Source organism: Sporosarcina sp. P17b, assembly GCF_002743115.1.
Classification (GTDB): domain Bacteria; phylum Bacillota; class Bacilli; order Bacillales_A; family Planococcaceae; genus Sporosarcina; species Sporosarcina ureae_C.
On record NZ_PDYP01000005.1, the window covers coordinates 1 to 57671 of the forward strand.

Annotated in this window: 60 protein-coding genes, 4 pseudogenes and 1 riboswitch (1 of these 65 running past the window's edge); of the genes and pseudogenes, 58 read left to right on the plus strand and 6 right to left on the minus strand. The window is 39.8% G+C overall.

The genetic code is table 11. From position 1 onward, the window contains the following. Nucleotides 1–309: 309 nt before the first annotated feature. The 24 genes from CSV76_RS07270 to CSV76_RS07390 all read left to right on the plus strand — a co-directional run bounded on the left by CSV76_RS07270 (nucleotide 310) and on the right by CSV76_RS07390 (nucleotide 20149). Nucleotides 310–543, plus strand: a complete 234-nt coding sequence (locus CSV76_RS07270) for a single-stranded DNA-binding protein (RefSeq protein WP_099625131.1) — start codon at nucleotides 310–312, stop codon at nucleotides 541–543. A gap of 122 nt (nucleotides 544–665) precedes the next feature. After that, nucleotides 666–1091, plus strand: coding sequence for a selenium binding protein (locus CSV76_RS07275; protein ID WP_099625132.1), 426 nt, complete (start codon nucleotides 666–668; stop codon nucleotides 1089–1091). A gap of 83 nt (nucleotides 1092–1174) precedes the next feature. Next, nucleotides 1175–1609, plus strand: coding sequence for a hypothetical protein (locus tag CSV76_RS07280; RefSeq protein ID WP_143560357.1), 435 nt, complete (start codon nucleotides 1175–1177; stop codon nucleotides 1607–1609). Between the two features lie 13 nt (nucleotides 1610–1622). Further along, nucleotides 1623–1901 carry a phage holin gene (locus tag CSV76_RS07285; protein WP_099625134.1) on the plus strand — a complete coding sequence of 93 codons (279 nt, stop codon included), beginning with the start codon at nucleotides 1623–1625 and terminating at the stop codon, nucleotides 1899–1901. Between the two features lies 1 nt (nucleotide 1902). Then, nucleotides 1903–2025: a 60S ribosomal export protein NMD3 gene (locus CSV76_RS17680; protein WP_233204430.1), complete on the plus strand. Its 123-nt coding sequence runs from the start codon at nucleotides 1903–1905 to the stop codon at nucleotides 2023–2025. Further along, entirely contained in the window at nucleotides 2018–2812 is a 795-nt protein-coding gene (locus tag CSV76_RS07290; protein ID WP_099625135.1) for an N-acetylmuramoyl-L-alanine amidase family protein, read from the plus strand. The genes CSV76_RS17680 and CSV76_RS07290 overlap by 8 nt, the downstream gene beginning before the upstream one ends. A 179-nt stretch (nucleotides 2813–2991) precedes the next feature. Then, entirely contained in the window at nucleotides 2992–3915 is a 924-nt protein-coding gene (locus CSV76_RS07295) for a hypothetical protein (RefSeq protein WP_099625136.1), read from the plus strand. Nucleotides 3916–3929: 14 nt separating this feature from the next. Beyond that, complete coding sequence (locus tag CSV76_RS07300) at nucleotides 3930–4382, plus strand: hypothetical protein (RefSeq protein WP_099625137.1); 453 nt, start codon at nucleotides 3930–3932, stop codon at nucleotides 4380–4382. Nucleotides 4383–4831: 449 nt separating this feature from the next. Beyond that, complete coding sequence (locus tag CSV76_RS17930; RefSeq protein WP_099625139.1) at nucleotides 4832–5896, plus strand: MBL fold metallo-hydrolase; 1065 nt, start codon at nucleotides 4832–4834, stop codon at nucleotides 5894–5896. Next, nucleotides 5893–6135: a DUF3006 domain-containing protein gene (locus CSV76_RS07315; RefSeq protein ID WP_099625140.1), complete on the plus strand. Its 243-nt coding sequence runs from the start codon at nucleotides 5893–5895 to the stop codon at nucleotides 6133–6135. Before CSV76_RS17930 ends, CSV76_RS07315 begins: the two co-directional genes overlap by 4 nt. 286 nt (nucleotides 6136–6421) lie before the next feature. After that, nucleotides 6422–6697, plus strand: a complete 276-nt coding sequence (gene comGC, locus CSV76_RS07320) for a competence type IV pilus major pilin ComGC (protein WP_085428932.1) — start codon at nucleotides 6422–6424, stop codon at nucleotides 6695–6697. Continuing rightward, on the plus strand, nucleotides 6636–7139 hold the full coding sequence (comGD, locus tag CSV76_RS07325) for a competence type IV pilus minor pilin ComGD (protein ID WP_158232757.1): 504 nt from the start codon (nucleotides 6636–6638) through the stop codon (nucleotides 7137–7139). Before comGC ends, comGD begins: the two co-directional genes overlap by 62 nt. Then, complete coding sequence (locus tag CSV76_RS07330; protein ID WP_099625142.1) at nucleotides 7132–7431, plus strand: hypothetical protein; 300 nt, start codon at nucleotides 7132–7134, stop codon at nucleotides 7429–7431. Before comGD ends, CSV76_RS07330 begins: the two co-directional genes overlap by 8 nt. Continuing rightward, a complete protein-coding gene (comGF, locus tag CSV76_RS07335) occupies nucleotides 7428–7862 on the plus strand; it encodes a competence type IV pilus minor pilin ComGF (protein ID WP_085426066.1) in 435 nt (144 codons plus the stop codon). Before CSV76_RS07330 ends, comGF begins: the two co-directional genes overlap by 4 nt. Before the next feature lie 162 nt (nucleotides 7863–8024). Then, nucleotides 8025–8531 carry a shikimate kinase gene (locus CSV76_RS07345; protein WP_085426068.1) on the plus strand — a complete coding sequence of 169 codons (507 nt, stop codon included), beginning with the start codon at nucleotides 8025–8027 and terminating at the stop codon, nucleotides 8529–8531. A 134-nt stretch (nucleotides 8532–8665) separates the two neighbouring features. After that, nucleotides 8666–8758: riboswitch (glycine riboswitch) on the plus strand. Nucleotides 8759–8921: 163 nt separating this feature from the next. Next, the gene (gene gcvT / locus CSV76_RS07350; RefSeq protein WP_099625143.1) at nucleotides 8922–10022 is read left to right on the plus strand and encodes a glycine cleavage system aminomethyltransferase GcvT; all 1101 of its coding nucleotides are present in this window, start codon (nucleotides 8922–8924) and stop codon (nucleotides 10020–10022) included. Nucleotides 10023–10042: 20 nt separating this feature from the next. Then, nucleotides 10043–11389, plus strand: a complete 1347-nt coding sequence (gcvPA, locus tag CSV76_RS07355) for an aminomethyl-transferring glycine dehydrogenase subunit GcvPA (protein WP_099625144.1) — start codon at nucleotides 10043–10045, stop codon at nucleotides 11387–11389. Further along, entirely contained in the window at nucleotides 11382–12869 is a 1488-nt protein-coding gene (gene gcvPB, locus CSV76_RS07360) for an aminomethyl-transferring glycine dehydrogenase subunit GcvPB (protein WP_099625145.1), read from the plus strand. Before gcvPA ends, gcvPB begins: the two co-directional genes overlap by 8 nt. A gap of 562 nt (nucleotides 12870–13431) precedes the next feature. Continuing rightward, nucleotides 13432–14271: a malate synthase gene (locus CSV76_RS07365; protein ID WP_099625146.1), complete on the plus strand. Its 840-nt coding sequence runs from the start codon at nucleotides 13432–13434 to the stop codon at nucleotides 14269–14271. 311 nt (nucleotides 14272–14582) lie between these two features. After that, the gene (locus CSV76_RS07370) at nucleotides 14583–15569 is read left to right on the plus strand and encodes a LacI family DNA-binding transcriptional regulator (RefSeq protein WP_099625147.1); all 987 of its coding nucleotides are present in this window, start codon (nucleotides 14583–14585) and stop codon (nucleotides 15567–15569) included. Nucleotides 15570–15722: 153 nt separating this feature from the next. Beyond that, complete coding sequence (gene hisD / locus CSV76_RS07375) at nucleotides 15723–17003, plus strand: histidinol dehydrogenase (RefSeq protein WP_099625148.1); 1281 nt, start codon at nucleotides 15723–15725, stop codon at nucleotides 17001–17003. Between the two features lie 41 nt (nucleotides 17004–17044). Further along, on the plus strand, nucleotides 17045–18361 hold the full coding sequence (locus tag CSV76_RS07380) for a GntP family permease (RefSeq protein ID WP_085426075.1): 1317 nt from the start codon (nucleotides 17045–17047) through the stop codon (nucleotides 18359–18361). A 76-nt stretch (nucleotides 18362–18437) separates the two neighbouring features. After that, on the plus strand, nucleotides 18438–19388 hold the full coding sequence (locus tag CSV76_RS07385) for a 3-hydroxyacyl-CoA dehydrogenase family protein (protein WP_085426076.1): 951 nt from the start codon (nucleotides 18438–18440) through the stop codon (nucleotides 19386–19388). Continuing rightward, on the plus strand, nucleotides 19385–20149 hold the full coding sequence (locus tag CSV76_RS07390) for an SDR family NAD(P)-dependent oxidoreductase (RefSeq protein ID WP_085426077.1): 765 nt from the start codon (nucleotides 19385–19387) through the stop codon (nucleotides 20147–20149). The genes CSV76_RS07385 and CSV76_RS07390 overlap by 4 nt, the downstream gene beginning before the upstream one ends. A gap of 70 nt (nucleotides 20150–20219) precedes the next feature. Here the strand turns inward: CSV76_RS07390 and CSV76_RS07395 are convergent, their stop codons facing one another. After that, entirely contained in the window at nucleotides 20220–22283 is a 2064-nt protein-coding gene (locus CSV76_RS07395) for a catalase (RefSeq protein ID WP_099625149.1), read from the minus strand. A 223-nt stretch (nucleotides 22284–22506) separates the two neighbouring features. On the opposite strand from CSV76_RS07395, the gene CSV76_RS17250 reads away from it, so the two are divergent. The 5 genes from CSV76_RS17250 to CSV76_RS17255 all read left to right on the plus strand — a co-directional run bounded on the left by CSV76_RS17250 (nucleotide 22507) and on the right by CSV76_RS17255 (nucleotide 25869). Further along, nucleotides 22507–22671 carry a hypothetical protein gene (locus tag CSV76_RS17250; protein WP_157129902.1) on the plus strand — a complete coding sequence of 55 codons (165 nt, stop codon included), beginning with the start codon at nucleotides 22507–22509 and terminating at the stop codon, nucleotides 22669–22671. A gap of 30 nt (nucleotides 22672–22701) precedes the next feature. Continuing rightward, nucleotides 22702–23943, plus strand: a complete 1242-nt coding sequence (locus tag CSV76_RS07400; RefSeq protein ID WP_099625150.1) for a metal-dependent hydrolase family protein — start codon at nucleotides 22702–22704, stop codon at nucleotides 23941–23943. Between the two features lie 179 nt (nucleotides 23944–24122). Next, nucleotides 24123–24593 (plus strand): peptide-methionine (S)-S-oxide reductase, encoded by a 471-nt coding sequence (locus CSV76_RS07405; RefSeq protein WP_099625151.1) that lies wholly within the window; start codon nucleotides 24123–24125, stop codon nucleotides 24591–24593. Then, nucleotides 24594–25004, plus strand: a complete 411-nt coding sequence (locus tag CSV76_RS07410; RefSeq protein ID WP_233204431.1) for a MepB family protein — start codon at nucleotides 24594–24596, stop codon at nucleotides 25002–25004. Nucleotides 25005–25707: 703 nt separating this feature from the next. Further along, complete coding sequence (locus CSV76_RS17255) at nucleotides 25708–25869, plus strand: hypothetical protein (RefSeq protein ID WP_158232758.1); 162 nt, start codon at nucleotides 25708–25710, stop codon at nucleotides 25867–25869. A gap of 581 nt (nucleotides 25870–26450) precedes the next feature. Here CSV76_RS17255 and CSV76_RS07415 read toward each other — a convergent pair. Then, a complete protein-coding gene (locus CSV76_RS07415) occupies nucleotides 26451–27038 on the minus strand; it encodes a DUF2247 family protein (protein WP_099625152.1) in 588 nt (195 codons plus the stop codon). A gap of 668 nt (nucleotides 27039–27706) precedes the next feature. Between CSV76_RS07415 and CSV76_RS07420 the strand changes: the two genes are divergently transcribed. Together CSV76_RS07420 and CSV76_RS07425 are read left to right on the plus strand one after the other, a co-directional pair. After that, nucleotides 27707–28039, plus strand: coding sequence for a hypothetical protein (locus tag CSV76_RS07420; protein WP_099625153.1), 333 nt, complete (start codon nucleotides 27707–27709; stop codon nucleotides 28037–28039). A gap of 68 nt (nucleotides 28040–28107) precedes the next feature. Continuing rightward, nucleotides 28108–32619: a DNRLRE domain-containing protein gene (locus CSV76_RS07425; RefSeq protein WP_099625154.1), complete on the plus strand. Its 4512-nt coding sequence runs from the start codon at nucleotides 28108–28110 to the stop codon at nucleotides 32617–32619. A 585-nt stretch (nucleotides 32620–33204) separates the two neighbouring features. Here CSV76_RS07425 and CSV76_RS07430 read toward each other — a convergent pair. Further along, nucleotides 33205–33822 carry a recombinase family protein gene (locus CSV76_RS07430; protein WP_099625155.1) on the minus strand — a complete coding sequence of 206 codons (618 nt, stop codon included), beginning with the start codon at nucleotides 33820–33822 and terminating at the stop codon, nucleotides 33205–33207. A 332-nt stretch (nucleotides 33823–34154) separates the two neighbouring features. On the opposite strand from CSV76_RS07430, the gene CSV76_RS07435 reads away from it, so the two are divergent. From CSV76_RS07435 to CSV76_RS07450, 4 genes are all read left to right on the plus strand, one after another. Beyond that, the gene (locus CSV76_RS07435; RefSeq protein WP_099625156.1) at nucleotides 34155–34571 is read left to right on the plus strand and encodes a hypothetical protein; all 417 of its coding nucleotides are present in this window, start codon (nucleotides 34155–34157) and stop codon (nucleotides 34569–34571) included. Between the two features lie 119 nt (nucleotides 34572–34690). Next, nucleotides 34691–35149, plus strand: a complete 459-nt coding sequence (locus CSV76_RS07440) for a hypothetical protein (protein WP_233204432.1) — start codon at nucleotides 34691–34693, stop codon at nucleotides 35147–35149. A gap of 139 nt (nucleotides 35150–35288) precedes the next feature. Further along, nucleotides 35289–35768, plus strand: a complete 480-nt coding sequence (locus CSV76_RS07445) for a hypothetical protein (protein WP_099625158.1) — start codon at nucleotides 35289–35291, stop codon at nucleotides 35766–35768. 147 nt (nucleotides 35769–35915) lie between these two features. Then, the gene (locus CSV76_RS07450; protein WP_099625159.1) at nucleotides 35916–36452 is read left to right on the plus strand and encodes an SMI1/KNR4 family protein; all 537 of its coding nucleotides are present in this window, start codon (nucleotides 35916–35918) and stop codon (nucleotides 36450–36452) included. 102 nt (nucleotides 36453–36554) lie between these two features. Here CSV76_RS07450 and CSV76_RS07455 read toward each other — a convergent pair whose 3' ends face one another. Next, the gene (locus CSV76_RS07455; protein WP_099625160.1) at nucleotides 36555–37820 is read right to left on the minus strand and encodes an ATP-binding protein; all 1266 of its coding nucleotides are present in this window, start codon (nucleotides 37818–37820) and stop codon (nucleotides 36555–36557) included. A 60-nt stretch (nucleotides 37821–37880) separates the two neighbouring features. Further along, complete coding sequence (locus CSV76_RS07460) at nucleotides 37881–38231, minus strand: rhodanese-like domain-containing protein (protein ID WP_369823308.1); 351 nt, start codon at nucleotides 38229–38231, stop codon at nucleotides 37881–37883. A gap of 181 nt (nucleotides 38232–38412) precedes the next feature. Here CSV76_RS07460 and CSV76_RS07465 point away from each other — a divergent pair, with 181 nt between their 5' ends. The 5 genes and pseudogenes from CSV76_RS07465 (at nucleotide 38413) to CSV76_RS07485 (ending at nucleotide 44280) form a co-directional block, all read left to right on the plus strand. Continuing rightward, nucleotides 38413–39246, plus strand: a complete 834-nt coding sequence (locus tag CSV76_RS07465; protein ID WP_099625161.1) for a lipoate--protein ligase family protein — start codon at nucleotides 38413–38415, stop codon at nucleotides 39244–39246. Nucleotides 39247–39409: 163 nt separating this feature from the next. Beyond that, nucleotides 39410–40204: pseudogene (locus tag CSV76_RS07470) on the plus strand (ribonucleotide reductase N-terminal alpha domain-containing protein); the annotation flags it as partial. A gap of 330 nt (nucleotides 40205–40534) precedes the next feature. Beyond that, nucleotides 40535–41200: pseudogene (locus CSV76_RS07475) on the plus strand (vitamin B12-dependent ribonucleotide reductase); the annotation flags it as partial. 240 nt (nucleotides 41201–41440) lie between these two features. Continuing rightward, a pseudogene (locus tag CSV76_RS07480) lies at nucleotides 41441–42559 on the plus strand (vitamin B12-dependent ribonucleotide reductase); the annotation flags it as partial. A gap of 296 nt (nucleotides 42560–42855) precedes the next feature. Beyond that, nucleotides 42856–44280: pseudogene (locus tag CSV76_RS07485) on the plus strand (carbon starvation CstA family protein). A gap of 94 nt (nucleotides 44281–44374) precedes the next feature. Here the strand turns inward: CSV76_RS07485 and CSV76_RS07490 are convergent. Beyond that, nucleotides 44375–45364, minus strand: coding sequence for a DUF1385 domain-containing protein (locus CSV76_RS07490; RefSeq protein WP_099625164.1), 990 nt, complete (start codon nucleotides 45362–45364; stop codon nucleotides 44375–44377). A gap of 122 nt (nucleotides 45365–45486) precedes the next feature. Here CSV76_RS07490 and CSV76_RS07495 point away from each other — a divergent pair, with 122 nt between their 5' ends. The 18 genes from CSV76_RS07495 to CSV76_RS07580 all read left to right on the plus strand — a co-directional run. Continuing rightward, nucleotides 45487–45912, plus strand: coding sequence for a hypothetical protein (locus tag CSV76_RS07495; protein ID WP_085426095.1), 426 nt, complete (start codon nucleotides 45487–45489; stop codon nucleotides 45910–45912). A 70-nt stretch (nucleotides 45913–45982) separates the two neighbouring features. Further along, nucleotides 45983–46429, plus strand: coding sequence for a type II 3-dehydroquinate dehydratase (aroQ, locus tag CSV76_RS07500; protein ID WP_099625165.1), 447 nt, complete (start codon nucleotides 45983–45985; stop codon nucleotides 46427–46429). Beyond that, on the plus strand, nucleotides 46423–47484 hold the full coding sequence (locus CSV76_RS07505; protein WP_199173047.1) for a M24 family metallopeptidase: 1062 nt from the start codon (nucleotides 46423–46425) through the stop codon (nucleotides 47482–47484). Before aroQ ends, CSV76_RS07505 begins: the two co-directional genes overlap by 7 nt. A gap of 24 nt (nucleotides 47485–47508) precedes the next feature. Beyond that, nucleotides 47509–48066 (plus strand): elongation factor P, encoded by a 558-nt coding sequence (gene efp, locus CSV76_RS07510; RefSeq protein WP_085426098.1) that lies wholly within the window; start codon nucleotides 47509–47511, stop codon nucleotides 48064–48066. Nucleotides 48067–48772: 706 nt separating this feature from the next. Continuing rightward, nucleotides 48773–48982, plus strand: coding sequence for a hypothetical protein (locus CSV76_RS07520; protein WP_029054553.1), 210 nt, complete (start codon nucleotides 48773–48775; stop codon nucleotides 48980–48982). Beyond that, a complete protein-coding gene (locus CSV76_RS07525) occupies nucleotides 48983–49360 on the plus strand; it encodes a stage III sporulation AC/AD family protein (protein ID WP_085426100.1) in 378 nt (125 codons plus the stop codon). Nucleotides 49361–49395: 35 nt separating this feature from the next. Beyond that, the gene (locus CSV76_RS07530) at nucleotides 49396–50295 is read left to right on the plus strand and encodes a stage III sporulation protein AE (RefSeq protein ID WP_158232677.1); all 900 of its coding nucleotides are present in this window, start codon (nucleotides 49396–49398) and stop codon (nucleotides 50293–50295) included. A gap of 9 nt (nucleotides 50296–50304) precedes the next feature. Further along, nucleotides 50305–50472: a hypothetical protein gene (locus CSV76_RS17260; RefSeq protein ID WP_157129904.1), complete on the plus strand. Its 168-nt coding sequence runs from the start codon at nucleotides 50305–50307 to the stop codon at nucleotides 50470–50472. A 64-nt stretch (nucleotides 50473–50536) separates the two neighbouring features. Continuing rightward, nucleotides 50537–50959, plus strand: coding sequence for a hypothetical protein (locus CSV76_RS07535; RefSeq protein ID WP_099625167.1), 423 nt, complete (start codon nucleotides 50537–50539; stop codon nucleotides 50957–50959). Beyond that, the gene (locus tag CSV76_RS07540) at nucleotides 50946–51497 is read left to right on the plus strand and encodes a SpoIIIAH-like family protein (protein ID WP_085426103.1); all 552 of its coding nucleotides are present in this window, start codon (nucleotides 50946–50948) and stop codon (nucleotides 51495–51497) included. Before CSV76_RS07535 ends, CSV76_RS07540 begins: the two co-directional genes overlap by 14 nt. A gap of 270 nt (nucleotides 51498–51767) precedes the next feature. Further along, nucleotides 51768–52259, plus strand: coding sequence for an acetyl-CoA carboxylase biotin carboxyl carrier protein (gene accB, locus CSV76_RS07545; RefSeq protein ID WP_085426104.1), 492 nt, complete (start codon nucleotides 51768–51770; stop codon nucleotides 52257–52259). A 13-nt stretch (nucleotides 52260–52272) separates the two neighbouring features. Continuing rightward, entirely contained in the window at nucleotides 52273–53619 is a 1347-nt protein-coding gene (gene accC, locus CSV76_RS07550; protein ID WP_085426105.1) for an acetyl-CoA carboxylase biotin carboxylase subunit, read from the plus strand. A 16-nt stretch (nucleotides 53620–53635) separates the two neighbouring features. Beyond that, nucleotides 53636–54022 carry an Asp23/Gls24 family envelope stress response protein gene (locus tag CSV76_RS07555; protein WP_099625168.1) on the plus strand — a complete coding sequence of 129 codons (387 nt, stop codon included), beginning with the start codon at nucleotides 53636–53638 and terminating at the stop codon, nucleotides 54020–54022. A gap of 478 nt (nucleotides 54023–54500) precedes the next feature. Continuing rightward, complete coding sequence (gene nusB / locus CSV76_RS07560) at nucleotides 54501–54875, plus strand: transcription antitermination factor NusB (RefSeq protein ID WP_085426107.1); 375 nt, start codon at nucleotides 54501–54503, stop codon at nucleotides 54873–54875. A 77-nt stretch (nucleotides 54876–54952) separates the two neighbouring features. Next, entirely contained in the window at nucleotides 54953–55822 is an 870-nt protein-coding gene (folD, locus tag CSV76_RS07565) for a bifunctional methylenetetrahydrofolate dehydrogenase/methenyltetrahydrofolate cyclohydrolase FolD (protein WP_099625169.1), read from the plus strand. 63 nt (nucleotides 55823–55885) lie between these two features. Further along, nucleotides 55886–57235 (plus strand): exodeoxyribonuclease VII large subunit, encoded by a 1350-nt coding sequence (gene xseA / locus CSV76_RS07570; protein WP_099625170.1) that lies wholly within the window; start codon nucleotides 55886–55888, stop codon nucleotides 57233–57235. Nucleotides 57236–57237: 2 nt separating this feature from the next. Next, entirely contained in the window at nucleotides 57238–57480 is a 243-nt protein-coding gene (locus CSV76_RS07575; protein ID WP_099625171.1) for an exodeoxyribonuclease VII small subunit, read from the plus strand. Then, nucleotides 57473–57671 carry the start of a polyprenyl synthetase family protein gene (locus CSV76_RS07580; RefSeq protein ID WP_099625172.1) on the plus strand. Its footprint extends 686 nt past the window's final position, so the window shows 199 of its 885 coding nt (coding positions 1–199); the start codon lies at nucleotides 57473–57475; its stop codon lies off the right edge, out of view. Before CSV76_RS07575 ends, CSV76_RS07580 begins: the two co-directional genes overlap by 8 nt.

The following is a 57671-nucleotide window of genomic DNA, read 5'->3' on the forward strand; positions in this document are numbered from 1 at the left end:
GTACAGCAAAGAAGTCGCTACCAAGCGAGTGAATGTAGTATACGCGGTTGGTCAACTATCTGATGAAGAATACACGGAATTGATAGATTTGATTGAAGAAAAATATCCAGTTTCTTAATACGCTTTCGGATCATAATGTGTAGCAAAGAGTATTAGGTGCCGGTTGCGGAGTATTTGGCAGTTGACGTTGAGCGGGAGTAAACACAACGTAAGTTTGCATTGTTTTTATTTGAAAAGGTTGAAAAATAATCACAATTAATATATAGTCATATCAACAGTCATATTAATATGACTTAAAAATGATAAAGGGTGATTAATTTGAATCCATATTTACAAGCAGCAATTAACGAGATTGATCAGTTACATTGTAAGGAAAAATTTATTGTTAAAGATTTGTTTAAAGGGTATGCGTGGAACAGAATCCCTAAAAATGAGCGTCTCACTTTAGGTAGTCTTTTTCTTGATTGGGTTAATAATTCAAATTCGGGTGTACAAAAATTAGAGAAAAATTCATCTCACCAACAGATGTATAGGAAACTGTGAAATTTATGTACTGTTAATTGAGGGCGCTTTCGATGTTGTGTATACGGAACACTGTGTGCCGTATCAATAATTGGAGGAATTCCTTTTCTTTTGTTGAATAGTGTGGAAAGGGAGGAATTTGTATGTACGAAAAATATTCAAGACAAGCTTTACCTAGTAAAGAATATCGAGCGTTATTAGGAAGTGCTATTTGTGTTTTCAACTCAAATAATTCTTTTGTCATCGAGAATATTCTAAGATGTGATGGAGATGAAAAATATAATTGGTATGAATTGATTGATAAAGTTTCTGGTAGGTTATCCGATCCTATTAAAGAAACTATTACTCGCCATTCTGATGACACAATTGCAAATTTGTTCTCTAATTTAGTAAATATGAGGAATAGAATTGTGCATAGCTTTCAAATAACAGCAGAAACTGGAGAGCAAATGCTTGCCACTAAAACTAAAACAGGTCAACAGTTCAGGATAAATGAAAATTATTTATTCGATTTCATTAAAAAAAATGAAGAGCTAAGCGTCTTGCTTCATAATTTCAGAGGTTACTAAATAAAAAGTAAGCAAAGAACGTCCCAATCCGGACGTTCTTTTTTGTATTCATTTAAAAAGAGAAAAGTGTGGTGGGGTGAGATATGACGCAGCCGAAGGAGGAGCTAGGTATGCTCGAGAGGCACGATGAATTAATACATCACGACATTATACCGCGACTGGAAAAAGTCGAGAAAGCACAAATGGACTTTAGCACACAGGCGGAGGTAATCACGGGACAAGTCAAAGAAGTCACGGTTCAAGTTGCAGAGATTAAATCTTCACAAACGAATTTAGAACTGACCGTCATGAAAGACGGACAAGAAACCAGAAGCATTCTAAATAAATTCGTTGACCATTATTTTGCGACTGACAAAGAACGCTTGCAAACAGAACGTGACGTAATTCATGTAGATGAACGAATTACACTAAAACGTTTCTCTACACGCGAGAAAATCGTGCTGGGAGTCGTTGGTGCATTTGCGGGATCGGGCGGAATTTTAGCAGGGATAGCTGCTTTAATACAGTTTTTTAAATGAGAGGAGAAATACAATGAAAATCAATTGGAAAGTACGTGCGAAGAATAAATTGTTCTGGCTGGCCTTGGTGCCGGCTTTTTTGTTAGTCGTGCAGATTATTGCCGGGTGGTTCGGCTATGAATTTGCCGCTGATTTAGTAGGTGAAGAAGCGGCTGCTTTAATCAATGCAGTGTTTGCCTTGTTGGCGATCCTCGGCATTGTGGTCGATCCGACTACGGACGGCACTGATGATAGCGATCAAGCAATGAGGTATCAAGAACCGCGAAAAGATAAAAAGAAAGGGCTGAAATAATATGGATATAACAGAATGTGTAGTGTGCGGAAAAGAAATCGAAGCACTGGAACAGTTTAATGGTGAAATGATGTGCGAGGAATGTTATCAGAATCCAGAAAACGAGGTGTTTGGCGATGAGTAAAATTTTTATCGATCCAGGCCACGGTGGCCACGATCCAGGCGCTGTAGGAAAACGTTCACGAGAGAAAGACAATGTACTAAAAGTGGCTTTACGACTAAAGACGATTCTCGAAGGTTATGGGCATGAAGTGAGACTTTCACGTTCAACTGATGTCTTTTTGGCACTGGGAGAGCGCGCGAGACTAGCTAATACTTGGGGAGCCGATTACTTTTTCAGCTTACACGACAACTCGGCTACAGCATCAGCAACAGGTTTCGAGACGTTCGTTTATAATGGCAGTGTTAGCGCCGCTACAACAAAACTACAGAACGCTGTACACAGTTCAATCGCCAATCAAATCGGTATTCGTGATCGTGGTAAAAAGAGAGCAAACTTCGCGGTTTTGCGCTTAACAAATATGCCGGCTGTTCTCGTAGAGTATGCGTTCATTTCGAATCACGGTGATGAAACTGTCTTGATTAACGAAGTGGAAAAACTAGCGTTACTGACAGCACAAGGAATAGTTAATTACGCTGGAGGTAGAAAGGATGTGGCATCAGTGCCGAATAAACCTAAACCAACGCCCGTACCAGAGAAGCTTACAATCGAGTTAGAGTTTACGTCTGGTACTTTGCGTAAGGTAGTAGAAACGTTTTTAGGTAGCAAATTACAGCAGGAGATTGCGGTTAAAGCGGCATCGGAACGAGGATATTCCTCTGCATGGATTAATAAGCAAGCAGATGGGTCCGCGGCTAACGGCGATTTAGTAGCGCTGATGATTGGTGCTGGGGTTAAGGAATTCAAATAAGATACCACTTGCCATAATAAAAACATTGATGTGATGGCATTTGCACGTCAGTCGATTGAAAGCAAAAGTAATCTGTCCAACCTGACAGATTACTTTTCTACTTTCAGAAATGATTTGAAATAAAAAACAGGTGTTTAATTTCTCCTTTTTAGATATACTAGTGCTTAGGAGGGATTGAGATGGCATTTAAGCAGGTATATTTTCATCAATTAAGTATCTATAGAAGGATTGATAAAAAGGGTACAAAAGAGGGGGATTATAATAAAGACTATTTGAATAATGAATTGATTGATAAGAAAATTGAACAGTTTTTTAAAAAAGTATTAAATGAGCATAAGTGTGTGAAAATAAACAATTCTAATGAAACTTTAGAGATTATTAGAGAAGATAAAGATTTTATTTTCGCACGTCTAGGTAAAGCACAAGATATTAGGCAATATCATTTACGCGACCTAGAAACACTGAAAGCTGACCCTATACAGAAAAATTATACACAGGTATTGGAGAATTTCACTTACATATTAATCAATAGGGAAACATATATTGTTTCCTATTTGAAAGAACAATCTTCACCAAGTATTCAACTCTTAGGAGATTTAATAACGTCAGGATTTAAAGATGAAGACTTAGTAGGTGAGATTAGCAGTATAACGGTGGAAGATGCCTTGCCTATATTATCTAAAAAGGACAGAATCGGAACTGTTTCATACCGAGTATCTTTACCACCAGAAGGTAGTCAGTATTTTACCCAAGAGGTGACAGGATTATCCGAGAAAGAATATGATATGTTAAGTAATCAAAAGTCGATTGAATTCGAAATCAAACTTGTAGCCGAAACTAATCAAGATGCTTTTGAAAATAGAAAGAGCTTTACTGCAGTTATTGGGAAATTAGCTAAAAAAGCTAAAAGGGTTAAGGTTAAAGCCAAGGACGACGGGGAATACTTACAGGAATATAATATCGTTAACAGTCCTTTTACTAAAAAGACAAAGTTTGAACTAGAAAATACCGACACAAATAAAATACATATTGAAATACTTACGAAGTTAAAAGAAATATATTTTAGAGAAGAAACCGAAATATTGAAATTCTGTCGTGTATAAGGAGGAGAAAGATAATGAAAAAGAATCACTTAAGAAGGAATATCTCTAATATATTCGTATTCTTTTTCTTTGTTTTAATCGCCTTTTTATGCATGAGGTTTGAATTATTAAATGAAGAGCGTTTTTTGAGAAGTGACCATTTGGATATTCTCACGATAAATTCAATATTCGCTGGGTTTCTTTTCACAAGTTTAGGAATAATGGTAAGCTTTTCAGATAAAAAAGCTATAGCTAATAAAGACAAAAATGGATATATGGATAAATATTACAATTCCATATATGTAGGGTTACTCTTCTTGATTATATCAATCCTGTTTGCTGTTATAGGTTTTGCATTTCCACAAGCTGATAATTTATCTTGGTACTTAACTCTAGAACAACTAACACTTATAGGTGGAATAATCTATTTTATAAAATCATGTTGGAGTATACTAAAGATAATTCAAAGTATTAGAAGTAGTCTCTAAGTTTGGAGATTTTTCTCTTAGCAAATAACAACGACTTTAAATATGGTGAGCAGGGAGGAAATTACATGTCATATACTAAACTACAAATCGATAATCGAATTCAAGCAATACATGATCGTTACTCCAACTTTCAAAGCATAATTTTCCAAAGGCAAGATGACAGCGGTATTTATTTATTGGCTATGGAATCGGATAATCAAGAAAATTACTTAAGATTAACACTTACTGGTAGGTTATACTACCATCGAGATAATGAATGGCGTATAGTCAACAATTTTATTTATCGAGATTTAAATGAATAAAAGTATTAAAGATACTTTGTAATTTAAGAGCGACTCTATCCATTGTGGACGGAGTCGCTTTTTTATTTGTCTGAATTGGAAAAATCATCTAGACATTATACTTTTGACGCACTATGATTATATCAGTAAGTCAAAAGGAGTGTTAAAATGAAGAAATTAACAATGATTATCATGACTATGGTTCTAGCCATCAGTCTACTGCCCATCTCTACAGATGCGGCCGCAAAAGAATTAAAGGTCCACTTTATTGATGTGGGTCAGGGAGATGCAGTATTAATCCAGTCTCCAAACGGTAAAAACATGTTAGTGGATGGCGGTCCTAAGGCCGCTGGAAGTAAAGTAGTTTCATTTTTAAAAGAAAAAGGCGTTAAACGTTTGGATTACGTGGTAGCGACGCATCCAGATGCAGACCATATTGGTGGATTAGAAGCTGTATTAAATGCATTCCCGGTAACAAACTTTATAGATTCCGGTTATGTACATACGTCACAAACGTACTATAATCTGTTGACGTTAATCGACAAAAAGAATATTAAGTTTACAGTTGCAAAGGAATTGGACAAGTTAGCACTTGATCAGCAATTAATTACACGTGTACTATTTGCAGACGAAAAAGGAAAAGACAGCAATGCTGCATCAATCGTTCTGAAGATCACTTATAACAAAGTATCCTTCTTGCTAATGGGTGACGCTGATACTGTTACAGAGGATTATATTAGATCAAAATATAATGTCAAAGCTACAGTTCTTAAAAATGGTCATCACGGATCCAAAACGAGTAGTTCAGCTGCATTTATCAGCAACGTTAAGCCTAGTGTAGCAATACTAAGTTACGGCAAAAACAATAGCTACGGACACCCACATGCCGCTATCGAAGCGCGTTTGAAAAATGTTGGAGCGAAGACTTACAAAACACCTATTCACTGCAATATCACGGTGACGACTAATGGTGCAAAGCATTCAGTAGCAAATAGTTGCGGCAAGGGATCTACTCCTGTTGTAAAGCCTAAACCATCTAAACCGGTAGCAAAGCCGACACTAGTCAAACCAAAGCCAGCCCCATCTAAACCAGTTACAAAGCCCGTGCCTCAAAGTAATTTCAAGAACTGTACAGAGTTGCGCAAAGTTTATCCTAACGGTGTATCTAAGGGACACCCTGCATATCAGTCCAAGATGGACCGAGACAAAGATGGATGGGCGTGTGAGCGATGAGCAAAAAGTATACACTGGACAGAATTGAAGAAGGAATATACGTATTTTTAGAATATCCTGAAGATGAGAATCAACTCCTGATACAGGTTGACCAAGTAGATGAAATCTTTCATGAGGGCGATATAGTCTCTATCAGCTCAGAAGAACAGCAATACAGAATTGAACTGTTGATTGATGAAACACATATCACTCGTGAAAAAGTGAACAATTTATTAGAAAAACTGAAGAATAAAAAATGATACTCAAACAGCCACCACTCAATAGAGTCGGTGGCTGTTTTAATTTTATGGAGCATTTCAAAACGACACCTTATATAGAAGGTTCTTAATCAAATGTGGTCTTTTTTAGAAAACCACATTTTAAAACTAAGTTATGTGGTCTTTTTAAGTGGTCCACTCACATAAAAACCACAGAAATATACAAGGACAGATAAACGTAGCAAAGAAAATAGACAAAGAAAGTGATTTACCCCTCTTTAAATCAAGCTTTTGGGTGTACTGAAAACTACAGTAAAAGCTGTTTGAAATGATGATCGTGTTGCTGATCATAACTGTTTTGATTTTGATTGCAATCCCGAACGTCACAAAGCATTCCAAATCGATAGACGAAAAGGGCTGTGAGGCGTACGTGAAAATGGTAGAAGGTCAGGTGCAAGCATATAAAATGGACAAGAAATCCGTTCCCACACTTACGGCGCTGACTACAGATGGGTATTTACCAGATAATCCTGCGTGCCCGAATGGTAACGCGATCACAATTACTGGAGACGGTAAAGTCACAGCAACTAATGGAGGAGGTTAAACAAGCTATTGACGATCAGCGCGGCTTTACTTTTTTAGAACTTTTGCTTGTGTTATCTATTATGATGATTATAACAGCCGTTATTCTTCCCTTTAGTGAGAAACGTTTACAGAGAGTGACTGAAGAAGATGCGTTGCAATTATTCATCGCGACCGTTCATGAAGCACAATTATATGCTATTACACATAAGGAAAGAGTTAGTTTAAAGTTTTATGAAGAGGGTCAGAAATATACGGTCGAAACGAATGGTTTAGTAGAGATATTACATGGTGAACTTCCTTCAGGAATGCACAGGTCGAAAAATTCTCCGTTAAGACAGTTGGACTTCGCTGAAACAGGATATTTGATTCGTACAGGAAAAATATTCATTGATACAGAAAGTAAAGGTCTTGTCAAAATATCATTCCAGTTTGAACGGGGAAGGATGATCGTCTATGAATGAAAAAGGGCAATCGTGGCCTGAAGCTATGCTGTCTTTAGTAATTGTCATGGTCATTTTTAGTTCGCTTTTGCCCTTGGCTACCACATTGACGTCATCCGTGGCTGGAAAAAAGTCCGCGATGATTGCAGCACAGACCACATATCAAGCGGCTATACTGTTTAAATCTTCAGGACAAGCAACAGGACGGAGATCGTATGAAAAATTACATTATGATTGGACTGTCGAGGATGGCCAAGTTTGTGTAGTTTATGAAGTACAACAAGTCGCAAATCGTAAGTGTGTGAGTATATGAAATCATGGAATGAAAAAGGCTATTCATTATTGGAAAGTATTATTCATTTACTCATATTCACTATGCTTATCCAACTAACGGTGCTGTTTTTTTATTGGCAAACACCTATAGAGAAAGTATATCAAGGAGATTTGCTTGGTGAATGGGAACTGTTTTCTTTAGAGTTTCAGGAAGTATTAGAAGAAGTAACAGCAGTCACTGAAATCAACCCTACAATTTTATCTTTTCAAACTAAAAGAGGGGAAATCATTATACAGCAATACAAGCAAATGATTCGAAAGGTGGTAGATGGCGACGGTCATGTTCCACTGTTGATGAATGTAAAAACCTACGCATTTACAGTGAACGGTAGCGAATTGCAGATTGCTGTCGAAATGATGGATGGTAGGCGCAAAGAAAGGACGTTTGCGATTGGATTATATCAAGAATGAGAAGGGAGGATCATTTATTTTCGCGATTGTATTATTATTTTTCGTAAGTCTCTTTCTTTTCTCCCTCGTTTCATGGCATGATAGTATCTACAGAATATACGACTGGCTCGAAATCTATTATGAGCGTAAAGCAGTTGAATTAATGAAACGGGATGGATGAAAATGAAAAGGATTTATTTGGTAGGTTTCATGGGGTGTGGAAAAAGCGCAATTGGTAAACGGCTGCATACGCTGACTGGTATTCCGTTCTTTGATATGGACCATGAGATCTCAGAACATATGCAAATGACGATTCCTGAGATATTTGATCAGTATGGAGAACTGTACTTCCGACAATTGGAAACAGAATTCCTGCAGAAGTTTCCGGAAGAATATTGTATTGTAGCGACTGGTGGCGGTGTGGCAGTAAAGGAAGAGAATATTCGTCTAATGCGAGAAACCGGCATCGTATTTTTTCTTAATGCCTCATTTCGCGATATTTGGCGAAGAATCTCGACAGATGTCAATCGGCCGATCGTGCAACAATCTTCGCGTCAAGAATTAGAAGCGTTGTATAAAAAGCGTAAACCAAAATATTTGAAGTCATCTCACTTTACAGTGGAGACGACGGGTAAGTCTTTAACGGATATTTCGGAGTATATTATCTTTCAAATCGAAAGATATCAATAACTAAGGGTAAAAGCGAATGATTTAGTTATGGATTAAACTATCATTCGCTTTTTTACTGTTATAAGAAATAGATTGCGCTTACTTCTGTTAAATGTTAAGATATCAGTGAAGAAAAAATTAATTGAATCATGCGAATGATTGTATGGGGAGAGCGCGCATTAGGCGCCGCCGAAGGAGCAAGTAACAAACGTTATGAATCTCTCAGGTAACAAAACGCATACATGACGCATCTCTGGAGAGTGCTGAGTAATCAGCGGCCGAAGAAAGTATGGAAACTGTAAAGCTTTCAGGCAAAAGGACAGGGGTTCTCTTTCATAGGAGACCCCTGTCCTTTTTTTGATGAATTACCTACTGATCGTTTCTTGATTAGAACACAAAGGAGGAAACAGTTTGACGAATCCATTATTACGTACACCGTTATTTGAAAGTTACAAAGAGTACGGAGGTAAAACAATCGACTTTGGCGGTTGGGAGTTGCCTGTGCAGTTTTCTAGCATTAAGGCAGAACACGAAGCCGTTCGAACAAAAGCGGGATTGTTTGATGTTTCGCATATGGGAGAAGTGTTTGTTAGTGGTAGCGGAGCACTTGACTATTTGCAGAAACTTGTAACGAATGACGTTTCGAAACTGAAGATCGGCCAAGCACAGTATACAGTGATGTGTAACGAGCAAGGTGGAACGATCGATGATTTCTTAATTTATAAATTAGAAGATGAACGCTATTTATTAGTAGTTAATGCATCCAATATTGAAAAAGATGTTGAATGGATGGAAAAGCAGCAGACAGACAATGTGGTCATCGATAACCAGTCTTCGAACTATGCGTTACTCGCATTGCAAGGTCCTGTGGCGGAGACAATATTACAGAAACTAACAGATGAAACGCTTGAAGAGATCAAATTTTTCCGCTTTAAAGAGCATGTTCAAGTAGGCGGGGAAGATGTTCTTGTTTCACGTACTGGATATACAGGAGAAAATGGATTTGAAATCTACGGTACACCTGAAGCCATAAAGAACTTGTGGTCAAAGATTTTGCAAGAAGGCAAAGAAGATGGTGTCGTACCTGCAGGTCTTGGTGCACGAGACACATTGCGCTTCGAAGCGGGACTGCCACTATACGGTCAAGAGCTAAGAGAAGATATATCTCCACTCGAAGCAGGACTTGGTTTCGTCGTGAAAGTGAATAAGGAAGAAGACTTCATTGGTAAAGATGTATTAGTGAAGCAAAAAGAACAAGGCGTCGAACGTAAGCTTGTTGGACTCGAAATGATCGATAAAGGGATTCCGCGTACTGGATATAAAGTATTTGCGGGCGACAAAGAGATCGGTGAAGTAACAACTGGTACGCAGTCTCCTACATTAAAGAAGAACATCGGTTTTGCGCTATTGTCTACAGAGTTCACTGAGCTCGATACAGAAGTTGAAGTAGAAATTCGCACGAAACGTCTGAAAGCAAAAGTTATTGCAACACCTTTCTATAAAAGATCATAAGTGAAAAGGGGTAAACTATTATGAAGCATCGTTATCTACCTATGACGGAGCAAGATCAGAAAGACATGCTTGAAACAATCGGAATTTCTTCCATCGATGAACTCTTTTCGGATATTCCCGAAAAAGTACGATTTAAAGGTGAATATAAGATCAAGCCTGCGAAATCCGAAACATCTCTTTTAAAAGAACTTGGACGTTTAGCTGCGAAAAACATCAACGCTCAAGACTATGCTTCGTTCCTAGGAGCGGGAGTCTATGATCACTATCGTCCGATCATCGTAGATCATGTCATTTCACGTTCTGAGTTCTATACGGCATACACGCCATACCAGCCAGAAATTTCACAAGGTGAGTTGCAAGCGATTTTCGAATTCCAGACGATGATCTGTGAATTGACAGGCATGGAGCTTGCGAACTCTTCTATGTATGACGGCGGAACAGCACTAGCGGAAGCGGGCACACTTGCTGCTGGCCATACACGCCGCAAGAAGTTGCTTGTATCGGCTACTGTTCACAACGAATCACACGCAGTGGTGAAATCGTACGCTGACGGGCAGTATATTGAAGTTGTCACAATTCCTCATACAAATGGCGTAACAGACATGGATAAGCTCAAGGAATTGATTGATGACGAGACTGCAGCAGTGCTTGTTCAATACCCGAACTTCTACGGACAAGTAGAGGATCTTCAGGCAATCAGTGATATTGCACATGAAAACGGTGCATTGTCGATCGTTTCGGCGAATCCACTTGCTTTAGGACTCTTAACACCACCTGGAGCGCTTGGAGCGGATATTACTGTTGGAGACGCACAACCATTCGGCATTCCAGAGTCATTCGGTGGACCACACTGTGGATATTTTGCTGTATCGAAAAAGTTGATGCGTAAAGTACCAGGTCGTCTAGTCGGCGAAACGAATGATGATCAAGGTCGTAGAGGATACGTTCTGACTTTGCAAGCGCGTGAGCAGCATATTCGTCGTGATAAAGCGACATCCAATATTTGTTCGAATCAAGCGCTTAATGCTCTTGCAGCATCTGTTGCGATGACAGCCCTTGGTAAAGAAGGAATTAAAGAAATTGCGTATCAAAACATCGCGAAAACAGCTTACGCGAAACAAGCATTTGAAAAAGCAGGCTTCGAAGTGAAATTCGGTGCTGCTCATTTCAATGAACTAGTCGTAGATTGCAAATCACCGATTAAAGACGTGAACAAACGTTTGCTGGATCAAGGGATTATCGGTGGATACGATTTGAGTCTTGTGGACGAAAGTCTTGCAAACCACGCACTGATCGCAGTAACAGAACAACGTACGAAAGAAGAAATCGATGCATACGTGCAAGAATTGGAGGCTATCCATGCATAAGGAAAACCAATCACTCATTTTTGAAGTATCCAAACCTGGACGAATCGGTTATAGCTTACCTGAATTAGATGTACCTGAAGTAGATGTTGCGTCTATTTTATCTCAAGGTGTTATTCGCACAGAAGACGCAGAACTGCCGGAAGTATCTGAACTGGACATCATGCGTCACTACACTGCATTGTCTAATCGTAACCATGGAGTCGATACAGGATTCTATCCATTAGGTTCTTGTACGATGAAGTATAATCCGAAAATCAACGAAGCGGTTGCACGCTTCCCTGGATTCGCACGCGTTCATCCGTTACAAGACGAGTCTACGGTTCAAGGTGCACTCGAAGTAGCGTATGATCTGCAAGAGCACTTAGCTGAAATCACGGGGATGCCACAAGTTACATTGCAACCTGCAGCAGGTGCACATGGTGAGTGGACGGCATTGATGATGATTCGTGCTTTCCATGAAGCAAATGGTGATACACAGCGTACGAAAGTACTTGTTCCTGACTCTGCTCACGGTACAAATCCAGCTTCTGCAACGGTTGCAGGCTTTGACACAGTGACAGTTAAGTCGAATGAAAAAGGCTTAGTTGATCTTGAAGACTTGAAATCAAAAGTAGGTCCCGATACTGCAGCATTGATGTTGACGAATCCAAACACGCTGGGGCTTTTCGAGGAAGATATCTTGGAAATGGCGGCAGCAGTTCACGGAGTTGGCGGAAAGCTGTATTATGATGGAGCAAACTTGAATGCCGTTATGTCCAAAGCACGCCCAGGCGATATGGGCTTCGATGCAGTACATTTGAACTTGCATAAGACGTTCACAGGTCCTCACGGTGGCGGTGGTCCAGGTTCAGGTCCAGTTGGGGTAACTGACGAACTCGCTGCATTCCTGCCGAAACCAGTCATTGAAAAAGTGGATAATCGTTTCGTACTAAACTATGATGTACCGCAATCTATCGGTCGCGTGAAGCCATTCTACGGAAACTTCGGTATTTACTTACGTGCATACACGTATATCCGCTCAATGGGTCCGGATGGCTTGAAAGCTGTTACTGAATATGCAGTACTCAATGCAAACTATATGATGCGTCGTCTAGAGCCATACTTCGACCTTCCGTATACACAGCATTGTAAACATGAATTCGTCTTATCAGGCCGTCGCCAGAAGAAGCTTGGCGCGCGTACACTTGATATGGCGAAACGCTTGTTAGATTTCGGATATCATCCGCCTACAATCTACTTCCCGTTGAATGTCGAGGAAGCCATGATGATCGAGCCGACAGAAACGGAGTCAAAAGAAACATTGGATAACTTCATCGAAGCGATGATTCAAATTGCGAAAGAAGTAGAAGAGAATCCAGAAATCGTTCAAGAGGCACCACACACAACTGTCATCGGTCGTTTGGATGAAACTAAGGCAGCGCGTAAGCCTGTGTTGCGTTATATAAAAGAAGAGTCACCTGTAGAAGAAACTGTACAATAAATATACGATAATGGAGCACCGTTGAAACATAGCGGTGCTCTTTAATTATTTTCCGGGTAATTTTATTGAACTTCAACATCACATAGACTGGACGCCAGACAAGGTATTTCATTATTTTCAGAGGAATATTAGGAAGCTCTAGTGAATATAATTGAGAGCTATATACTGTCAAAGACACCAATACATTATGTTTTTTTCAATTGCTCATGATGAAATTGTAATCTCTATGTAAATAATAGTGATCATAATACTAGTAACTCACAGACTCTCTACCAAAATGAAAATTGTATATTATACGATAAACAATTGAGCGATGTCAACTAAAAATTTGAGAAATTTCTGATTACATGTTATACTATATAAGTACAAGTAATCGGGACTGCATTTGATGATCCTGCGCAGCTTATTCCAGCAAGGAATGGAGGGCGCTTTTTTGAATTTGAAAATTGGCTTGTTCCATTTAATTTAATAATTTTTTTAATAAGCAGGTTGTAGCAGGGGGTCTTGATAAGACTAACTGTCAAGACGTGTATCAAAGAATTTAATAGGAGGAGAATGTCTAGTGAATTTGATTAACGAAGAAATAACTCATAACGTGTTTGGTGAAGGAAATATTGTGGAACACGAGGAATCATTCATCACCGTTGATTTTAACAAGGATCTTAAAAGATTTGTTTATCCCGATGCTTTTGAAAACTTTATTAAATTAAATGATCGAAGTATGGCAGAGTCGTTAGAAAAAGTCTTTGTAGAAAGAAAAGCTGAAGAGAAAATTCTTGAGAAGAAACGTAAAGAAGAAAAAGCTGCTCAAAGATTAGAACAGCAACGTAGAGAAATACTCAAGAATCATAAAATTCATGAAAGCTCACAAATCGTTTTCTGGTTAGATTCAGAAAAGCAATCAGACATTTTGAATAGTTGGGAAATAACTACAGGCAACATTCAGAGCGGGAAGAACAAAGGTCTACCGAACCCTGTTACACGTTTGCGCCCGAACAGTGCAGGTATTCTAACCGTAAGAACTTCTGATCAAACGGAAACGGAAAGAATCATTTTAGGTCTTTTCATGGTTGATGATACATTTACAGGTACTATTGGGGAAGACGGATTGGTTCCTTACCACCCTGAATATAGAATAACACTGACAGAAGAAGAATCTCAGAAAATGCTTTTCTGGAATTACTACAAAAATAAAAACTACCCAGACCGTACTTCATGGAATTCGGGAACATTCCGCTATTTTGATAATATTTGGACAGCTCAAATATTACGAGATATCATTGCGTTGAAAACGGATGAAGAAGAAATCAAAGAAGCACAAAATTTCATGGACTACTTCTGTAGAATGAATGCGATTGACATGACAAATATTCCAGAAGTTGAAGGTGCGCTGAACTCGTAACTAAAACGAGTTAAACGATGCACTTTATGAATAACTGAACAAATTTAAAGCTGCCAGGTACGAGCACAGGATGACTGTGTTGGTACCTGGCAGCTTATTGATTTTCAAGAAATCATACAACACACAAATCGTTCCCGTTGTGCAGTGTACTATTTTGGATAGCAATACATACTAGTAGTCAATTCACATGAGCTTTTCTGATATAATTAAAATTAAGATATAAGCTACAGACGTCTTGTTTCTATAGTAAACAAAAAGCCGTCATACATATACAGTAAATTAAAAACTAGTACTAGGGGGAATGGATAAAGATGCGAAATACAGTAACTGCGATGGACGTCGCTAAGCTAGCCGGCGTTTCACAATCATCAGTTTCAAGAGTTTATTTTGAAGGTGCTTCTGTTTCGGATAAAACTAGGAAACGGGTTCTGGAGGCGGCAGCCGAGCTTGGTTACCGTCCTAACGTATACGCGAGAAGTCTAATTACGAACCAATCTAAAATTATTGGGTTAGTAATGAAAAATGTGCAAAATCCATTTTATGCGCATGTGTTGAAACGATTCAGCTCCATCTTTAAAAAGCAGGGATACAGTATCTTATTTGTTTCAACAAATAATGATGAAATCCAAGATGAAGACGTGGAAACATTACTCAACTACAATGTAGCGGGCGTAATCGTGACGGATGCTACGATGTCCCAAGAAGTGGGGGAAGAGTTCAAGAAAAGTCATATTCCCATAGTATTCTTTAATAGAAAGCCACGTAATAACGTCTATCATTCAATAAGTTGCAATAATTTACAAGCAGGTCGCTCTATCGCACAATTTTTATTAGCTACTGGATCAACTGAATTAGCGTTGGTGACAGGTAATGAAGATACGTCGACAAGTATTGAACGAAAAAAAGGCTTTTGTGAAATACTCGATCAACAAAATATCCCACTCCGTACGTATAATTCAGATTACACTTACGAAGGTGGATATAATACGGCAATGTCCATTTTAGAAGAAAATCAGTTACCTTCTGCAATTTTTGTTGCAAATGATATTATGGCACTTGGACTGCTGGATGCCTTTCGCAAGTATAAAGTTCTTATACCAGAACACACTAAGGTTATTGGATTTGATAATATCGCGATGACTTCTTGGCCTGCATATGAATTAACTACATGGGAACAGCCAATAGAAGAAATGATCGAGAAAACAGTGACTTATCTGATGGATGAAGTCCAGTCCTATACAGGATTAGTCCGCACAATAGAAGTGGATGGAAAATTAGTTGAAAGAAAAACCACATAATTGCTTGACTTTAATGAATTGTTGGACTAGGATTTTCATATAGAGTCTCTTGCATACGTATGCAATAGTAAGTACTCTTACAAGTTTTAGAAATATAGATCAGTAAAATGTCCAAAGAATAATGTAAGCGGTTAAAAAATAGGAGGCGTACTCATGGTAAAAGTGATTAAAGCAGGTAAATCCCAAGAAGAAGTAATAGCAAACGACACAAAGGTATCCGAAATTGTTGCAGGAGCTTTGAAAGATGTAGAAACTCGTGGTGACCAAGCAGTTCGTGAATTATCTGAGAAGTTCGATAAGTGGAGCCCTGAATCATTCAGATTGAGCGAATCAGAAATTAAAGATATCGTGGCACAAGTGCCTGATAGCGTCATTGAAGACATTAAGTTTGCACAAACTAATATTAAAGCGTTTGCAGAAGCGCAACTGGCTTCATTGCATGATGTAGAAGTGGAAAATATTCCAGGAGTTATTTTGGGGCATAAAAATATTCCTGTAAACAGTGTAGGCTGTTATATCCCCGGTGGCCGTTACCCGATGGTTGCGTCTGCGCATATGAGCGTGTTGACTGCGAAAGTTGCAGGAGTGAAACGAGTGATCGCATGTACACCACCGATTAATGGTGAAATTCCAAAAGCGACGATAGCGGCTATGTATTTAGCAGGAGCAGACGAAATTTACTTGTTGGGCGGCATTCAAGCGATGGGTGCAATGGCGATCGGGACAGAAACAATTGAATCTGTTGATATGATTGTCGGACCTGGTAATGCGTTCGTTGCAGAAGCGAAGCGTCAATTATACGGTCGTGTAGGAATAGATCTCTTTGCAGGTCCAACTGAGACATTAGTTGTAGCAGACCACACAGCAGATGCAGAAATGATAGCGATTGATCTTCTAGGACAAGGTGAACACGGACCAACGTCTCCTGGCGCATTGATTACGACTTCTGAAGAGCTGGCACATGAAACTATTAAAGAAATTGCGCGTCAATTGGAAACGCTTCCGACAGCAGACGTTGCAAGCGTATCGTGGGAAGACTATGGTCAAATATTGGTCGTGGATTCCATTGAAGAAGCTCGTGTAGAAGCGGATCGCTTGGCATTTGAACACGTAGAGATTTTAACGGAGAACCCAGATTACTTCCTTGAGAATATGACTAACTACGGTTGCTTGTTCTTGGGACCAGAGACGAACGTAGCGTACGGAGATAAAGTAATTGGAACAAATCATACACTACCGACTAAAGGAGCAGCTCGTTATACAGGTGGATTATGGGTGGGTAAATTCATCAAAACAGTTACTTATCAGAAGATCACAACACCTGAAGCTTCAGCCTATATCGGCGAATACGCAGCAAGACTTTGTCTATTGGAAAACTTTGAAGGACATGCAAGACAAGCTCAACTTCGAGTAGATCGTTACGGAAAAAACTAAAGAGAACTTTTAAGGTAGCAAGGTAATTAGGAGGAATGACTATGTTAGGGATGATCGGCCTTTTTGGGGGACTTGCGATCTTGATCTTTTTGACAATGAAAGGGATGAACCTTCTTATTGCGGCGCCAATTACAGCGCTGTTTATCGCGATTTTGAATGGAATCCCGCTGTTCCCACAGTTAGTAGAAGAAGGCGCGGTTAACTTCTTAACGAACTATATGGGCGGATTTACAGGATTCATCGCCTCTTGGTATTTGATGTTCTTGACAGGTGCAATATTCGGTAAAGTCATGGAAGACAGTGGTGGTGCTGATAGTATTTCAAAATGGATTGTCAGTAAAATCGGTATGAAGAGGGCGGCATTGGCCGTGGTTATAGCTTGTGCAGTGTTAACGTATGGCGGGGTAAGTTTGTTTGTTGTTGCATTCTCGGTATATCCGATGGCGCTCAGTCTTTTCAAACAAGCTGACTTGCCAAGAAGATTCATTCCTGCGGCACTGGCATTCGGTTCTACGACATTTACGATGACATCTGCGGGATCTCCTGAAATCCAAAACTGGATTCCAATTGAGTTTCTTGGGACGACTCCATATGCTGGATGGGAAGTTAGTATTTTCGTAGCCGTCTTTATGTTCTTATTTGGCTATTGGTGGTTGAAACGAATGATTTCAAAAGCCGTTGCCAATGGCGAGAAATTCATCTCAAGAAAAACAGATAAAGAAGTAGATATGAAAAGAGATCTTCCTAATCCAATTCTTAGCATGATTCCGTTGGTTGTTGTACTTGGACTCACTTTACTTTTACACAAATCACTCGGAACATCCGCACTGATCATCTCTTTAAGTGGTGGTATATTGGCAACATTCTTGCTGAATAAAAAATACTTCCAGAACTTTGGACATGCGGTTGGAGAAGGGGCAATGGGTGCAGTGATTGCAATCGCAAACACTGCAGCAGTTGTTGGTTTTGGTGGTGTAGTAAAGGCGACACCGGCTTTTGAAGCGGCGGTCAACGTGATGACGGATATACCAGGTAGCCCACTGATCGGTGGAGCATTGGCAGTAGCGGTTATTGCCGGACTGACTGGTTCATCATCTGGTGGACAAGCTATCGCCTTGCCACTACTAGCACCACATTATTTAGATTTAGGCGTCGATCCGGAAGCCTTGCATCGTACAGTTTCCATATCTTCAGGGTCACTTGATTCACTTCCTCAAGGTGGATATGTTGTAACGACTATCCGATCCATTGCAGGTGAAACACATAAAGACGCGTACCCAGCATTTGGAGCGTTGTCAGTTGTTGTACCAATACTTGGTGCTGCGGTTGCAGTGATTCTATTCTCAATCGGACTATAAGAACATGAACCCAACGAGCCGTAACTTGGTTTGTTGGGTCTCTTAATTTCCCAGGCAATGAAAAGGAGTGAATGAAATGAATACTATAACGATTATAGGCTGCGGTACAATGGGCCACTCTATAGGATTGGCGGCTGCTTGGTCAGGTATTCCTGTTAGACTGGTTGGAATGAGCGAAAAGGATCTGGATAAAGCACGGGCTGGATTACAAAGTAAATTGGATACTATGATGGAAAACGGTCTTCTAGATGTAATTAAGATAAAAGAAATACAGAAAGCCATTGAATTCACAACTTCCTTAGAAGAGGCAGTTGTTGATTCCAGTTTCATTTTTGAAGTAATTCCTGAACAAATTGAATTAAAACGGGTATTGTATAAAAAGCTAGAGCAACTCGTCAGTAAGACAAGCATTATTGCTAGCAACACATCGGGATTTAAACCTAGTGAACTAGCTACAGAAATGAAGTATCCGAATCGATTCATCGTCACTCATTTCTGGAATCCTGCACATTTGATCCCGCTTGTAGAAGTTGTAAAGGGAGAGTATACAGATGACGAAACGGTAGAGTCGGCAATGGAGTTACTCAGGTCGATGAATAAGAAGCCGGTACTTGTAAAAAAAGAAATCACGGGCTTTATAGGCAATCGCCTTCAATACGCATTGTTTAGAGAAGCGCAGTATTTGTTGGACATTGGGGCAGCGTCTAAAGAAGACATAGATGCTGCAGTTACCTATAGCATCGGACGTCGTTTGCCTGTTACCGGACCTCTAATGACAGCGGATATGGGCGGACTGGATGTGTTTTCGGCCATCTCGAATTATTTGTTTAGTGACTTGAGTGTAGCTGAGCAGTCGGGAGAAGCGGTGACTAGTCTCGTGGATGCGGGTCATTTAGGGGATAAAAGCGGACGTGGATTTTACGACTGGGATGAAAAGACTTCGCAAAAGATCAATAAAGAACGAGAACGCATGTTGATCGAATTCTTGAAGAATGATAAGAAGTTGGATGAGGAGGTAGAAAAATGAGCAGCTATTTCACTGAACTTGCGGGCAAGACGATAATTGTTACCGGTGGAAGCAAAGGGATAGGAAAAGATATCGCGCGTACATTTGCGGAGCTTAAAGCGAATGTCATCGTTACTGGACGTGATGAAGAAGTTCTTCAAAAAGCAGTATTAGAGCTGCAGGAGTTGAATCCAAGATGTATGGGGATACCGGGAGATTTAAGCAACTTATCTGTAATTCAACAACTGATCGAGACTGTCGTGACGGAGTTTGGAACGATTGACGTGTTAGTGAATAACGCGGGAGTAAATATTGCGAAGCTTGCAATGGAAGTGACTGAAGCAGATTGGGATACCGTACTTGATTTGAATTTGAAGTCGGTGTTCTTTAGCAGTCAGGCAGCCGCACGTCATATGCTGAAGCAAAACAGTGGCAAGATCATTAATATCGCTTCACAAATGGCATTCGTAGGTTATTATAAACGTGCAGCGTATTGTGCCAGCAAAGGTGGACTTGTTCAATTGACGAAAGCGCTAGCGGTAGAGTGGGCGGAGCATGGTGTGACGGTCAATGCAGTAGCTCCTACGTTCATTGAAACTGAGTTAACAGAGAAGATGTTTGAGGATGTAGATTTTAAATCTGATGTAGAGAAACGTATACTATTAAATGGTTTGGCGAAACCGAAAGATATTTCAGGGGCGGTTCTATATTTGGCTTCTGATATGGCCGGTTTTGTTACAGGTGAAACGATTAAAGTTGACGGTGGATGGACAGCTATTTAATGAGTGCATCATTGTAATATAAAAAAGCGTCACTCGCGAGGAACCGAGTGACGCTTTTTGCTGGATATAATCAGTAAATATCTCGATCCCAAAAGCGTTGTTGGGTAATTGCGAGTATATACTCGTCGTTAAATGCAGCAGTATTTTTAGCAAGCACAATGCCTGGTCCTTTTTTCGCGTTAGATGCTGCGAATAAAGAGTTTCCGGTTTTCGCTACACTGATCGGCTTATAATGCATGAATGCTTCATTAATATAATAGACGCTATCCGAATTGAATTTCGCTTGATTTGCTGCGTTTCCACCTACAACATACAGAGAATCGAATAGCACCGGAGCCGTGGTTGAAAATGTTTCATTGATTTGAATCTCCAGTCCATTCTTCCCTCTTACCGTACCCAGTTTTTCACCAATCGTATACGTCCACACACCATACTTCGCTAAGTGTTCAATTGTGGATTTCACTTCATCATCGTCAAAACCGTCCCCGATTAAAATGCCAACTTTCATGCTGTATGGATAGCGAGCAGTATTTTCCTGGCTCAGCGCAGGGGAGGATGCGGTCACATCCACTTGCTCGCCCGTCGGCTTGTTGACCCCTACATTATTCGCTATTGCAGTAGCCATTTCCCGATCAACGTTTGAGAACATATCCACCACTTGTTGTCGAACACTTATACTATTCACTTTTCCTACTTCGAAGCTAAACGCGTTAATAATATGCTGCTTTTCGGGAGGCGACATACTGTTCCAGAACATTCGAGCTTGTGAAAAGTGATCTTTGAATGATTCACTCCGTGCTTGAATGACGCGGCCTTCTACTTTCTCAGCGTAATGTTCAAGACCGCCTTCTTTGGCTGTCGAAGTGGAAGGGTTGTTATTAGCGAGTGAATTTTTATGATAGCTTACTTTGCCAACATCAATCCGCTGGCGATTGAACCCATTACGCTGGTTATTATGGAACGGACATACTGCGCGGTTAATCGGAATTTCAGCGAAGTTCGGTCCGCCTAGTCGGTAGAGTTGGGTATCTAAATAAGATAGTAGCCTTCCTTGCAAGAGGGGATCGTTGGTGAAATCTATTCCAGGAACAATATTACCTGGGTGGAAGGCGGCTTGTTCGGTTTCGGCAAAGACGTTTGTGACGTTTTGATTTAATGTCATTTTTCCGATAATCTTAACAGGCACAATCTCTTCGGGCCAAATTTTGGTCGCATCGAGTATATCGAAATTAAACATAAATTCATCTTCTTCAGCAATCATCTGCACGCCGAATTCATATTCTGCGAAATAGCCATTGTCAATACAGTCCCACAGGTCTTTACGTTGGAAGTCTGCATTTTTTCCTGCGATCTTCTGCGCTTCGTCCCATACTAATGAATGTACACCTAGTATCGGTTTCCAATGGAATTTTACGAATGTGGCTTTTCCTTCACTATTAACGAATCGGAAAGTATGAACGCCAAAGCCCTCCATCATCCGCCAACTTCTCGGAATGGTGCGATCGGACATTTGCCACATGACCATGTGGGCAGACTCCTGATTGTTTGCTACGAAATCCCAAAACGTATCATGCGCTGAAGCGGCTTGTGGCATATCCGTATCAGGTTCAGGTTTAACCGCATGAACGAGATCAGGGAACTTCATGCTGTCCTGAATGAAAAATACAGGTAGATTATTTCCTACCAAATCATAGTTACCTTCTTCTGTGTAAAACTTTACCGCGAAACCTCGAACATCTCTTGCTGTATCGACAGAACCTAAATTACCCGCAACATTAGAAAAACGTGTGAAAACAGGAGTCTTCTTTCCGGGTTCTTGAAGAAAACCTGCTGTCGTATAATCTTTCATCGATTCATATAACTCAAATTCGCCGTGCGCTGCATAGCCTCTCGCATGGACAACGCGTTCAGGAATCCGTTCGCGGTCAAAGTGCATGAGTTTCTCTTTTAAATGAATACCTTCCATTAAAGTAGGTCCGCGTACACCGGCTTTTAATGATTCTTCATCATTGGATACTTTCACTCCTTGGTTCGTCGTAAACTTTTTGTCTTTGTTATCTACTTTAAATTCATCTAACTGTTTCATTTTTTGATTTTGTTTAGAATCCATATTTTTGTTTGTTGATTCATCCATCAAAAGATCTCCTCCATTACTAATGTAAACTGCGTTATACATATAAATCTTTACTAGTGTATGTAGTATTTTAGCAAAATAGCACAAAGACTATTGATAGAGCAATTTTTAAAGCTTTCTAAGCTTCTGCATGCTTGCACGTTAGATAGTATAAGAGGTTTTATGATTATTACATGTATAAAAATATAAAGAACTTGGCGATTTAACTGAATATTATTTCCATATGGATCTGCTACATGATATATTGGATATCGTAATCAGAAGATACATACGTTTCACTAGAGATGAAAGAGAAGCAAACATTATTACAGATGAACTCTTGGCGTCTAGGTTGATGGGGGCATTTAGTACGGTCATGATCACTTTCGCTTTCATTGCAGATATCTAAGTTCGAACTATATAAAGTGGAGGGGAAAATATGCAAAAGATTATAATAGAAAACGGATTAGTAATTGATGGAACAGGTTCGGAAAGTAAAGTTAATCAAATCGTAGTGATTACTGGTCAAAAAATCGAATTCATAGGAAAGAATTCCGAGTATCAAGCTACCGGAGATGAAACGATTATAGATGCACAAGGTGGAACGATTTTACCAGGCTTCATCGATACACATGTACATATGATGATGCAATTTAGTCCTGTGGCGGAACGTTTGGCTACACCATTTTCGTTCATGTATTACCAAGCTGCGGAATATTTGAAAACTACATTACATGCGGGCATTACGTCTGTTCGTGACGCACTTGGAGCCGATGCCGGAGTCAAAAAGGCGATAGAAGATGGATTCATTTCAGGTCCGAGAATGCAATTGAGTATCAATGCATTGACTATTACAGGTGGACATGGCGATGGCTATACCGTTTCAGGAAATGTAATAGATATTATGCCTTCGAACTATCCGGGCATGCCGAATGGTTTATGCGATGGTGTGGAAGAAGTACGTAAGAAAACACGCGAAATGTTGCGTGCTGGCGCAGAAGTCATTAAAGTACATGCTACAGGTGGTGTTTTGAGTGCTACTGACCATCCGGAATTCACTCAGTTTTCATTGGAAGAACTTAAAGTGATGGTGGAAGAAGGTCACTTTAGAAAAGGAATCAAAGTAATGGCACATGCGCAAGGTGCAGAAGGAATTAAAAACGCGGTGCGCGCCGGTGTTCATTCGATTGAGCACGGAATTTTCATTGATGATGAAGCGATTGAATTAATGCTTGAAAACGGTACGTTCCTCGTCCCGACATTATTAGCACCAGTTGCAGTTTTAGAAACGGCGCATGAAACAGGGATGCCTGAAACGGCTGTGCAGAAATCTAAAGAAGTGATTGATCAACACGTCGCAAGTTTCACAAAAGCATATAATGCGGGCGTTAAAATCGCGATGGGTACAGATGCTGGCGTGTTCAAGCATGGTACAAACCTTCGTGAACTAGGTTTAATGGTTGATGCGGGTATGTCGCCTATGGAATCGATCATCGCTTCTACAAAAACAGCTGCGGAATGTTTAGGGTGGGAAGATCGAGTCGGTACATTGGAGACTGGAAAACTTGCGGATGTACTTGTTGTGAAAGGAAATCCGTTGGAAGATATTTATTCATTAGCTAATAATGACACGATTCAAGTAGTTATTAAAGATGGCAAGGTAGAAAAGGATATACGGTGATCGTTGATAAGTTCTAAATGATGAACACAAAAAGACTGTTTTTGAGATAAACGGTCTTTTTGTGTTTTGAATTTATACCGAGTGTTGTCTATCCACTTGAACAAAACAACGACTTATATGATAGTAGACATAAGAACATGCGTGTACTATGGTGAATTGATTGTAAAGGGGAAATTCTTATGGAAGTTGTATATGTTGCAGGTGGTTGTTTATGGGGAGTGCAAGCTTTTATCAAAACCTTGCCTGGTGTTCTACTAACAGAAGCGGGTCGAGCGAATGGATCGAGTCAAACGCTTGACGGTGAATATGATGGTTATGCTGAATGTGTGAAAGTGGAGTTTAATCCTGTAGTTTTGACGGTTGATAGATTAATGGAGTATGTATTTGAAATTATTGATCCGTATAGTTTGAACAAACAAGGGCAGGATATGGGCGAAAAGTATAGGACAGGTATTTATAGCGAACAATCCGAACATTTACGTAAAGCGAATGCGTTTATTCAGGCAAGACACGATGTCGATCGTATCGTGGTGGAAGTGGAACCTTTAACAAATTATATAAAGAGTGCAGACGAACATCAAGATCGGTTGGATCATTATCCAGAAGATTATTGTCATATTCCAGAGAATGTATTAAATAGGTACAAGTAGATGCAGTTTACAACAGCGTTATCTCATGTAAATAGAATGATGTATGAACCTCTTCACTTACCCATTTATTGTATCCAAGAAGAAATGCAAAATGTGAAGTACGGTGCTGGAACGTTTCAGTTGGCGACAAAAACTATTCGATTTAGGGTGGCGAACGTCACACCTACGAAAATTGGTCAGTTTGTGGCGTTCTGGCAAAAAGATAAACAGAATCGAAATCAGCCGTATTCATATGAAGAGACGCCAGACTTTGTGGTCATTACGACTTTTAAAGATGATCGGCAGTTCGGTCAATTTGTTTTCCCTAGAGAACTCCTTCTGGAACAGAATATTTTAGCGTCACCTTCTATAAAAGGGAAAATGGCTTTACGCGTCTATCCTGCCTGGGATCAGCCGACAAGCAAGCGTTGAACACACAGAAGTGGCAGTTGCCTTATTTTGTGGATATGTGTATTGCGGATCCTTTGCAAAGTAGACAGGTGTTGGCGTTGTATGGTTTTGTGTAATCAGAATTACGCGACTTATGTAAGTCTTTTATTTGATTTGCAGCACAAGTAGGTTGTTCTAGTGTGTGTAAATCATCCAGTTGAGTGGTTTAAATGCTAAAATAACAACAAAGTTAATACCGAATTAAAACATCAAATGGCATTGGAATTAACAATGTCATTTTTTCGTATGAACAGATTATAGGATTTATTATGCTATACTATTGGTAATTTAAGTTGAGCTTTATTTTTTAACAAATGGACTATTAGTTGCTTTGTATAGGGCTATTCAACAATCCAGGTGAAAGTTAGGATATTAAATAGTGTCAATAGGGAAATGGTTGTCAAAGATTTAATAATTATGTGATTCGAAAATCATTCCGATTTTTATCAGCTTTTTACGTACGAACTATTGGTTAAGGTAATAGAGGATTGACTAAACCATTAAAGAGTATTAAAAGATATCTCCATTTTTGGAGGGGGCTTTTCTATTATGTATCGAATTGTTGTTTTTTGATGCAAAACCGGAACAAATATAAAATCATCCATGGTAAAATAATAAATGCGTAGGTGGGCAAGCACGCCTATGACTCCTCAAGGCCGGCATCGGCTGAAGGGAGGTGCCGTAGATGCAACAAGAAAACAACGGGCGATACAAGACGCGGAAGGAGTTCCGAGAAGAACAAGCGAGACAAAGTCAAAGAGGACTGATCATCCTTAAGACTGTGTACTACTCAGGTAGAACACTTATCGCTGTAGTATTCGAGTGGCTCCGGTTACTTAAAACCTAACGCACAACCATCCCTTTATGGGGTGGTTTTTATTTTTGGGTAAAAAAATAGACGGCCGATGATCAGTCAGCCGTCTTGCCGTATTTGCAACATAGAAAAATACATAACGGGCGTATTTAATATGTGTTACTACCTTCAATTTAATACATGGAAAGTTGGTTGTCAAGACCAACCTATCGCCCAAAAGCGTATCAGCACCTTGTTTTTTAGTGCTCAATCATTTTAAGAGATCACTATACTTTATTCGGCAAACTACATAAATAACTGTGTTTTGCATCAGAAATAAATAATAAAGCCTAGTTTCTCTTTTAAATGCTAGGGAAATCAGGCTTTTGATGTTAAACAAACGCACACATTAATTGTACTAACGACTTTTAAGATTATGCTTTTTTAAAGATGTAAAATAGGTAATACGATAATAAACCAACAAAAAATCTGCGTTGTATAAGAACATATCAGCTAAATCAAATACTCCTACTTTAAATTGTGCTTATAAAAACTCAATCAAAAATACAAGTAGTTCAAAGGCTATTAATCTCGTTATGAACGTCTTTAATACGATGGATCAATCAGATGTGATTTTAGACAGATAAAAAGCGTTTTTCTTGTGTATTTAAAAAATCTTCCCACAATTCATTAAAATTTGTTAAGTCACGTGGTTCATTATCTATTATGAAATACGACGGAGCATTAATATAATTTTCCCAAAAGAGATCTTCAAGAACAACTGGTCGATCGAAATCCTCCCATATTACAGACACCTTTTCATATGAATCGTGCAGTGAATAAGGTACTTCCGCATGTAAGTTAGTGTATTGTTCTTTATATTTGAATAGCCAACATAGTATAAGATACAACAACTTTTCTTTAATGTTATTTATATCTTGTACTGGTTCTTGTTCAGCTAATTCTACCAAATATGGTTCTACTAATGATACTTCATGTTTAAACAAGCTTCCTAAGTCTAATAATGAAGTTGAAATCTTTTCTTCTTGAGAAATGAGTTTAACAGCTTTTTCGATTGCCGCATCAGGTTTGATAAATCCGCACTTGATCCCATAATATAATTCTTTCCAAGATAAATCAGTTTTACTAATTACAAATTCATAAGGTACAACAATTAATAATGAATTCTCTACAATGTTATTTGGTTGATTTTCTCCTGACATTTATTAAAGTTTACCTCCATTGTAAATAATTAGTGTATTACATTACCAGAACCATCCATAATATATTCAAATATACCGTCATAACCATTTACTTGTCCTGGCAGTCCGTTTATATAGAAAAACAATAATCTTTACTTAATGTTTAAGGGTCTAATAATTGCAAAAGAACATCCTCTAAACCCTTTTAACACTGAATGGGAAGCGAATAAAGCAGTATTAGTTTTTATGACGTCAAGGTATTAGTTTCTGGATATTATGTTTGTTTGCAAGTTCAAAAACAACTTAGAGACGATGATAAAGATTGCCTGTTTGAATCAGTTCCGCTTTTACAGTTAATTAACGACTTTATAATTGACACTGAATATATAAAAGAAAAAACGGGTCATTTTTGAACAGACTTTTGAGGGCTTCTCTTGGATTTTCGAGGAAGATACTTGGGGCAATTTTAAGCTTCGATATAATCGAATGGAAATGATGTGGGATTTTGTTCATAACGAATGGGCGCGTATAGGTTACATTTCCTATATCGACATGTGAAAATTTTATTATATAACCACGTATACTTGGTCTTTTTTTTAGTTGTTTTGACGCATCTATTTACTCCTGAATTCCTATATACTATTTTCCAGTATCAAATGATGCTATAAAAATAGTATAGGAGAGTTAAAATGGTTAGGGAATTTATTAAGAATATATTGGTGTATGTGATTATTTTAACATTAGTATTGTCACTTATTCCATTCGGAAATTTTGTTGCAAGTGCAGAAAAAATAAATGAAAGGAATATTGTTAAAAAAGAACCAATTGAAGTAATAAAAAAGCGTACTGCAACGTCGAAAACATTTGATAATTTTGATAATACTTATTCAACTGAGATTTCACAACAGCCCATTCATTTTAAGGATGATAATGGAGAATGGAAAGAAATTGATAACAAATTAATAGAGAAAAAGAATAATAAAATAATAAAATACAAAATACTGCAAATGAATTTACGGTAGAGTTTGATGAGACGATATCGGAAAGTAATGCAATATTTTCAATCATCAATGAAAATATTGAAATTAATATGGGGTTAGTTGGAACAAAAGATGATAACAAGAAAAATAATATTCAAGCGTTTATAAATAAAGTTACGGGTTCAATAAATGAAAATACAATTACTTATGCAAATGTATTAGACAATGCAGATGTTGTGTATACAGTGGGGGCAGACCGTGTAAAAGAAGATATTATTTATTCGGAAAAACCTGAACAGGGTATGCCTGAGGTATTTACCTATCAAGTCTCTCTGAACGGACTAGAGGTGCAACAGATTGAGCAAGCCATTTATTTAATAGACCCAGCGACACAGGAGAAGAAGTATATAATTGAAGCACCATATATGTATGATTCATATATTCCGGAAGGCTTTATCCATAACGAATTAATATCTTCAATTCCAGAGGAAGCCAAATCATATAACATAAAATTACAATCACGAGTTGAAGATGGACAACTATTCATCGATTTAATTCCTGATGCAACATGGTTAAATGATGAAAAACGTCAATATCCAATTACAATTGACCCAACAATTATTCGTTTGCAAGGGGAAGCAAGTACAGTTGATACATCAATTCGAAGCGCGTTCCCAACTCAAACTGGTGGTAATGATAACGAATTAGGAATTGGAACGGCAAAAGATGGGAATATCGTTCGAAGCTTATTAAAATTCGATTTATCCGCTATTCCGGCAGCTACAACTATTGTATCGGCCGATTTAAACTTATGGTTTACTTCTACTAATAGTGCTTCTCCAATTGATATCAATTTGCAGAAAGTCACGAAAGCGTGGGAAGAAAACGAAGCATCTTGGACATATAGTGAGAGTACTCCGTATACAAGATGGGCTACGGCAGGCGGGGACTATGCGGGTACTAAGTTATCGACTGTTTTAGGACTCACTTCACCACCTATTCTTAATGACGCTTTAATCAACTGGCATGTTCCCATCAGTGTGGTACAAACATGGCTAACAGATCCAACTACCAATCATGGTTTTTTATTAAAGAGCACAAACGAAAATACAAAAATCTATAAAAAGTTTGCAAGTAGCGAGCAAGAAGTACCCGATCAATATAAGCCCCAGCTTGTCATCACTTATAAAACAACAGCTCGTTTAGGGGTGGAAGATTATTGGGACTATGCTTCACATGAATTAGTGGATGGTACAAATTATGTAAACTTAACGACGCTAAACAATATCCTACAATATTCAGACCTCTCGATAATAGGCTATGCGGGCTTTGGTCTCGATTTTACCCGAACTTACAATAGTAAAGACTATGAAAAATCAGCATTTGGTTACGGATGGACATTTACAGGAGATGAAAAAATCTTCATTAATACCGGTGGTGACAGCAGTAAGTTGCAATATAAAGATGCTGATGGTACTATCCACGTGTTTTCATATGATGCAAAATATGGTGGATATCATGCACCTACTGGTAATTTTGAAAAATTAAAAAAAGTAAACGATAGTACTTATGTAATGACAGATCCTTATGGCTATAAAACAACATTTATCGTCCGTGAATCTACAAAGGATACAGATGTACAGGTAGCGTATATTACAAAACAAGAAGATCGAAATAGCAATACGATAAATTATGAGTATGACGGAAACAATCGGTTATTAGCTATCTATACTGGTTTAGGAAATGAGCTTGGTAAGAAACTAACATTTAGTTACAATAGTTCAGGTCTCATTAGCCAAGCGAAATATAACGATCAAGAAATTAATTATGGGTATACAACAAGTGGGTATTTAAATTCTGTCAGTGTCAAAAAATCGTCTGAAACTAGAGCAATAACACAGTTTGAATACACAAATAACCGGATTTCAGCAGTGGTCGATGCTAATGGCAATCGGATGAGTTTCGCATATACGATTAATGCAGATTTAGAAAGTGTCACAGAGCCGTCCGTCAGTGGAACAGCTTCGAAAACCGTGTATACTTTAGATCGTGTCAATGCAATGGCGACAGTAACAAATCCCGAAGGAGAAGTAACACGTTATTCTGTCGATGATAATTATGTGATTAATCGTGCATTGCTCTCTTCAGGAGAAGATATTTCCTATAAATTTAATCATAATTATCAAATTCTTGAAGAGACAACATCAGTAGATGGACAAGCCTCAACTATAAAGAATACTTATGATTCAAACGGGAATTTATTAATTACCACAGATGCAGAAAATAACGTACAAACTAATACCTATACCGCTTATCGAAATATTGAGTCCTATACGGATTCCACAGGTGCGGTTTCAACGTATAAGTATGATAATGTAAATGGAAATTTACTAGAAAGCAAAATACCTTCTAAAGAAGGCTTATCTTTTACAACGACGTATCGGTATGACTCAAATGGTGAGTTAATCAAAATGATCACCTCAGATGGCGTGGAAGAGACCTATACAACGGATTATACTGGATCACCAATTAGAAAAACGACGACACATAAAGATGCATTTAACATCATAACGAAAACGGAAACAGATATTAATGGCAATGTTGTTCGATCAATGGATGGAAAATCGAAGTTCACAGATTTTAATTATAATCTAAAAAATGAATTAACTGCTGTAACAGCAAACAATCAAACAACTAACTATTTGTATGATAGAAATGGAAATCTAGTAAATGTAAAAAATCCACTAGGCTATCATACAAACTACAGCTATAATGGGCAAAATCAAATCATCTCGGAGACGAATGGAGAGGGCAAAGTAACAACCTATGTCTATAATGCAAATGGTGATTTAACGGAGATTAAAAAAGCAGATAAGCAGACAATCCAATACGGTACGGATGACGCTAATAACCTTTCCACAGTATCCGTAAACGATGTTGAGAAGTTCAAAACAAGAATGGAAGGCACAGATACCGTTGTGGAAGATAAAACATCACAATCATCTGTTCGCTATCAATTCTACGACAACGATTTGCTTCAAACAATTAAATTTAATGAACAATCTACAAATGCCATTCATTATACGTATTATGGCAATGAATCTATCGCTAAGATTATGTATGGCAGCACTGCAATTGAACGTCAGGTTGATAATGCTCAAAACATGACAGCCCTGAAGTTGAATGGTGAAACCCAAGTCGGCTTTACGTATAATAATAACGGTTTGGTAAATGATGTAAATTACAAAGACAATGCCGCTAACATTACAAAAGACTATAAAAATGAAACACGACTAAGCCAAGAATCGTTCTCTACCAACAATTCATTATGGAAAACATTTACTTATGGTTATGATGCAAATCATAATATAACCTCCATTAGTAGTGGGAATAGCAATGTAGCTTACACGTATGATGCCCTAAACCAACTTGAAAGTGAAATATACTCTGATGCGGAGATTCACTATACGTATGACGCAGCGGGCAACCGAACTTCTAAAAAAATAATAAAAAATGGATTACCAACAACGGTAAACTATTCGTTCAATAAGACAAATCAATTAAAGAGAGTGAATGGTCAAGAATATGAAGTAGATGCAAATGGCAACCTCATCAATGACGGTAAATTTCGTTATGAGTGGAACGCCTTTGATCAATTGACGAAAGTATTGACTAGTGGTGGCAATAATATTGCGGAGTACCGCTACGATGACCAAGGTAGACGGGTATTTTCAAATACGTCTAGTGGCGAAACATATTACCGTTATAACGGAACATCCAACCAAGTATTATTTGAAGAAGATGCAAGTGGCAACCTTATAAAAACCTACACATACGACGATAACAGCAACCCATTGACAATGACCTACCAGGGTGAAACCTATTATTACCTCACAAACTACCGTGGAGATGTCCTCGCGCTTGTGAACAAATCAGGAGAAAGAGTCGCAACCTACACATACGATGCGTGGGGGAATATTTTAACGCAAAGTGGTAGTGAAATCGCAACCATCAACCCATATCGTTACGCAGGTTACCGTTATGATGAAGATACGAAGTTATACTATCTAATGGCACGTTATTATAATCCAGATTCAGGAGTATTCCTATCGTTAGACCCAGTACGTGGTGATTTAACAAATCCAACTACACTAAATGGATATAACTACGCGAATAATAATCCGATGATGAATGTAGATCCGGATGGGGAAGTAGCTTGGTGGATAGGAGCTGCTATTACCGGAGGTCTAATGAATGCTATGCCTCTGCTTTTAAATTATCTTATTAAACATAAAAGTTTAAAAGGCTTTAATTGGTTTATATTTGGTAGAGCTTTTGCTGTAGGGGCCATTACAGGAATTGGAGGAATGGGATTATATAGGACTGTTGCAAGTACAGGTGCAGGTTTAATAACTAGAGTTATAGCTATGGCTTCGTATGGACCCAAAGCATATATCTTAAATACAATTGCTCAGGGAAAAAAGCCGACTTTTAAGGGGGTTTATTCAGCATATGTTAGCTCTGGTATAACCTCAGGATTAAAAGTTTTTAAACATCTTCAATCTTTATATAGACACGGAGGGAAACGCTCTATACAGAGATATTTTAAATTAAATAGATAGGTGATGAGTAAATGAAAACTATTATCTTTTTATTGGGATTAGGAATTATAATTATCGGATTACTTTATTCAAAAAAACACCATGAAAAATTTTTTCTAACATCATATTCTTCTAGTTCTTCTTCATCTAGTGTAAATGATAGTTTAATTATTGGGGCTTTTTATTTCTTAATAGGTTTCATTCTATCTATTTCACCGTGGTATATAGTCAAAATAATTTTATTGTTATTAGGAATTCTTTTCATAGGTTTATCTCTATTTTATATGTAACTCAACTTTCGCGGACTGGAATTGTCAAATGGATGTATAATACCCGCTAGCGCTGTATAAGGTTGAAAAAATACTACTTATGACAAAATAATACTTATTGAAAACAAAAAAGCTAAAACTCAGCGAATGCTTTGAAGAAACTGTTTGATAAATAATCGTACAAGAGTATAATTGAAAATCAAGTAGTGAGAGTGTCCTATCCGATTTTTTAGCGGTGGGGCACTTCTTTTATAATGGCTTTGTTAAGGGTTATACATTTCATGGTACTAAAAGATATATACGGGTATGGTAAAGGAGGTTTTAAGAGTTTCTTCTATTATAATCTGCTCGATGTTTCTTCTTCGAGTGTTTTTACCAATTTATAAAAGCTAGTCTTTTTAACTCCAGATTCCCTCATAGCTTCCACAGCTGTTATTTCTCCAGCTTTCCATTTCCTGTAAACCGCTTTAAACTCTTCTGAAACAAGAATTTTAGGTCTTCCAAATTGAACCCCATTTTGCAACGCCAAATCAATTCCTTCACGCTGCCGTTTCCGGATGCGTTCTCGTTCCTCTTCAGCCATCCAGGAAAGGATTTGCAAAACTAAATCCGCAATAAAAGTTCCCATGCTGTCTTTGTATTGCGTCGTATCGAGTAACGGCATATCCATTACAACAATATCGGCTTCGATGTTCTTCGTCAGGTCATTCCATTCCTGTAGGATTTCTTCTTTGTTCCGACCAAACCGATCCAGCGAATGGATATACAATATGTCACCTTTTCGGATAATCCGTTTAAGCAATTGATAGTTTACACGTTCAAAGTTCTTTCCGCTTTGCTTATCCAAATAGATATCACGTTCGTTAATATCTAACTTTTTCATAGCTTCCAATTGCCGACCTTCATTTTGATCTTTGCTGCTAACGCGTATGTAACCCAATTTGCGATGCTCCATAATTCACCTCGAAAAAGATTCTTTCCTTATATTATACCTGAAAATTGTTCGTATAAGTGTATGTAAATTAATGAACGTTCGCAAAGTGTTTTGATACATTTATGAACATTATTTTCGCTGTTTTTTAATCCATTTCAACCCGTTCGTTAAAGTGTACTTTTACGAACTCTGTTATTTCATTTGCGTTTTTAAGTGAAATACATTGGTGGGAAACAATGGGATATACAATTGCTTATGCTATAATTATTTATGTGAAGTAGTGAATATTCAGTAAGAAGTATCTTACGCAAACGGGCCAGATTGGTGAAATGCAAGTGTAAGGGGGCAAAGCATTGGGTGATTATACATTAGAACGAATTATAATAATTGGTGTTTTGTTTTTATTAACAATAGCAGCAGCAGTTTTTACGAAGAAGAAAAGAAAAGTTGCCATAGGACTAATTATTGTTGTGTTAGCTGGTTACTTATTATTCTTTTTTGTTCGAGGACAAATACTTGAAAATGAGTATAAACAATCGATAGAGGTAGTTAATGAATATCTACAAAGTCAATTCCCTGAAGAAGAATGGACCGTGATAGATAGATTAGAAAAAGGACAAAAGCGAAGAAGCAATAAAGTAGATATTGTATTTGAGAATGAAAAAGAAGTTATCTACACCTATAAAAAAACGGATAATAATCAAGTTGTACAATGGGAAGTAAACATCGGAGAAAAAAATATTGATGAATTAAAACACAATCAAGAGTGAGTATTTATATTTTAGTGGGAGGTTGATCGTTTTCAGCAATCGGGCGCGATTGTTATACAAGCGATTGCGTCTGTACTGCAATCGGGCCAAATTCATTAATTATTAAAAATGCAATTGAGGTGGGTTATATAAATTCCAATTATAGATGTTTTATTGATATCCGTTTCAGTGGTGGGGATATTCAGTTTGACGTTTCGAGTGACACGCAGTTATTTAGTTTTAAATCAGGTATAGGGTTCATAGCAATACCTAATTTCTTCCTAACGCTTGCCTCTTTATATAAAGGTGAAATTAGTGAAGCGAGAATAGATTGTGATGGAAACTTTGATTACTATATATTTTCCAGTGATCGGAAAATGCTTTTTATTGAACATCATGGTCATTATCCAGAGGGAATATTTAATTATGAATTCAATCTTAAAGATTATATCCTGGCTATTTGTACAGGGTTTCAAGAGTATCTGCAAGAACTTGAGAGAGAAGGAATATTACCTTTGAAAAATCAAGAATTTGCTCATCCATTAGGTGATGATGTATTAAACGCATTTCATGATTTCTCATCACTTTTAAGTAGTTAATTATATAAATCTATTTACGTGGTTCAATAAATGGGCGCGTTCATGAATTTAGGGTTCCCCTTCAAATGAACACGGTTAGTTTAATTAGGAATGGAGAATATATGTAACTAGGATAACATTGGGTGATAGGAGTGATTGTTTGAAAAAGTTCCGTGGAAAAAGACGATACTTTCGTAATTTATCGAGAGAAGTTGCAATAGAAGCCTATAATTTACAATGTGATAAAGATGCGTGGTTTGATTTATGGCATAGCCATCTCGATTTTTCTGGATATGGAAACCATAGTTTGAGGATAAGAAGAAAGCACATTCAAGCGCATATAGCTTTATATAAAAATATTTTAAAAAAGCTTGAAACCTTTGAAAAACCCTATCAGTCTTGGGTTCATATTGACGATAAAGACGCTGGTGTGGATGCAATCTTTATTCATACACCAAATCCAAACGAAGATAATTTTCCTCTTAAAGTAGAAAGTTTAAACTGGAATTGCACAATCCCAACCTTTTTCCAAGATTTAATTAATACAGAAGATTTTATTGTTGGACAATATAAATCTCGATCTGAAGGAGGTTACATTATCCAGTCGAGAACCCAGGGTAATAGACTGAATTCCAATTGAACTAACGGGTGCGATTGCTTTATAAGCAATTTCGTCTATATCGCAATCTGGCCATTTTCATATATATGCAACTTTTTCTTTGTCTTAACGACTAACCTTTAAAAGGGGGAGAAAAAATGAAGAAAATATATTTATGGGGGTAATAATTTGCACTTTATTACTAAATCTTTAGATACACTAAAGAACCGATTAGGTAAAAATGGAGAAATCTTAATTTACGGAGAAAAAGGTAATTATTACGAAGGAATATGCTCATTTGATTTATCTGCAGAAGATAATGAAATATTGTACTTAGAAAAAGAAAACGGTATAAAATTGCCAGAAGACTATCGAATGCTCTTAAATTATAGTAATGGAATAAAATTATTCCAAGTGGTAATGGATAATATAAATATCGGTGGTGGACTTGAGCTTTTTTCTTTGAATGAAATTCAAGAAAATGCAGGAAATGTCCAACATCCATACTTACCAATAGGATACCTATCTGAAAATTATCTATCTATCAATATGGAGTGCGTTAAAAACAATCAACCTAACTATTTGTACCACTGTAGTTTTTTAGAAGCTATACCTCTAAATTTAAATTTGGAACTTTTTGTAGATAGATATATTATTTCACAAGGTTCTAATTTTTGGGATTGGCCAATATATACAGCTGATAATTTCTATAAGTTCGATGAATAATTTATATCATTTAAGACTGCCTCCAGTGAAAATGGAGAAAGTCTTATTTTTTATTACTAACACTAAACTGATTACTAGTAAAGGCGACATGTTTTATGTGTTTCAATACCCAATCGTCGAATCCGTTTCCCAATCATGCCGTGTAGCTTGTCTGTGCTGTTTTTGCAATTGGCGAATACGTTCTTCGTATTGAATAGTTGCTTCATAATGATAGGTAAGCGCGATTGACATATATAATTCGTTCAGCTGCGATACCGAAAGACCTTTCGTTTGTTTTGCTATTTCCTCAACTTGGGCAATGGAGAGGATTTTTTTGCGGTCCAGCTTTTCAATGTATTGCTTGCGTACTGTTTCTGTCGGAGATTTGATTTCATACGTGCTGTCAAAGCGGCCTGCGCGATTGATGAGTGCAGGGTCGATACGTTCGGGATAATTGGTCGTGCCGATGATGAACAGGCCGTCACGGACATGTACGCCGTCGAGGATGTTCAAAAATGTGCTTCTCATATGTTCCGGCATCGAGTCGATGTCTTCAATCACGAGAATGGCAGGCGCTAAACGTTCGACGGTATTAAATACTTCCTGAACTGAATGGCTGCCGGTGTATTCTGTAATTTGCCAGTAGACGACAGGTGCGTCGGTTGTTCCCGTAATCGAGCGAACGAGCGTTGTTTTACCGTTACCAGGCGAGCCGTATAATAATATTCCGCGCTTATAAGGTAGACCGTATTCTTTAAAAAATGCGCCTCCATCTCGGAAGAATTCATCGATCGAACGGAATAGATCATTTTTTAAATCTTCATCCAGTAAGACGTCGCTACGTTCGATTTGTGTGCCTGCCGCATATGTCTTTTTCTCCATACCTTCTTCGGTGTCCACCAAATACGTAATATTCGACTTCATCGCGTTCCGCTGTAATTGATTGAGTGACTCGATGAATTCTTTTACATGAGTGGCGGATGGGGCGAATACGGTATGTTCCGACCAGGTGGAGCCAGTTGCCACGTAATAGCTGATGTTGGCGATGGCGATTTCATGTTCAGGAAAGTAGATTAACTGATTGTCGATCGTGTCAGCACTCTGTAACGAAAATGCATTGGCGTCAGGGTCTTGCTGGATTTTTTGAGTCGGAAGCGTCGGGTATATGTGACTGAGTGACTCGAATGGCAATTGCTTGCGTTGGATCAGCTCTGGCAACATCGTTTCAGTGTATGAAGCGAATTCATCGACTTGGATGATTTGCCAGTCTGCAGGTGAACGCTGTTGAAGTGTGTCGAGTATGGCTTCAATGACGACACCATAATATTGATAGTGTGTCAGTTTTTCGTATTGTGTAGGGTGAAGAGGAACTAAAAATTCTGGTTTCATTACGTAACACTCTCCTTATAAATAAGTAGATCCCCCTTAAAAAAGGAGGATCCATGATGATTATTTTGTTTTAATTTTTCCTGACCATTGCTTGAAACCACCGCGAAGTTGATAGATCTCCGTGCATCCTTTTTTCTTAAGGAACAATGCAGCACGGCCCGTACGGCTTGTGTTTTGATCGTAAAGATAAACCGGCTTATCGGGACGAATTTCTTTATAGCGCTGTGAAAACTGTGTGAATGGGATATTACGAGCGCCTAAAATATGTCCTGCGTCAAAATCTTTCGGTTCGCGCACATCGATTAATTGTGCTTTACGATATCCTTGAATAAATTCTTCTTGTGTTAAAGTAGTCAATGCTTTTCCGACCCGTATGTATGTGATGACAAAATACAAGATGACCGCGAGCACAGCTGCCCCTAAAACATAGTAATTTAAATAACTCAACAAACTTCCTCCTTCATCAATATCTCTATTATAAAGATTATCTAGCATCAGTTCAATCCTAATGATAAAATGAAAGGCGTTATTGTTTTTTTCATTGACGAATTCCTATACTATTAGTGAAGTATGAATACGAAGGAGAATGAATATGACAAAATCCATATGGCATTACGTGGACTCTGGAAAATGCAGTCCATCCTTCAATATGGCACTGGATGAAGCGCTTCTCGACTTACATAGTCGCGGAGAAATCGGTCCGGTTCTGCGTTTTTATGAATGGAAACCTGCTACATTATCGATTGGCTATTTCCAGCAGATAAAAAAAGATATCGATATGGAAAAAGTAAAAGAATTAGGACTCGGTTTCGTCCGCAGACCTACAGGGGGCCGTGGTGTCCTGCATGAACATGAACTTACATACAGTGTCATTGTCAGCGAAGAATATGAAGGTATGCCTGAAACCGTAACGGAAGCGTATCGCGTCATATCGGGCGGATTGCTCGAAGGGTTCCGTAACTTGGGACTGCAGGCAGAGTTTTCGATTCCTGACAAAGAGGTAACAGAACAGCTACGCAGTCCTAAAAGTGGTGTGTGTTTTGATGCACCAAGCTGGTATGAGTTGGTCGTCGAAGGAAAGAAAGTGGCGGGCAGCGCACAAACACGTCAAAAAGGTGTCATTTTACAACACGGGGCTATTTTGATGAGTTTAGATGTCGATAAATTGACATCGATCTTCACCTATTCATCTCCTGCACTGAAAGAACGTGTCCGCAGAACGTTACCAGATCGTGCGATTGCGATTGATCGTTTGACCGATCGTGACATTTCAGTGAATGAATGCAAAGAGGCCTTTTCAAGAGGGTTTGAAAAATCCCTTGATATTTCATTGGAACCACTGGAATTAACCGCTGAACACCTTGCATTGGTTCACAAGATTGAGAAGGAAAAGTATGCGAATGATGACTGGAATTACAAAAAATAAAATTGGTGCTTTGGTTTTATTTTTTTGGGCAAAATGGTATGACATCAACGATTTTAGAATTCTGATGAAAACTGTCGATTGATATACCATTCAATATGTAGTAGATTATTTAATAAGACAAACACTATATGTTGTGTTTGATGCTGTAGAAGGAGGATGTTATATGGTTACGATGTCGAAACAAGGCGAGCCATCTTTGAACAAACAACAACTGAATGAGTACATTGCAAATTTCCCTCAAGTGCACCCGATTACAGATGATATGAAGTTGACTCACAGTGGGGTATCACGTCTGGTGATGATCGATCGATATTCATTTAAGGATATGGAAAAGAAGACATTGAAAGAAGGCGATTTCGTCGTTCTGACAGTGAGAGAAGATCCGAAGTTTCCGGCACGAGGGTTAGGCTATATTACGAAGCTCGACCTAGAGAACAACAAAGCGGATATTTGGATTGAGGAAGAGTATCGTTCATCCATCGAAGATATGGACGCTCAATCTAAAGGAATTATTACGCGTCCACTCGATGTGCTTGAAAAACCTCTTGAAGTGTTTTATGAGCAGATCGCGAAACGTAATGCGACAGGTCTTGCTTCTGTTGAGAAAACGGAAGATCGACGCACACAGTCGTATAACATGTTTTATGATCAGTTGAGCGCAATGAACTTCATTCCGGCGGGTCGTGTGCTGTATGGTGCAGGGTCAGATACGGATGTTACGTTCTTCAACTGTTACGTTATGCCGTTTGTTCCCGATTCACGCGAAGGAATTTCCGATCACCGCAAGCAAGTGATGGAGATCATGAGTCGTGGTGGCGGTGTAGGAACGAATGGTTCGACATTGCGTCCACGCAACACATTGGCGCGCGGTGTCAACGGTAAATCATCCGGTTCGGTTTCATGGCTTGATGATATTGCGAAGCTGACTCATTTGGTTGAGCAGGGCGGATCAAGACGTGGTAAAGAGAAGTGCCTCGTCTATAAATAAACCTCGTGAATTGCTGGGAACTCTTATGACTTGTTGGCTACAACGTGACTGGAAACGGTGAGCGTGAATGCTTGAAAACAACAAGTGGTTAAAGACAATCAGCAGCCAAGCCTCTAAGACGTTAGTTATGAGGAAGGTTCAACGACCATCGAAAGCATGCGAACAGCAGAAGCGAGTAGAGTAGGGTTCAAGCGAACTCCAAGTGCGAGGACATCTGTGGAAGGTGTAAGATATGGTCTGAACTCTATGGTGACATAGAGAGTTGATGTAGCGCATCAACGTAACGAAATGGCTCAAATGATAATGTTATCCAACTGGCACCCGGACATTTATGAATTCATCATTTCCAAGATGCAAAATCCGCGAATTTTGCGTTATTTGATCGAAAACACAGAAGATGAAATGATTAAGAAGCTGGCACATGAAAAATTGAATTTCAAACCATTGACAGCACAAGAAGAAGCGATGTATCAAGGTGTTGCAAATTATAAAGAAATCCCCGGTCAAGGTGGATTCAACGCAGCGATCATTCGCGACGCGGAGTTGAAACTCCAAGATGGCGGAACGTATACTGTTCATAATCCAGAATTCCTGACAGGCGCGAATATTTCCGTCACATTAACGGATGATTTCATGAAAGCGGTGGAAGAGAACGCGGAGTATGACTTGCGCTTCCCAGCAGTCGAAAATTATTCACCTGAACAAATGAAACACTATAACGAACAATGGCATGAAGTCGGCGATGTTCGCGAATGGGAACGTCAAGGACATGAAGTGCGTGTCTATCGTACGATCAAAGCCCGTGCATTATGGGATTTAATTAATATCTGTGCTACGTATTCAGCAGAACCTGGCATTTTCTTTATTGATAATGCTAATAATGAAACGAATGCGAAAGCTTACGGACAGCAAGTTGTAGCAACGAATCCGTGTGGTGGACTTCGCCTCACGTTAAAAATTGCGGGATGAAGCGGGAAAGCTGAGAAATAGTATAATTTATTGTACTTGCCAATCCGAACCGAAGGCTGGAAGTAAAATTCTAGTCAGGGGCAACGCATACCTGGTGATCCTGATCGATATTGATCAGACTATAATCCAGGCACGAGACCGCAACACTGTATGAAAGAAACAGTGAAAATGTATGCTGAACTTACAGGAAGACAACTGTAAGAACTAGAGGATAAAAAGCCTTTAGGATAACAACTGGAACAACCACTTGCACCATATTCCGTCTGTAACTTAGCTGCTGTGAACCTAGCTGAAATGACAGACAAAGAAACTAAAACAGTGAACTTTAAGAAGTTGATAGAAACAGTTAAAACCGGTGTACGTATGCAGGATAACGTCATCGACGCGACGCCGTATTTCCTTGAAGACAATAAAGTACAAGCCCTTGGCGAACGCCGTGTGGGACTTGGGGTTATGGGACTTGCCGATCTTCACATCTATTGTGAGAAAACATACGGCTCCGCTGAAGGAAATCAATTAGTGGAAGAAGTATTTGAAACTATTGCAACCACTGCTTATCGTGAATCGATCGAATTAGCGAAAGAAAAGGGAAGTTTCCCATTCTTGATCGGTAAAACAGATGAAGAAACGAAAGCATTGCGTCACGCGTTTATCAATTCGGGCTTCATGAAACGCATGCCTGAAGATATCCGTGAAGCGATTCTTGAACATGGTATTAGAAATTCCCATTTACTTACAGTTGCACCTACGGGATCTACAGGAACCATGGTAGGTGTTAGTACAGGTCTTGAACCATATTTTTCATTCACATATTACCGCAGTGGCCGTCTAGGGAAGTTCATCGAAGTAAAAGCAGAAATCGTGGAAGAGTATTTGCAAGCTAATCCAGATGCAGATCCGAATAACTTACCTGATTGGTTTATTTCTTCAATGGAACTAGCACCAGAAGCACATGCGGATGTACAATGTATCATTCAACGCTGGATTGACAGCTCTATCTCTAAAACTGTTAACGCGCCGCGCGGTTACACAGTGAAGCAGGTTGAGAGTGTCTATGAGAGATTGTATAAAGGCGGAGCGAAAGGCGGTACAGTATACGTCGACGGTAGCCGTGATTCACAAGTACTCACCCTAAAAGCGGAAGATAATATCCCCGACACAGGAGAAGAAGTCGAAGTGGCGGAACAGCCAAAAGTTGTGCTCGTCAATACGATTCAGGCACTGCGTTCTACAAATGTTACGATCGGTTCCGAAGTGGGCGATACATGCCCAGTTTGCCGACAAGGCACAGTAGAAGAAATTGGTGGATGTAACACATGTACGAATTGCCAAGCGCAATTAAAGTGTGGATTATAAATATATAATAGCGACCCCCAAGTGCATGTATAGCACTTAGGGGTTTTTTCAATATAATAATAACGATAAGTACTTTAGACTTGATATTTCTCTTTGCCTGTATAATTACTTACGCATACAACCCACAGTGCATAAGCGAATTATTGATACATATTTAACTACTTTCTAGAAAAATTAGATAAATCCATTAATCTGTATTGATAAAATATTCTATAATGAATACTAAGATATCAAATAATCTGAGTATTCATTATAGAATCAGATCATTACATAGCAGACGAGAAAGAAGGGGTTTCATGCTGACGTTTTTATCATCCATCGTCTTGTTAATTGTAGGTTACCTGACGTATTCAAAAGTAGTAGAAAAGGCATTTGTAATTGATGATGCTAGAAAAACGCCTGCGTACTCGCAGGAAGACGGAATGGATTATGTACCGATGAGTTGGTGGAAAGGTTGGCTGATCCAGCTACTCAACATTGCAGGGCTAGGTCCTATTTTCGGAGCGATTGCAGGTGCATTATAAGGTCCGGTCGCATTTATTTGGATCGTGTTCGGTAGTATTTTTGCAGGTGCTCTGCATGATTATTTCTCGGGTATGTTGTCCTTGAAGCATGGGGGCGCACAATTCCCTAGAATTGTAGGAGAGTATTTGGGAGATATCGCAAGGCGCTTCATCAATGTTATTTCCATCGTCTTAATGGTTCTTGTAGCAGCCGCTTTTACAGCAGGGCCTGCTCAACTTATTTCATCTATTACACCGCTATCATTTATCGTGTCACTCATACTAATATTTGGTTATTTTGTCTTGGCTGCTATTTTGCCTATCAATAAAATTATTGGACGTTTGTATCCGGTATTCGGCGTAGTGTTAATCGTCATGGCCGTCGGAATCGGTGGGGCGTTATTGTTCGGACCGGAGAAAATACCGAATCTGACATTACAAAACTTACATCCAGGCGAATTACCGATTTGGCCGTTACTAATGGTCACCATTTCTTGCGGTGCTATTTCTGGTTTCCACTGTACACAGAGTCCAATAGTTTCACGTACGATGAAAAAGGAATCGGAAGGGCGTAAAGTCTTTTACGGTGCGATGATTGCTGAAGGCGTTATTGCGATGGTGTGGGCTGCGGCAGGTATGACGTTCTTTGGAGGCACGTCCGGATTACAAGGCGCGTTGGCTGCAGGTGGTCCAGCAGGTGCTGTCAATGAAATCTCTAGTACTTTGCTCGGTTCATTTGGAGGGTTATTAGCTATATTAGGTGTTATCATTTTACCGATTACAACAGGCGATACAGCACTACGTTCAGCGCGTATGATCTTTACGGAAGCGACTTCCAAGTGGTTGAATCCCGATAAAAAGTGGGTCATTCTTGCATCTACGCTGTTGTTGGGTGTTCCGATGTTCTATCTTTCTACTATTGATTACTCCTTCTTATGGCGTTATGTAGGCGGAACAAACCAGTTAGTGGCAGCTGTTATGCTTTGGACCGCCACTTCCTACTTAATAAGAGAGAAACGGTCTCATTGGATTGCAGGTATTCCTGCGATGTTCATGACCGCAGTTGTCGTGACGTACTGGATGTATGCCCCTGAAGGACTGCACTTAGGTTACGGTTTATCAGTAAGTACGGGAATCATAGTATCCGTTGCGATTGGGGTGTTTTATGCACTGAAAGTAATCGAATCCAAACGACTACCAGCGTTTGTAAGTGAATAACGAAAAGGACTCTCAGCATTCGTGCTAAGAGTCCTTTTTGTGTTTTAACTAGACAAAGCCCCAAATGCATAACGCATTCGGGGCTTGTTTTCACTTATGAAAGAAGAGGTTTTGGCTCATTTGCTTCTTCTACTTCTACAGCAGCTTCAGGGTTTAGCACTCCAACTCCATGCTCTTCGACTTCCAGTAACTTTTCGAATGAAGCAATGGCAACTTCGACTTGCTTGTCGTCAGGCTCTTTTGTTGTCAGTAATTGCAACCAAAGTCCGGGATAACCTAGATAACGAAGTACCGGTACGTTACGCACGGCATTCGTTAACTGCAATACTTCAAATGACACGCCAAGTACTACAGGAATCAATAAAATCCGGTTCAGAACACGTAACCAAAGCGGATCAGTCGGAACTAGGAAGTAGATGAACATGCCGACAATCACTGTGAAGAGAATGAAACTACTCCCGCATCGGTAATGTAAACGAGATTGCGATTGCACGTTTTCTACTGTCATTTCCATATTGCTTTCGTAGTTATTGATGACTTTGTGTTCCGCTCCGTGATACTGGAAAACACGTTTGATAAGCGGTGTCAGTGAAATCAATCCAATATAGGTCAGCAACAAGAATAGCTTGAAAAAACTTTCAATCATGATTTGCGCTGTTTTACCAGGTGCTACAGATTGGAATAACTCTGCTAAGAAAACCGGAACGAGAGTAAAGACGAATTTACCAAATATAAATGATAAAACGCCGACTGCTGCTACTCCGAGAATCATCACAAGTTTCGACGTCTCTTCTTCTTTCGCATGATCCTCTTCTTCGCCAGGCATCACGTCGTAGCGATCACTCGCAAACGTCAAATGCTTGGAACCATTTCCAGCGGATTCAATCAATGCAACAATTCCACGGATTAAAGGGATTTTCTTTAATTTAGTACGAACAGGATGTGATTCTCTCGGTACGTGGTAGTACTCGATCGTATCATCTTTACGGCGAATTGCAGTGACCGTATCCTTCTTTCCACCGAACATTACACCTTCTATAAGTGCTTGACCTCCGTATGCTGGAGGAGTTTTCTGTTGGCTCATAACATACCCACACTTTCTGTCGTAAGAAACGATATTCCTATTGTACTAAAAAAACTGAAGTTGCACCATTGAGATGTTTAAAAATATGTAAATAACCCGACACTGGAAGGGGAGGTATTGTCATGAAAATTACATCAACACATGTTTGGACAGCTGTCATGGCGGCTGTACTAGCTATCATCTCATTAAAATTTCTTAAAGTGTTTAAATTTATAAAATGGTCGCCGATCGGCTGGACTAAGAAATTTCATATGTTTGCAACCTATCCTAGTTGGCTTAAATGGATAATATTGTGGGCAATCTGCTTTTTGCTATTTTTTATTTTATACTATCTCGCACGTCTAACGTTCAAGATTCCGCCCTCGGTGTCTTCATTAATCATCACGGTCATTGCGATTATTTTTATTGAATGGATGATTCACGTAAAAGCGGATTTGACGATGACACAGTTCATTAAAAAAATATCGATTCCGTTTGCTTGTCTGTTTGCGATGATCTTCCGTTTCGTGATAGGAACGTCTGTCTACATGAAAAAAACATTTGGTTAGAACGGTATTAGTTTGTCCCGCTACCTCGTTGTGCTAAAATAGGAAAGAAAAATGAGTGGGAGGGGATTAAGTGGAGCTGTTACTCTTAAATGGTCCAAATTTAAACCGGCTGGGCAAGAGAGAACCGGATATTTACGGTGCGGAAACATTAGCGGATATAGAAAGCCGAATCGAGCGTCTAGCGAATGAGTCAGATGTTACGCTTTCGTGTTTCCAATCCAATATTGAAGGTGAGCTAATCAATCGAATTCACGATGCAGGCGATCAAGAAATTGATGGCATCATCTTTAATCCGGGCGCGTTTACACATTACAGCATTGCGCTGCGTGACGCGATCGCATCGATTTCTGTTCCGGTAATTGAAGTTCATATCTCGAATATACATACTCGTGAAGAGTTTCGGCACACCTCTGTCATTGCGCCTGTCGCGGCAGGACAGCTTTGCGGCTTTGGAACCGCGGGCTATGATCTCGCTTTCCAAGCGTTCTTGTTACAACGAGAGGAGAGAAAATCTTGAAAATAGAGAAATTAAGAAAGTTATTGGAAGAACAGCAACTCGATGCATTATTCATCACGAACTCATACAACCTTCGTTATATGACCGATTTCACGGGATCAGCGGGAACTGCCATCATTTCAAAAGATGACGCAGTATTCATTACAGATTTCCGTTATATGGCGCAGGCCAATGACCAACTAACAGGGTATCGAATCGTCCAACACACGGAAACGATGATTCACGAAGTTGCGAATCAAGTGAAAGAAATGAAAATCGATACACTGGGCTTCGAGAAAGAAGACCTTAGTTATAGCCAGTTTGAGATGTATGATAAGCAAGTTGAGGCAAAACTAGTGCCTGTCGCTGGATTAGTAGAGAAGTTGCGTTTGATTAAAAATCCTGAAGAAATAGAAGTGCTCAAGCAAGCGGCAGCGATTGCAGACGCAGCATTTGTCTATATTTGTTCAGTCATCCAAGCGGGTAAAACAGAGCTTGAAATCGCCAATGAACTAGAATTCTTCATGCGCAAACAAGGCGCGACTTCTTCTTCATTTGACATAATTGTTGCTTCAGGCGAAAGAGGGGCTTTACCACATGGGGTTGCTTCTGATAAAGTGATTGAGACTGGTGATTTAGTTACAATGGATTACGGTGCCCTCTATAATGGGTATATCTCTGACATCACAAGAACAGTTGCGATCGGCGAACCTTCTGCTAAACTTCGTGAAATTTACGAGGTAACGTTACATGCTCAAGAATTGGGTGTGGAACAGATCAAACCTGGTATGACAGGTATCGAAGCCGATGCAATTACACGCGACTATATTAAGTCCAAAGGTTACGGCGAAGCATTCGGTCATTCAACTGGTCATGGTATCGGAATGGAAGTCCACGAAGCTCCATCGTTATCATTCCGTTCGAATACAGTGCTTGTGCCGAATATGGCCGTAACCGTGGAACCGGGAATTTATCTTCCTGGAATTGGCGGCGTGCGGATCGAAGATGATATACTGATCACAGAAACAGGTAACGAACGTTTGACAAAGTCTACTAAAGAACTGCTTATATTATAATCGGTTAAAAATGGAGGAATACGAATGATTTCAGTAAACGAGTTTCGTACAGGACTAACAATTGAAGTGGATGGAGACATTTGGCGTGTAATGGATTTCCAACACGTAAAACCAGGTAAAGGTGCAGCGTTCGTTCGTTCGAAGTTGCGTAATCTTCGCTCAGGTAACGTCAATGAAAAGACATTCCGTGCGGGAGAAAAAGTAGCAAAAGCACAAATTGACAACCGTCGTATGCAGTATTTGTATGCGGATGGCGAGATGCACGTATTCATGGATAATGAGTCATACGAGCAAATCGAACTTTCTGAAAAGCAGTTGGAGTATGAGCTGAAGTTCTTGAAAGAGAATATGGAAGTTCACGTAATTACGTACAAAGAAGAAGTACTTGGTGTTGAGTTGCCAGTGACAGTTACGCTTGAAGTAGCTGAAACAGAGCCTGGTATTAAAGGTGACACAGCTAGTGGTGGTTCGAAGCCAGCGAAAATGGAAACTGGCGTTGTGGTTCAAGTGCCATTCTTCGTTAACCAAGGCGATATGTTGATTATCAACACAGAAGAAGCGGAATACGTTTCCCGCGCGTAAGTAAATAGGTAAAACGAGGATGTCCCAGGAATGGGGCATCCTTTTTTGCGTGGGGATAATTCGCAAGTTAAAAGCACGTGCTTAGGAATAGTGAGTGAATTTGTGAGCGCGAGGGGATGGAAGCTCCAGCTGGCGGACGCTTTCCCATGGGCTCTCGGTGAGCCAACCAGGTCGCAAGCTCCCTTTTGGTTATCTCTCCTTTCGAGCTGATCCTGCGGGAAGAGCCGTAACGAAGGACGGCTTTTGCGAGTACAAGCGAAGCGTTAGGAGCACATCTTTGCACTTCGCCGCCAGCTTCCGCTTCCATCCTACTTTGATAGTGGTAGTACTTATATAAGTCACTGTAGGTAGTATGTGAATTATTGTTTGTTTTAACTTATTTTAATTAATGTACTGAAGTTCAAAATGGATTACAACACTTACTTTAATGACTAAAAAAGTATCACCCACTCGCATTGCAAGGGATTGGCGCGAAGGAGGGGCGACTCCGGGAGGATCAGCGGGACAGGTGAAACACCTTGTGAGCGTAGCGAGCGGTGTGGTTCACCGCCCGCCCTCCGGAAAGCGTCCCCTCCGTAGCGCCAATCCCAACCCCAACACAAACTTCTCCTAATTCTTTCAATCAATAATGACACCTAAACTTTTATACTTTTGCATATCCAACAACCATGTTTCATAGAGTGGACTATGGAGGAGGCGTAGCGGGATGGAACTGAATGATTTATTGCGCATCGCCGGCGTCGGATTGGTGATTGGGGTATTGCACGTATTTTTCGAGCAAACAGGCAAGAAAGAATTCTCGTTTTTCCTGTTTTTCTTGGCCTATCTGTACATCTCGATCGAGCTATTGATGTTCCTCAGAATATTCTTCACGGAGATCACGGAATTCTTTAGCTGGCTATCCATGGCGATGTAAATGGCAGTTCTCTTTCAATTATTTGTCGTGTATCTCTTGCTGCTTCTACTTTCATTTGCTGCACCTGCCTTGCACCCCATTCTGTACACCGCGCTGTTCTTACTCGTCACGGTGTATGTGGTGTTCACGGTACTAGTGCCCTTTGGTTCGACATTGATCGAGTTAACAGAAAAAATGCCGTCGCCTTATGCCACGCTATTAGTAGTCAGTGCAGGTCTGTATTATGTGGCAGAAGTTCTGTCGCTTCAGATGAAGGATGAAGGGTACGGGGCATTTGCGCAGTTGTTTCAGACTAGCATGAAAGTAGTCATCATGACGTTGTGGCTACCGTATATCACGCAATTGATCGAGACGATTCACGCGTTCATTCCTTGGTGAACGAATCCTTACAATACTGAATGGACGAGGCATCTATGCTGAATTTTCTGCAGGAAAGTATCGCCGGTATCATCGGACCATTTTTCTTGTTGCTCATCATGTTGCTCCTAGCATCTCTCGTCGATTTCTTTCTTCCGGCGTTTCAAAAATGGACGAGGTTTCTGTTGCTGATTATGATCTTGGTCTTGCTAATTGAACCAGCGAGGGAGAGTTTTACGCAGATCCAGGTGATCACGCATACGATCGCTTCTTTATTCCTCGGGATGTATCCGTTAATTGCTGCAATGATTTTGGCATCCGGCGCGACGTTTGGCGTCTTGAATTTTCAACCCGCCTTGCTGTTGTTTGCGCAAGGAGCTGTCGTGTTTGCGGATAAGTTTCTGTTGCCAATATTGCTGACGGCGTTATTGTTCGATATCTTCACGCGATTGGTGCCGGAGATTCCGTTCACGAAAATGGCAGATCTACTGCGTACGTCATTGCTTGCAGTCGTTTCTGCGATGGTGGCAGCCTATTCCATCTTCATTACGGCAGGTGGTGCGCTTTCTTGGACGATGAATGGGGCGTTGAATGAACCGCTGAAGGAGTTGATCAAGCAGAATATTCCCGTCATCGGTTCGCTGTTGACGGATACGCTGGGATCGATCGGGCGTTATTCTTCCGGTGCGACGGCGTACATGAGTGTCTGGCTACTTGTATCGATTTGGACGATTGCGCTATTGCCGGCGGTGCGAATTCTTTGTATTGCGTTCTTATTTAGATGGACCGCAGCAATTATCGAACCGTTTTCACAAAAAGAAGTATGTGGGTTACTGGATGATATTGGTCGTACGTTGTTTGTGTTATGTGCCATTTCGTTTTTGCTGACATTCGCTTTCATCTATACGACGATTTTCATTGTGACGTTCATTAAACTCATGACGTTCGGGAAATGAGGCAAGTGTATGGAAGTATTTTTAGTGGGTCTAGCAAACTTGGTAGTGCTTGCGCTGATTATTCAGCTGCTAGCTAGCCAAGAGATGGAAAGAATGATTATTCCTTTGTGTAAAGTAGCGATCGGCATTTGGATTTTGCAATATTTTCTACAGTTCGCAAGTCATAAGTTACTGTGACGCTACATATTATGCAAATGTAGAATTCGTTTTGGTCAAGTCTCGTTGAGATGGTGATGGAACTATGGAAAAGCCCACAGGGAAACCCCGATTGATCATGATCGGTTTGATGGTTATGGTGGTTAGCGTTTTATACATCACCAGTACGGCGAATGTAGGAGGGGAGAAACAGAAAAAAGAAGAGAAACGCATGCTGTCAACACTTGAAGAAACACTTGAACAAATGGAAGGGCTAGGGAAAGTGACGGTTTATTTTCATTATGATGAAAAGGAAGAAGAGAGCCCGTTAGCTAATTACTTCTCAGTTTCATCCGATTCGAAAAACCAATCGCCACTACAGGGGTTGCTTGTCGTAGCGGAAGGGGCAGAAGATCCAGCTGTACGAAACGGACTTTCACAACTCTTAGCCAACGTCCTACAATTGCCTGAACATCGTATCGTCATCGTGGAAATGAAGAAAAGGGGGAATCAACATGAAAGCCAATAAACGAACAGTTTGGTTTTTAACATTACTCAGTCTAGTCGCAGTGATTTCAATCTACTACGTGAAGAATGAATCTCCAATGCCATTTGATGGAATTGCAATCTTCACGAAAGAAACAAAGGACGCAACGAAGTTACTCGAAAAGGAAGGCAAGTCGGAAGAAGTAAAGCCGGTATTTGCTGAATCGTATATTTTCCAGGATATGCGCATGGAGGTTCGCAATGAACGCAGCGAAACCGTGCAGCAGTTGACAGAAAAAATGACGTCCTCTGATTTCTCTGCTGAAGAGAAAAATGAAATTTTCAATGAAATTGCGGATTTAAGAAAAATAAGTTCGACAGAAGCACTGATGGAGATGCAAATTGCTGCGCTTGGTTACCCAGAGGTGTTTGTACGCGGAGAGGGTGATCGCGTCAACGTGACAGTGTTATCGAATGAAAGTCACTCACCGAAAATGGCCGCTGAAATCACACAGTATGTGATGTCGAGTTGGGATGGCGCACAAACTGTAAAAGTAGATTTCGCGGAAACAAAAGAATAATGATAAAAGGAAGTCCATGCGGCTTCCTTTTTTTGTATCTTAAAAAATATCGAACTCATACTATTTTCTATTTTCAGCATATGGGTAAACCGTCTATTCGACAATTGATAACGCATCGACACGATTTTAGTTTAATAGTCATAAAATTTGGAAACTAAACTGTATTTTTCAAGAATAATAGAATAATTTGTGTTTTAGCTATTCCATAATTGCGATAAAACGTCTATCATAGTATACGATAGGTAGAAAAATTAGTTAGGAGAATCAGTTATGTTGAAAATTCAAGAAATCCGCGAAATTATTAAGTTAATTGATCAATCATCCATCCAAAAGTTCACATTTGAATCAGATGGAGGGAAAATTAAACTAGAGAAAAATGATGGACAAGCCGTAACAACGGTTACTGAAGCACCTGCAGCACCGGCTCCAGTTCAGGCTCCAGCAGCACCTGTAGCGGTAGCAGCTCCAACTCCGGCTCCAGCACCTGAAGCGCCAGCAGCTGAAGTAGCGGCAGACGAAACATTACACAAAATTACATCTCCAATGGTTGGAACATACTATCAAGCTGCATCACCTGACGCAGAAGCATACGTTAAAAAAGGTGATAAAGTTACAGCTGAATCCATCGTTTGTATCGTAGAAGCAATGAAATTATTCAACGAAATCGAATCAGAAGTATCTGGTGAAATCGTTGAAATCTTAGTGCAAGACGGTCAACTAGTGGAATACGGACAACCTTTATTCCTTGTTAGAGAAAACTAAGGAGGAGTAACTAATGAAAAAAGTTTTAATTGCAAACCGTGGAGAAATCGCAGTACGGATTATTCGTGCATGTAAAGAAATGGGTATCAAAACTGTTGCTGTCTATTCTGAAGCAGATGCAGAGGCGCTACACGTTCAACTGGCAGACGAAGCAGTTTGTATCGGGCCACGTCTATCAACAGACAGCTATTTAAACTTCTCAAACGTCATCAGTGCTGCAAAAGCAACTGACTGTGACGGAATCCATCCTGGTTATGGTTTCCTTGCAGAGAACGCAAGCTTCGCAGAACTATGTGAAGAAGTAAATATCGAATTCATCGGGCCAACAGCGGCAGCGATTTCGAAAATGGGAACAAAAGATGTAGCGCGTAATACAATGGCGTCTGCAGGTGTTCCGATTGTTCCTGGTTCTGACGGCATCGTGGACGACGCAGATCATGCACTTGAAATCGCAAGAGGTCTTGGATTCCCAGTAATCATCAAAGCAACAGCTGGTGGTGGCGGTAAAGGAATTCGTGTGGCACGTGATGAAGACGAGCTAGTCAAAGGCGTTAAAATCACACAAAAAGAAGCGGCTGCGGCTTTCGGTAACCCAGGCGTTTATATAGAGAAATATATCGAAGTATTCCGTCACGTAGAAGTACAAGTACTTGCAGACAAGTATGGCAATGCGATTCACTTAGGTGAGCGTGATTGTTCTATACAACGCCGTATGCAAAAACTTGTCGAGGAAGCTCCATCTCCTGCGTTGACTCCTGAAATGCGTGCTGAAATGGGTGAAGCGGCTGTTAAAGCAGCTAAAGCTTGTAACTATCGTGGTGCGGGTACTGTAGAATTTATTTTTGATCATATTAATCAAAAGTTCTACTTCATGGAAATGAATACACGAATTCAAGTCGAGCATCCTGTAACAGAAATGATCACGGGAATCGATTTAATTCAACAACAGCTAAAAGTAGCTTCAGGCGAAGAATTAGCATTTAAACAAGAAGATATTAAATTCAATGGCTGGTCAATTGAATGCCGGATCAACGCAGAAAATCCTGAAAAGAATTTCATGCCATCTCCCGGTAAAGTAACGATGTACTTACCACCAGGCGGCTTTGGTGTACGTGTGGATTCAGCAGTATACCCAGGCTACACGATTCCTCCGTTTTACGACTCAATGGTCGCAAAATTGATCGTTCATGCGGATACGCGTGAGCAAGCGGTCGCTCGGATGAAACGTGCATTGGATGAATTCGTAGTAGAAGGCGTCCATACAACGATTCCTTTCCACGCGAATGTAATGGATAACGAAATCTTCCAGTCGGGTGATTTTGATACAAAGTTCTTAGAAAAGTACGACGTCATGAAATAATTGGAGGAGAAGTGTAATGGCTGATAAAACAAATGCATCGTTTGTCGGAATGACACCGTCTGGAGATGCTGCACTCGGACGAGTCCAACTCGCACCTGAAGTACTCGAAGTCATCATTGGCATCGCGACGTCGGAAGTGCGTGGCGTAATTGCCACCCAAGGAAATTTTGCGACAGGCGTTGCGGAAAAGTTGGGTAAGGTAATGTACGGTAAAGGTGTAAAGACCGAATGGGCAGACGAAGGACTAAAAATCGATGTGTATTGCATTATCGAGTATGGCCATTCCATCCCTACGATTGCTACGGAAATTCAAAGTGAAATCCGCCAAGCGATTTATCATATGACTTCGCTTCAGACGCATGAGGTAAATGTCCATATAACAGGCATTCATTTCGAAGACTGAACGGTTTTTTTGAATGAAATTATAACTGAAGACAAACCTCCTACTGATCGTGGGGGTTGTCTTCGGTTTTTTTGTGATGGTTGTAGTTTTTTAGTTTTATAGGCAGGAGATGTGGCGGGCTATGAGCGGTTGAATGTTGTCTATGATCACTCCAGCGAATCTTATGAGCGCTTGCCGACCGTAATAGAGCACTCAGCACTTGCTATAGAGCGGTCAAGAGTGTTCTATGAGCACTTAATCGAATCTAAGAGCGAATCCGTTTATTGGTCTTCATCGCAAGCCCATGGGAAAGCGTACACCTAGAACGTCGATCCATGTTGCCTTCAACCGTAACCACTATGCTACGTCAATGAATTTATGAACAACTTGACCAAAAATGCAAACTGGTGACATAAAATCGCTTGATTCTACTAGTTCTTTTCCTGCCTTTTGTGCTATCATTAGGTTTTGAAGATGAGCGGTAGAGGAGATAACGATTATGAAACGACGAGAAGCACGTGAAAAAGCAATTCAAACGCTGTTTCAGCTAGACAATAGTGAGATGAACGTGGACGAAGCGATAGGTTATATCGTGGAAACACCACTGGATTCATTCTACGAACAACTAGTTCGAGGTACAGCGGAACATTTGACAGAAATCGACAGTGAAATCACAAATAAATTGGAAAACTGGACCATCGACAGATTGCCGAAGATCGAACGTACAGTGTTACGATTGGCTGTCTATGAACTGCTTCATAATGAAGAAGTTCCGAATCGGGTCATCATGAACGAAGCGATTGAGCTATGTAAGACGTTCGGTGACGAAAAGTCGGGCCGTTTTGTTAATGGGGTACTTTCTAAATTTAAGTAACCGAAATCGTCACTACTAGTAGCAAGCTTGAGCTCGATCAACTTTCAATACAAATAAAAAAGTTTGGTGGGAAAATCATGTCTAGTAAAAAGATTGATGGAAAAGCAATAGGACAAGAAATCCGAAATGAACTAAAAGAAGAAGTCGCTTCTTTAGTAGCACAAGGGGTTCAACCTGGTCTAGCTGTTATTTTAGTTGGAGAAAATCCAGCATCTGAAACTTACGTGAGAAACAAAGAAAAATCCAGCAAGGAAGCCGGTATGAAATCCGTGCTCACTAAATTGCCCGACACCGTGTCAGAACAAGAACTGTTGGCTGAAGTGGAAAAACTCAACCAAGACGATACGATTGATGGTATTTTGGTGCAATTGCCGTTGCCTAAGCATATTGACGAAAACAAAGTCATCCGCGCGATCAGTCCTGAAAAAGACGTCGACGGATTCCATCCGATGAATGTCGGTAAAATGTTGATTGGTCAAGAAACGTTTTTGCCATGTACTCCATACGGCATCATGCAGTTGCTTGAACGATCAAACGTAGATATTGCGGGCAAACACGCGGTGATTATTGGTAGAAGTAATATTGTAGGGAAGCCGATGGGACAACTGCTGTTACAAAAAGATGCAACGGTTACGTATTGCCACTCCCGTACAGATGATTTGAAGAAATTTACGTTACAAGCGGATATTTTAATTGTCGCTATTGGAATGGCTAAATTCATTACAGGTGATTACATCAAAGAAGACGCAGTGGTTATTGACGTCGGTATGAACCGTGATGAAAACGGTAAGCTATGTGGGGACGTTGATTATGAATCAGCGGAGAAGCAAGCGAGCGCTATTACACCGGTACCAGGTGGAGTAGGTCCGATGACGATTACGATGCTATTGAAAAATACTGTCGAAAGTGCGGAGAATAAATTAAAGGCACGTACGCAAAATAAGTAATTCTAAACGAGAGACGCTCTTCATGAGCGCCTCTCTATACATAAAAGGGCAGGTGACGGAAACATGTCCAATCAAACTTTTTTAACCGTTCAAGCGCTAACAAAATATGTCAAACGTAAATTTGACGCAGATCCTCATTTGCGAAATGTTTATGTAAAAGGTGAATTGTCGAACGTTAAATTGCATCCGTCCGGCCATATTTACTTTACGTTGAAAGACGATAAGACGAGAATCCAGGCGGCCATGTTCCGTTCTCGTTCCAATACACTTCAATTTAAGCCTGAAAATGGTATGAATGTACTGATCACAGGTGATGTGACGGTATTTGAAACGGCAGGATCGTACCAGCTCTATGTACAAACGATGGAGCCAGACGGTATCGGGGCGCTGTACCTAGCTTTTGAACAGTTGAAAAAGAAGCTTCAGCAAGAAGGATTGTTTGAAGAACGATTCAAGCAACCCATTCCGCAAGTACCTCAACGAATCGGTATTATTACTGCTGAATCGGGTGCTGCATTACGTGATATGTACTCGACGATCAATCGACGCTTTCCGATGGCAGAGATGCACTTATTCCCAGCTCTTGTGCAAGGTCGTACCGCAGTCCCTTCGATTGTCAAAGCAATTGAACAAGCGAATCGCATGGCGAACGTGGATGTGTTGATTGTGGGGCGGGGCGGTGGCTCTATAGAAGACTTATGGGCATTTAACGAAGAAGATGTGGCGCGTGCTATTTTCTCCAGTCGCATTCCGATCATCAGTGCAGTAGGACACGAAACGGATACGACAATTGCAGATTTTGTTGCGGATTTACGTGCACCTACGCCGACTGCAGCAGCTGAGATGGCCGTTCCGGACCAACTCCAATTATTCCAACATCTGAAAAATCAACAGCGGTCCATCTATATGGCTGCACAAACATTGATTAAGCAGTTGAATAAGCGGTTAGAAACAGCTCAAGCTGCCTATCCACTTCAATATCCGGATCGGCTATATCGACCGTTTATCGAGAAAATTGATGGCCTTGAAGATCGATTGCATCGTAGCAGTGTCGCCATCGTCCAAGGGAAACGGATGAATTTTGATCGCTTATATGCGGGTTTTCAGTACAACACACCCATTCGACGCATCCAGCTTGAACAGCAACAGACAAAACAATTGGACATGCGTTTGAACCGTGCAGCACAGCAAACAATTACACATCGTCAGCAGCATTTTGTGTCATTGATGCGCATGATGCAAGCCCTGAATCCATTACAAGTGATGGAAAGAGGCTTTTCGATCGGTTATAAAGATGATGAAGTGATTAAATCCGTTCAAGATGTAGTGAGCGGTGATCACGTAACGCTTCAATTGGCGGACGGATCCATTTCTACTATTGTAAAAGAAATCATTCCAAAGGAGGTCGAGTAAGGATGGCAGAAGATAAAGAAATGCAATTCGAGCAGGCAATGCACCAGTTAGAAGAAATTGTACAGAAGTTGGAGGCTGGAGAAGCGCCTTTGGATGATACGATCACATTGTATAAACAAGGGATGGAGCTCTCCGCCTATTGCCAGAAAAAATTACAAAATGCAGAAAAACAATTGATTCGCATGATTGATCAAGAGGGTAATGAATCTTCATTTGATCCGACAGCAGGTGAGCCGAATGAATGAGAAACTACAAGCTTTTGTCGATAAAATGATTCCGGAAATTGAACGGGAATTAACGAATCAATTAGCGAAGCCTGATATTCCGGCTGCTTTGCACGAGTCCATGACGTATTCCATCGCTGCGGGCGGGAAGCGTATTCGTCCTTTACTCGTTATGGCTGTGTTACATGATCTGAATAAAGATTCGGCAGATG

Coding starts and splice junctions, on each gene's coding strand:
- CSV76_RS07275 (WP_099625132.1), top strand. CDS start 666: ATGTACGAAAAATATTCAAGACAAGCTTTACCTAGTAAAGAATATCGA.
- CSV76_RS07280 (WP_143560357.1), top strand. CDS start 1,175: ATGACGCAGCCGAAGGAGGAGCTAGGTATGCTCGAGAGGCACGATGAA.
- CSV76_RS07285 (WP_099625134.1), top strand. CDS start 1,623: ATGAAAATCAATTGGAAAGTACGTGCGAAGAATAAATTGTTCTGGCTG.
- CSV76_RS17680 (WP_233204430.1), top strand. CDS start 1,903: ATGGATATAACAGAATGTGTAGTGTGCGGAAAAGAAATCGAAGCACTG.
- CSV76_RS07290 (WP_099625135.1), top strand. CDS start 2,018: ATGAGTAAAATTTTTATCGATCCAGGCCACGGTGGCCACGATCCAGGC.
- CSV76_RS07295 (WP_099625136.1), top strand. CDS start 2,992: ATGGCATTTAAGCAGGTATATTTTCATCAATTAAGTATCTATAGAAGG.
- CSV76_RS07300 (WP_099625137.1), top strand. CDS start 3,930: ATGAAAAAGAATCACTTAAGAAGGAATATCTCTAATATATTCGTATTC.
- CSV76_RS17930 (WP_099625139.1), top strand. CDS start 4,832: ATGAAGAAATTAACAATGATTATCATGACTATGGTTCTAGCCATCAGT.
- CSV76_RS07315 (WP_099625140.1), top strand. CDS start 5,893: ATGAGCAAAAAGTATACACTGGACAGAATTGAAGAAGGAATATACGTA.
- comGC (WP_085428932.1), top strand. CDS start 6,422: ATGATGATCGTGTTGCTGATCATAACTGTTTTGATTTTGATTGCAATC.
- comGD (WP_158232757.1), top strand. CDS start 6,636: ATGGTAACGCGATCACAATTACTGGAGACGGTAAAGTCACAGCAACTA.
- CSV76_RS07330 (WP_099625142.1), top strand. CDS start 7,132: ATGAATGAAAAAGGGCAATCGTGGCCTGAAGCTATGCTGTCTTTAGTA.
- comGF (WP_085426066.1), top strand. CDS start 7,428: ATGAAATCATGGAATGAAAAAGGCTATTCATTATTGGAAAGTATTATT.
- CSV76_RS07345 (WP_085426068.1), top strand. CDS start 8,025: ATGAAAAGGATTTATTTGGTAGGTTTCATGGGGTGTGGAAAAAGCGCA.
- gcvPA (WP_099625144.1), top strand. CDS start 10,043: ATGAAGCATCGTTATCTACCTATGACGGAGCAAGATCAGAAAGACATG.
- gcvPB (WP_099625145.1), top strand. CDS start 11,382: ATGCATAAGGAAAACCAATCACTCATTTTTGAAGTATCCAAACCTGGA.
- CSV76_RS07370 (WP_099625147.1), top strand. CDS start 14,583: ATGCGAAATACAGTAACTGCGATGGACGTCGCTAAGCTAGCCGGCGTT.
- hisD (WP_099625148.1), top strand. CDS start 15,723: ATGGTAAAAGTGATTAAAGCAGGTAAATCCCAAGAAGAAGTAATAGCA.
- CSV76_RS07380 (WP_085426075.1), top strand. CDS start 17,045: ATGTTAGGGATGATCGGCCTTTTTGGGGGACTTGCGATCTTGATCTTT.
- CSV76_RS07385 (WP_085426076.1), top strand. CDS start 18,438: ATGAATACTATAACGATTATAGGCTGCGGTACAATGGGCCACTCTATA.
- CSV76_RS07390 (WP_085426077.1), top strand. CDS start 19,385: ATGAGCAGCTATTTCACTGAACTTGCGGGCAAGACGATAATTGTTACC.
- CSV76_RS07395 (WP_099625149.1), bottom strand. CDS start 22,283: ATGGATGAATCAACAAACAAAAATATGGATTCTAAACAAAATCAAAAA.
- CSV76_RS17250 (WP_157129902.1), top strand. CDS start 22,507: ATGGATCTGCTACATGATATATTGGATATCGTAATCAGAAGATACATA.
- CSV76_RS07400 (WP_099625150.1), top strand. CDS start 22,702: ATGCAAAAGATTATAATAGAAAACGGATTAGTAATTGATGGAACAGGT.
- CSV76_RS07405 (WP_099625151.1), top strand. CDS start 24,123: ATGGAAGTTGTATATGTTGCAGGTGGTTGTTTATGGGGAGTGCAAGCT.
- CSV76_RS07410 (WP_233204431.1), top strand. CDS start 24,594: ATGCAGTTTACAACAGCGTTATCTCATGTAAATAGAATGATGTATGAA.
- CSV76_RS17255 (WP_158232758.1), top strand. CDS start 25,708: ATGCAACAAGAAAACAACGGGCGATACAAGACGCGGAAGGAGTTCCGA.
- CSV76_RS07415 (WP_099625152.1), bottom strand. CDS start 27,038: ATGTCAGGAGAAAATCAACCAAATAACATTGTAGAGAATTCATTATTA.
- CSV76_RS07420 (WP_099625153.1), top strand. CDS start 27,707: ATGGTTAGGGAATTTATTAAGAATATATTGGTGTATGTGATTATTTTA.
- CSV76_RS07425 (WP_099625154.1), top strand. CDS start 28,108: ATGGGGTTAGTTGGAACAAAAGATGATAACAAGAAAAATAATATTCAA.
- CSV76_RS07430 (WP_099625155.1), bottom strand. CDS start 33,822: ATGGAGCATCGCAAATTGGGTTACATACGCGTTAGCAGCAAAGATCAA.
- CSV76_RS07455 (WP_099625160.1), bottom strand. CDS start 37,820: ATGAAACCAGAATTTTTAGTTCCTCTTCACCCTACACAATACGAAAAA.
- CSV76_RS07465 (WP_099625161.1), top strand. CDS start 38,413: ATGACAAAATCCATATGGCATTACGTGGACTCTGGAAAATGCAGTCCA.
- CSV76_RS07490 (WP_099625164.1), bottom strand. CDS start 45,364: ATGAGCCAACAGAAAACTCCTCCAGCATACGGAGGTCAAGCACTTATA.
- CSV76_RS07495 (WP_085426095.1), top strand. CDS start 45,487: ATGAAAATTACATCAACACATGTTTGGACAGCTGTCATGGCGGCTGTA.
- efp (WP_085426098.1), top strand. CDS start 47,509: ATGATTTCAGTAAACGAGTTTCGTACAGGACTAACAATTGAAGTGGAT.
- CSV76_RS07520 (WP_029054553.1), top strand. CDS start 48,773: ATGGAACTGAATGATTTATTGCGCATCGCCGGCGTCGGATTGGTGATT.
- CSV76_RS07525 (WP_085426100.1), top strand. CDS start 48,983: ATGGCAGTTCTCTTTCAATTATTTGTCGTGTATCTCTTGCTGCTTCTA.
- CSV76_RS07530 (WP_158232677.1), top strand. CDS start 49,396: ATGCTGAATTTTCTGCAGGAAAGTATCGCCGGTATCATCGGACCATTT.
- CSV76_RS17260 (WP_157129904.1), top strand. CDS start 50,305: ATGGAAGTATTTTTAGTGGGTCTAGCAAACTTGGTAGTGCTTGCGCTG.
- CSV76_RS07535 (WP_099625167.1), top strand. CDS start 50,537: ATGGAAAAGCCCACAGGGAAACCCCGATTGATCATGATCGGTTTGATG.
- CSV76_RS07540 (WP_085426103.1), top strand. CDS start 50,946: ATGAAAGCCAATAAACGAACAGTTTGGTTTTTAACATTACTCAGTCTA.
- accB (WP_085426104.1), top strand. CDS start 51,768: ATGTTGAAAATTCAAGAAATCCGCGAAATTATTAAGTTAATTGATCAA.
- accC (WP_085426105.1), top strand. CDS start 52,273: ATGAAAAAAGTTTTAATTGCAAACCGTGGAGAAATCGCAGTACGGATT.
- CSV76_RS07555 (WP_099625168.1), top strand. CDS start 53,636: ATGGCTGATAAAACAAATGCATCGTTTGTCGGAATGACACCGTCTGGA.
- nusB (WP_085426107.1), top strand. CDS start 54,501: ATGAAACGACGAGAAGCACGTGAAAAAGCAATTCAAACGCTGTTTCAG.
- folD (WP_099625169.1), top strand. CDS start 54,953: ATGTCTAGTAAAAAGATTGATGGAAAAGCAATAGGACAAGAAATCCGA.
- xseA (WP_099625170.1), top strand. CDS start 55,886: ATGTCCAATCAAACTTTTTTAACCGTTCAAGCGCTAACAAAATATGTC.
- CSV76_RS07575 (WP_099625171.1), top strand. CDS start 57,238: ATGGCAGAAGATAAAGAAATGCAATTCGAGCAGGCAATGCACCAGTTA.